Origin of the sequence: Kocuria atrinae, from assembly GCF_039531425.1 — a bacterium.
Lineage (GTDB): Bacteria > Actinomycetota > Actinomycetes > Actinomycetales > Micrococcaceae > Kocuria > Kocuria atrinae.
Genome location: NZ_BAAAQA010000033.1, coordinates 87,095 through 144,765 on the forward strand (window position 1 = coordinate 87,095; position 57,671 = coordinate 144,765).

Below are 57,671 nucleotides of genomic sequence, written 5' to 3' on the forward strand. Positions count from 1 at the left end.
CGGCGTCGTCGGGCAGTGAAAAGCGGGGTTACGGGACGATGGTGAACTTGACCTGGCCGTCGCCGCCGCGTTCGGCGATGCGCAGCACCTCGGCCACCTGATCCAGGGTGTGGGTGGGGCCCAGGCAGTAGTCGACCTCGACCTCGCCGTCGTGGACGCGGCGCACAGCCTCGTGGAAGGACTTGAGTCCGGGTTCGGACTGGGCGGCCACGGAACCCTGGAGGCGCACGCACTTGCGGAAGACCTCGAAGATCGGCACGAGAGTAGGTTCGAAGCTTTCGTACAGGCCGAACCAGCCCACGATGCCGCGGTTGGCCACGATGTCCACGGCCTGGGTGCGCAACTCATCGGAGCCGACGGCCTCGATCACCAGATCCGCACCGTTGTTGCCGGTGAGCTCGGAGACCATGGTGCCCAGATCCTCGTCCGGGATCAGCACGGTGCGGGCACCCAGCTTGCGGGCGATCTCGAGGCGGGCAGGTTCCTTGTCCGAAATGATGACCTGGTCGAAACCGCGGCGCAGGGCGTCCTGCAGAAAGAACAAGCCTGCGGAACCGGCGCCCATGATCACGCACGTGCCCGCCGTGCGCGCGGGCACCTCGGTGGGCCAGTAGAGGTCGAACGCGTAAATGCACGTCCCCAGCTGCTGCGCCATCATGTAGCGGCGCATCTGGGTGAGATCGTCACTGTTCACGTCCGAGGGCAGAGCCACGGCGTGGTCGTCGTCGAGCAGCATGTACTCCGCGAACGCTCCACCGAACTCACCCGGGGGAACGCACAGCACCGTGGTGCCCACGGGGAACTTCTCGGAGTTGGACTCCGCAACGACACCCACGCCCTCGTGGCCCGGGTAGCCCGCGCGCTCCGGACCCTTGGGATGCAGCGTGCCGTGTAGTGCCGCGTGCAGATCCGAGCCACACACCGACGCCGCTGTCATCCGCACCACGAACGTGCCCTGCTCAGTGGCCTGCGGTTTGGGCCATTCACGCACCGTGACGACTCCGGTTTCGGGCACGTGGGTTGCGCGCATGTGGGGGCTCCTTCACTACTCAATCTGCTGCTCGATCTCACCACGGAGATCGCTTCCACGGTACGTCATGAGCGCTTCCGAACGGGGTGTAAACCCCGTGGTTCAGCGGGAGAACACTGCTAGTAGTCTTGTGCGGTGCATCTTCCACGCGCGCTCAAACCCTTCAGCACCCCGGCCTACACGGTGCTGGCGTTCGCCATGTGCATGAGTGTGTTCGGCTCCGGGTTGTGGGCCGTGGCGATGGTGGCCAGAGTGATGGCTCTGGGCGGGTCCGCTGTGGACCTCTCGATGGTCACTGCGGCGGGTGCCCTGGGCGCCGTCGTCTTTGTGCTGGTGGGCGGTGTGACCGCGGATCGAGTGCGATTGAGTCTTATCCTGCGCTGCGTGGAGGCCGTCAACCTCCTGACGGCCACAGTCATTGTTGTGCTGACGTGGACCGACAACCTTGCCCTGTGGCACTTGGCGATTGCGGCATTCGTCTTCGCAGCCTCCTTGGGGTTCTTCTACCCGGCGTACTCGGCGGCGCTCCCGCGGCTACTGCCCGCCGATCAACTGCTGGCGGCCAACGGCGTGGAAGGAACCGCCCGGCCGCTCCTTCAGATTGCCGCCGGCCCCGCGGTGGGAGGATTACTAGCGGGCCTGGCGTTTCCGGGGCTCGCCGTGCTCGCGATCGCCGTGTGTCACGCGGCGGCTTTGACTTTCATGATGTTCCTGCGCATTCCCACGACCGGTCGATTCGGCGAGGAGGAACCGCAGGGCTCCACGGTGGCACCGTCCACTTCCATCCTGCGCGATCTGGCGGACGGTTTCCTCTATTCAGTACGCACACCGTGGTTGCTCTGGACCCTGCTGTGGGCCATGACCGCAGTGTTCTTGTTCATGGGCCCCCTGGAAGTCCTGGTTCCGTTCCTGGTGGTGGACCGACTCGGTGGGACGGTGGCCAGTTACGGCGCGATGCTCGGCCTGTACGGGATGTCCATGGCGCTGGGTTCGCTGATCACGGCGTCCATGCCCCTGCCGCGTCATTATCTGACCACCATGATCTGGCTGTGGGGCTTCGGCACGTTGCCTTTCGGTCTGGTGGGCATGACCGATTCATGGTGGGTCATGGCCATCGCCCTGTGCGTGTTCGGTGCCACCGGTGGCGCGGGTCAGGTCATCTGGGGGACGCTGCTCCAGCGACGCGTGCCCGTGCACATGCTGGGGCGCATCTCATCCTTGGACTTCTTCGTGTCCCTGTCGCTTATGCCGGTGTCCATGGCCGTGGCGGGCCCCGTCTCGCAGATCTTGCCACCCGAGGCGATCTTCTGGGGCGTGGCCATCGTGACGCCCGTCCTCGGCGTGATCGCTGTCTGGGCGGGCCGTATGTACAAGGATCAGGCGGAGCACCCGCTGCGTTGATTCCTTCGCAGCGCGGGCCGTCTGCCATGAGTGACCCGGCCCTTCGGCTAGTTGTCCGCCGGACGTCGTCGACAGCGCGCTGTCTCGGTCAACTCAATGGTGGGGCCATCCAATGTCCACGGCTGAGTCACCCGTCGCAATGGCGATTGACGTGGGGATTTAACCCGTGCAACGCTGCCCCGGGAGAGGAGAGCAATGCGAATTTTCATCCATGCACTGATATTTGCGGTGTGCGCCGCGGTTCTCTATTGGCTATCGACAGAACTTGGGTTCTCTTTGTACAAGAGAAGCTCGGCAGTGGACAGCGAGCAGGGCCCATTCGAACTCTCCCAAATGTTCGTCTGGTCTGGTGTCGGGGCCGTTGTGGGGGCCCTTTCGGGATACCGGCAGCAGAAAAAGAAAAGCGACGACGTCTGAGCAGCACGGCCAGGTTGTAACCGTCGCGAAACCACGACGCCGCCCTCGGCACCTTTCGAACGAAAGGCACCGAGGGCGGCCTCATCACTTAGCTGACCTGTAACTATGCCTGGGTCAGTATGCCTTGTGCCGCTGCTCCACGATCATGTGAATGACCGCGAACGTGCCCTGCTCGTCAATGGCCTTGAAGGCTTGCTCGAGAGCGCCGGGGATCTCGGACTCACGCTCCACGCGCACACCGAAACCACCGAACGCGGTGGCCATTGCGGCGAAGTCCGGGTTCTTCAGCTGGGTTCCGGAGATGCGCTCGGGGTACTGCTTCTCCTGGTGGGTGCGGATGGTGCCGAACTCCTGGTTGTCCATCACGATCACCAGCGGAGTAGCGCCGTACTGGGCAGCGGTGGCCAGCTCCTGTCCGTTCATGAGGAACTCGCCGTCACCGGCAATCGAGATCACCCGGCGGCCCGGGTAATTCAGGGATGCCGCCACGGCCGAGGGCACCGAGTAGCCCATGGAACCGTTGCGCGCCGAAATCATGGATGCGTAGCCGTTGGTCGGGAAGTAACGGTGCGCCCAGTTGGTGTGCTCACCGGCACCAAAAGTGACCATGGCGTCCTCGGGCAGACCTTCCACCAGATTGGCCATCATGGTGTCCATGGTGGCGGGGCCGTCCTCGGGATGGGTCTTCTTGGGGGTGGAGAACTCCACCTGCTGCTGGCGCATGCGCTCGCACCAGGGCTTCCAGCGGTCCTTGGCCGAGAGCTCCATGCGAACCAGGTCGCGCACAAAGATGTCCGGCTTGGCCACGATCTGGTAGGAGACGGGACCCGAGCGACCGCGCATGGACGGATCCATGGTGATGATGAAGTTCTTCCTGGACCAGTCCTGACGGATCAGGAACCCGTTGGTGATCACATCACCGGGCACGGTGCCCACGAACACCAGCAGGTCGGTCTCTTCCAGGAAGTCGAAGGTGGGTTTGGGGCGGCCATAACCGATGGGTCCCGCGTAGGAGGACGAGGTGAACGGCACCGTTCCCTCGGTGCGCCACTCGGCTGCCGCGGGGATGTTGTGCTGCTCGAGCCACTCCGTGAACGTCTCAGCTGCCTCGTGGGTCCAGTCATTGCCGCCGGTCACGAACAGCGGCTTCTCTGACTCGTTGAGTGCCTTCTCCAGGGCCTTCCAGTCGGTGACGGTCATGCCGCCGCCGGCCACGGGGATCCGCGGGTGCAAGGTGGCATCGATCTCGCGCGTGATGACGTCCTCGGGCAGACCCACCACCACGGGGCCGGGACGGCCGGAGGCTGCGGCGAACATGGCCTCTGCGACGTACTCGGAGGCGCGCTCGGCGTGATCCAGGACCATCACGCGCTTGGCTCCGGAACCGAACCACTGGTGCGGATCGAACTCCTGGAACGCTTCCTTCTCGCGGTGCTCGAAGGGGATCAGGCCCACGAACAACACCATGGGTGTGGAGTCCTGCCACGCGGTGTGCAGGCCCACGTGGGCGTTGGCGGCACCGGGGCCGCGGGTCACCATGGCCACGCCGGGCACGGTGTTCATCTTGCCGTCGGCCTCGGCCATGTACGCCGCGCCGCCCTCGTGACGAGTGACCACGGTCTCGATCGGTGATTTGTGCAGGCCGTCCAGGACGTCCAAGAAGCTCTCACCGGGCACCAGATAGGTGCGTTCCACACCGTGGGCCACGAGTGAATCCACGATCACGTGGCCGGCTGATTTACGTCCCGCTGAGGGCTGTTCCGAAGAAGATTGGGTCACCGTGAGGTCCTCATTCCGCCATTGAAAAGTCGTGAAGTGTGTGGGCATTTCCACGGGGATCGTCCGCGAACACCAGGTTCGAAACTACCCGACAACGCGCGGGGTGGGGGCAACGGGGCGGCAAATTTGTTAATCCGACAAACTATGACTGGCCGGTAGCCACGCACGAAAGGTGCCGGGAACGACGTCGCCCCGGGTCCGTACTCACGTACGGAACCGGGGCGATCGTGGCCGGGTGGCGGGGCGTTAGTCGTGCATGTCCTCGAGCTCCACACCCTTGGTCTCGGAGACCATCTTGATGGTGAAGATCAGCGAGACCACCGCGAAGAACGCGTAAATCCCGTAGGCCACACCCAGCGAGTAGTTGGACAGCGCCGGGAAACTGACGGTGACGGCCCAGTTGGCGATCCACTGCACGGCACCGGCCACGGCCAGTGCGGCGCCGCGGATGCGGTTGGGGAACATTTCGCCCAACAGGACCCACATGAGCGGGCCCCACGAGACGCCGAAGAAGATCACGAACAGGTTGGCGGCGATCAGGGCGACCGGGCCGGCCACGGGGCCGAGCTCCGGGGTGAGCTGACCGTCCACCATGACCTTGTTGGCGGTGGCGAAAATAATGGCCAGGGTTGCCAGCGAGGCGGCCATACCGGTCGAGCCAATGAGCAGCAGTGGCCGGCGGCCCACCTTGTCCACCAGGAAGATGGCCACGATGGTCACCAGCACGTTGGTCACCGAAGTCAGGACCGAAATGGTGAACGAATCGGACTCCGAGAAGCCCACCGACTCCCACAGCACGTTGGAGTAGTAGAAGATCACGTTGATGCCCACGAACTGCTGCAGGGCTGCCAGACCGATACCGACCCACACGATGGGCTTGAGGCCGCCCAGGGAACCGCGCAGATCGCCGAAGCGGGGCGTGTGTTCCTTGTTGATGGTTTCGCGGATGCGTGCCACGCGTTCCTCGGCTACCTGATCGCCGTGGATGCTGGTCAGCACGGAGCGGGCTTCATCATCACGGCCGCGGGACACCAGGTAGCGCGGGGACTCAGGAATGGTGAATGCGCCCACGCCGTACATGACGGCGGGGATGGCCATGACCAGGAACATCCAGCGCCACGCCTCGAGGCCCAGCCACAGTTCGTTGGCGGCACCGCCGGCCCAGTGGGCCAACAGGGCATCGATCAGCAGCGACAGGAAGATACCGAGCACAATGCCCATCTGCTGCAGCGAACCCAAGCGGCCACGCAGGTGAGCCGGGGACACCTCGGCAATGTAGGCGGGCGCGATCACGGAGGCCACACCCACGCCTATACCGCCGATCACGCGGAAAATGATCAGGGTGGTGATGTCATTGGCCAGGCCACAACCGATCGCGGAGGCCAGGAACAACAATGCCGCGATCTTCATGATCAGGATGCGACCGGTGCGGTCCGCAATGCGGGAACCGAAGAAGGCACCCACCGCTGCGCCCAGCAGGGCGGCTGCCACGGCGAATCCCAGAGGACCGGGGCCCACATCGAAGTGGGACTCGATCGAGGACACCGCGCCGTTGATCACGGCTGAGTCGTATCCGAAGAGCAGACCACCGAAGGCCGCGACGGTGGTGATTCTGATGACCGCGCCGGTGTTCGCGTCGTGGCGCTCCGACGGTACTGCGTGCGCTGCTTGGCTCATCGCGCAGCTCCCTTGCTGTAACGAAGTAAGAATGCAGGCCCCAGGGCATAGGGCGCTGTGGGGTCGAGAACCGGAAGTACGCTTGCCGGTAGTGGATCAAGATTAGGACCCGGATCACTAAATGTCCATGTCTTGAACACAAAAGTGTTGCCTGTGTTTCACATGGGCAGAGAAATGTTCTCGAGCGCCATGATCAGGGCTCCCGTCAGGTGCGCTTCCGGGCCCAGTTCTGCCGCCGTGATCGTCAGGTCCCGGGTGCAGCCCTGAACCCCGTAGCGGGAGACGATCTCTCGTAACGGTGCCAGCAGTAGATCTCCGGCGCGGGCCAGCTCGCCACCCACGACCACGAGTTCGGGGTTGATGATGTTGCACAGGTTGGCCACGGTGGTGCCCAGGGTGCGACCGGTGTCCCCGATGACGCGCGCGCAGCCGACGTCCCCGGCCAGAGCGGCGTCCACGACGTCCGAAACCGTGAGATCCGGACCGCGGGTGGTGCCCAGAAGAGCGAGGACGGCTTCCGAGGAAATGAAGGTTTCCAGGGATCCGCGGTTGCCGCAGCGGCAGACCTCGCCCTGTTCGTCCAGGGTCATGTGACCCAGTTCCCCGGCGGAACCCGTGGCCCCTCGGAACAGGCGACCGTTGAGGATCAAGCCGGCGCCCACACCGTGGGAGACCTTGATGTAGGCCATGTTCTGAACGTTGCGGCCCGCGCCTTGAGCAAACTCACCGACGGCCCCGGTATTGGCATCGTTCTCGACCGCAACCGGCAGCCCGAGATGGCCGGACGCCGCGGCCCGGACATCGGTATCGGCCCAGGCCGGAAGGATGGCCCCGGCGCTTACCACGCGCCCCTCGAGGTCCACGGGGGCGGGAAGGGTCAGGCCGGCGGCGAGCAATTTTGCACGCGATATCTTCAGTTCCTGAACCATGGTGGCCAAGGTGGAATCGGCGGTGCCCAGAACCTCGGTGACCGAATGACCGCGCGGCAGGTCAAAGCGCTGACGTGCCTTGATGTCTTGATTGAGATCCGCAACGGCCACTGTGAGGTGGCGATGGCCCACATCGAGGCCCACCACGAATCCGGCGTTGTCACTGAAACGAACCAGCTGCCCACGGCGCCCGCCGTGGGACGAATCCATGGCGAGCACTCCCGCGGTCACCATCTCGTGCACGATCGAGGAGACCGTGGAAGGGGCCAAGGCCGTTTCGCGAGCAATGGTGGCCTGCGTAGTGGTCCCCAACGTCCGCATGGCATGGATGACCCGGCGCTGATTGGCCACGCGCAGTGACGTCTGTGAGCCCGGTGCTGTCTCGTAGGGGGCAGTGGTGGGGTGCAGGGACATCGTTGTCCTCAATTTCCTGTGAAGATTCTCTTGCACCGGAGTGTAGCCCGTCTTCAACTCTCGAAGACAAGACCCAGTTCAACACGGTGAAGCCGCGCCGACACGATGTGTGCGGCGCGGCTTCACGCGGCTGGTGTGACGGTTCTCAGGCCTCGTCGAATAAGCGCAGGGCCATGGCCGTGTGGGTCACGGCCGCACCGGCGCGCAGACCGGCGGCCACCATTCCAGCCTCTACGATCTGCTCGCGAGTGGCGCCGGCAGCCTTGGCCTTCTTGGTGTGCACTTCCAAGCAGTACGGGCACTGGGTGGTCAGTGCGACACCAATGGCGATGAGCTCACGGTTCAGCGGGTCGATGTTCCCGCCTTCGCGACCGATGGCTGCGTCGAACGCCGCGAACTTGGTGAACTCCTCGGGGGCGAGGTTCTTCAATTCACCCAGGAGCTTGAGATCTTCCGGGGAGTGGTAGTGATCAGCCATGAGCCATCCTGCTTTCTGTGATTACCGGTACTGACGTATTCAGTGTGCGGTCGCGGGGGTGGCGTTGGCCAGCAGTTGACGAACCTGATCCGGGGCGTCCGAGTCAGCGGCAACGAAATGAGTGTCCTTGGTGACCACGGTGGGCACCGTGGAATTGCCATCGTTCAGGGATGCCACGTAGTCCTTGGCCGCCGGGTCCTCCCAAATATTGGTCCACGTGGCCTTCAGCCCGTCCTCGCCAAGACCGGATTCGAGGCGCTCGCAGAAGGGGCATCCGGGTCGCCAGTAAATGGCCACACCGTTGTTGTCGACGTGCTTGAGCGCCTCGTCCTGTGAGACCTGCGGGTACTGAGGGTTCTGGGGCACGGTGCCTCCTGGGATCGAGATGGATCGTGTGTGTTCGCAGTTATAACGGCAGCGTAGATCAGTCGATTCCGACGGACGTCATAATCGTCACGCTCAATATATGCAGTAGAACGGATGCAACCGAAGATGGGTTCATTTCGTTTTTTCGTTTCACGTGAAAACTCCAGGCTCGCTGCCATGGCTTCACCAGTTCAGCATTCGTTCGGTGAGGAGTGACACCATAGATTCATGACCTATCCGGCGCAGAAAACTTCCCCCTCGCCGGGCGGGTCCCCGTGGCGCTTGCCGCAGCTACGACACCGAGTGGCCATACCTCTGGTCACGGTGCTGTTGGTTGCGACCGTCGGTCGATTGCTGGTGGTATCACCGGAAATCACGCACGGGGAGACCGCGTTGCTCGAGGGGCTTGTCCAATACCGCAACGCAGCACTCGACGCCCTCGCCATGGCAATTCAGGTGGTGCTCTCCAATGCGGGCATCGTACTGATCATCGCTGTGATCACCGGGTGGCTGGCTGTCTTCCGGCGGAAGCCCTTGGATGCCACGGCCTTCCTCATTACCTCCCTCATGGGGTGGGCCGCGATCGGCCTGGTCAAGGTTGCCGCCGAACGACCCCGGCCGTCCTTGATGACCGGCGATCAACTTCTTGCCCTCGACGGCGCCACATCGTTCCCTTCCGGACACACCGGCGGGGCGCTGGCCATCGTATTGGCCTTGACGCTCGTGAATTTCCGTTCTTCCAAACGCAACCGGATCCTGTTGTTTGGCTTGGCCGCCGTAGCAGTGGTGGGCATGGGTCGTATATACGCAACTGCGCATTATCCGCTTGACGTGCTGGTTTCCATTCCGGTGGCTTGGGCGGGCGTGATGATTGGCTGTTCTCTATCGAACGCACTGGTGCCCGCATTGGCGTACGGCTTTGGGTGGACGCAGAAGAACGTCACGGTGCCGGCTCCGAAGACGGCTCGCACGAGCACCAGCGCGACCGGTGCGAATGGCGCGACAGCGGCGTCGTCGTGGGAGGCCCCCGCTAAGGCACAGCAAAGCCGCCCGGCCTTCGACGTGGATGAGGCGGAAGAAGACCGGGCGGCCTAAAGGCTGTTGAACGTGTCTAGTCGTCCACGGTGTAGCCGGCTTTGACGCACAGCACAGGGCACGTGGCTTCCAGGAGGATGCGCTGCGTGGTGGGTGCCATGATCAGCTTGCCCACCGGGGTCCGTTTGCGTGTACCGATGACCAGTAACTCGGCGGTGACGCGTTCGCACGCGTCCAAGATGGCGTCTGCGGGGTCACTGTCCGGATGCACCGAAACCAGCTCGTGCTCGATACCGCTCTCGGCCAACAGCTCCTGATCCTCGGCTGACGCCGCCGGTGACTCGTGCTCCGCGGGGCGTCCGAAGCGCTGCTTGGGTGCGGGAGCCTGAACGATCACCAACTTGCTGGAGCGCAGATTGGCTTCTTCAATGCTTGCCCGCAGTGCCGCGCGCCCGGCGGCGGTGGGTAGGTAGCCGACAACAATGCTCATGGGTGTCTCCCTGGTGCGTGTGGAACGGATGCGTTAGCGGTCGGTGTCTTCCAGATGCGCCAAGTCCTCCGGGCGCTGGAACCGTGTGCGGCGGCCTGTGATCAGGCGACCGTAGAGGAAGTTCAACAGCCAGAGCAGCACGCCCAAACCGATGAGAATCACGGCGATCTGGTACTCGATGGGATCCTGCGCCCACGGCCCCAACAGGTAAGCGCAGGTGATCGTACCCAGGTACGGGAGCACTTTGGGCGCATGGAAGTAGTCGTGGTCTTCCTGGGACTTGTCACGCCGAAGAATAATCGCCGCAATGTTGACCACCGTGAACACTGCCAGCAACAGGAGTGCGGTGGTGCCGCCCAGGGCTGAAGCCGTTCCCTTTCCCATGAAGTTGTTGACGATCAGGATGAGCACCATGCCCAGCACGGTGGTGAAGATGATGGAAGTCCACGGCGTCCGGCGTTCCGGAAGCACCTTGCCGAGGATCCCAGGAATCACACCCTGACGGGCCATGCCGTAAAGCAAGCGAGACGCCATCAGCATGTTGATCAGCGCGGTGTTGGCCACCGCAATGATCGTCAGGAATGGGTAAATGGAGTCGATCGGGATACCGGGCGCGCCAATGCGGACCACGTCCAGCAGCGGAGTGGTGGATTCACCCAGCTGGCCGATAGGCACGATGGCCACGGTGAAGATCGAGACCAGAACGTAGACCACCAGGGTGATGCTCAGTCCCAGCAGCATGACGCGCGGGAAGTTCCTGGTGGGATCCTTGGTCTCCTCAACCATGTTGACCGAATCCTCGAAGCCCACAAAGGAGAAGAACGCCAGGGAGGTCACCGCGGTCAGGGCCATGAAGATGCCCTTGTCCTCGGAGGTCTCGAACACCACCGTCTGGCTGAAGTCTGCGTTGCCTTGAGATGCCGCCCAGAAGCCGACCAGGATCACGATCAGCAGACCCGTGAGTTCGATGCACGTGAGCACCACGTTTAGTTTCACGGATTCGGAGACGCCACGCAGATTGATGAGTGCCAGGATGCCCAGGAACACCATGGCCACCACGGTGATACCGAACGGGCTCAGCTCCAGGTGGAAACCCTTGGCGAAGTTGGAGGCCACTGCTGATGACGCAGTCGCGGCAGATGTCAGGCCGGAACACAGAACGGCGAACGTCACCAGGAAGGTGATGAAGTGAATGCCGAAGGCCTTGTGCGTATAAAGGGCGGCACCTGAAGCACCGGGGTACTTGGTCACCAGCTCCAGGTAGGAGAACGCGGTAATGGTGGCCACCGCGAACGCGATCAGGATGGGCGCCCAGGCGGCGCCGCCGATTTCGCCGGCGATATTGCCGGTCAGTGCATAGACACCGGTGCCCAAGATGTCGCCCACGATGAACAACAGCAGCAGGCCGGGTCCCATGACCCGCTTCAATTCGTGGGACTCACCGGTTTTCGGATCGTTGCCTTGGATTCCCGCCGACGGCGCAGTGGCGCCTTGGTCGTGGGATGGTTCGTTGCTCATAGTGACCTCTTGATGCAAGGGGGCGCTGTCCACAACCGGCGGTGAGTCCGGGGGCTGCGAGGCGGTGCCGAGCGTGATTGTTACGTGAAGTCAATGTAAGCGATTCACGTCACAGTTCATAGAGCAATGCGACGTACAGAACGCCCCGCATCTCACGAAGAGGTGCGGGGCGTTCGAAACGGCCGGAGCGGCGTCGTCGGTGAAGGAATTACCGAACGCCGCGCATGAGGCGCGTGATGGGCTTGGACAGTAGGAGGAGTGCTACGCCCAGGGCGGCGGTGATCAGGCCCAGGGTGCCGAAGTAGGCGCCCTCGGTGTCCGAGGTGTAGTACATCGCGAGCACGCCGGACAGTGTGGTTCCGAGCGAGACGGCCAGGTTGTTCAGGGCGACCATCTGCGCGGGGTACTTGTTCGGTGCCAGCTTGGTCGTCAGGGACAGACCGACCGGGGAAAGCATGAGCTCACCGAGCGTGGCGATCAGCAGGATCAGGGCAATCCACATCAGCGGCACGGAAAGGTGACCCACCATGGGCAGGAACGTGAGGAATGCCGCGCCGATCAGCAGCAACGCCAGACCGAACTTGATCGGGGTGGTGGGCTGACGACGGCCCATCTTGGTCCAGATGGCAGCGAACACGGGCGCCAGCAGGATGATGAACACGGGGTTGATCGACTGGACCCAGGACGGCGGCATTTCCCAGCCGAACAGGTTCAAGTTGAGGCGGGTGTCCGCGTAGATCGCGATGACCGTGAACTGCTGCTGGAACAGCGCGAAGAATGCCGCGGTGGCAATGAACATGGGGATGAACGAAATCACGCGGGAGTGCTCATCCGAGCTGAGGTCCTTGTCGCGCAGCAGCAGGGTGAAGATGGCAATGGCTGACACGATCACGACCACGGTAATGACGTTGGCCAGGTTCGCGGCGTTCAAGAGGCCGAGCAACACGGCCACGATGATGACCGCGATTGCACCGAGGGCAATGCCGATCCACTTGCCGTACTCCGAACGGGGCAACGGGTTGGGAACGTGGTGCATCGACCGGGGAAGCTTGCGGCGAGCGCGCGTGTACAGGATCAGGCCGATGGCCATACCAATCGCGGCCAGGCCGAAGCCGAAGTGGAAGCCCCAGGTTTCCCACGCGAGACCCGTGAGCAGCGGGCCTGCCAGACCACCAATGTTGACGCCCATGTAATACAGCGAGAAGCCGGCGTCACGGCGCGGATCTTCGCGCTCGTAGAGGTGGCCGACCATGTCGACACACGTGGTCTTCAGACCACCGGAGCCGATAGCGATGCAAAACAGGCCGATGCCCAGACCCAGGAAACTGGGGATCAGCGCCAGCGAGATGTGGCCGGCCATGATGAGGAGCGCGGAGTAGAACATGGTCCGTTCGGAACCGAGGAGCCGGTCCGCGATCCACGCGCCCAGGATCGAGCTGAGGTAGACGCTACCGCCGTAGGCACCCACGATGCCCACGGCGATGTTCTCGGGAATGCCGAGACCACCGTCCACCACCTTGTAGTACATGTAGTAGGCGATGAGGCCCTGCATGCCGTAGAAGGAGAAACGTTCCCACATCTCCACGCTGAACAGGTGGGACAGCATGCGCGGTTGGCCGAAGAATGTTTTTCCGCTGGGATCCTGCGGAGCTATGTGTGAATTGGGTGTGACCGGCACGGTTGTGGCGCGCGGCTCCCCCGGGGTGTTGTTTGTCATAACTTCCAATTCTGCACCTGTTAGGGGAGCTAACGCGACACTTCCGGGCCTTGTCGCCGGAGGGTGATCAGGTCTTTTGCCTAGTCGTCAGGAAGAAGTGGGCGGTCACCGGGCGGGAAAACTTTCTCTGAGCATCACATGGAGAGCCCCCGGTTCCTGTTTCGGAACCGGGGGCAACTCTTACTGAAGCACTAACGATCAGTCGTTGAAGTCCTCCGGGGCGGAGCCGATACGGCCGTCCTCGCGGGTGAGACCGTCGATCAGGGCGATCTCCTCGGAGCTGAGCGTTAGATCCTGTGCAGCCCAGTTCTCCTCGATGCGCTCGGGGGTCACGGACTTGGGGAACACCACGTTGCCGATGGCCAGGTGCCAGGCGATGATGACCTGCGCCGGGGTGGCGTCGTGAGCCTCGGCGATCTGGGCGATGGTCTCGTCCTGCAGGTCGGCCTTGCCCTGGCCCAGCGGGGACCAGGCCTCGGTCACAATCTTGTGCTGAGCGTCCAGATCGCGCATGGCCTTCTGGTTGAAGTAGGGGTGCAGCTCGATCTGGTGTGCGGCGGGGATGTCGCCGGTTTCGATGATGTCCTTGAAGGCTTCCTCACCGAAGTTCGAGATACCGATGGAACGGGCCTTGCCCGACTTCTTGATCTCCTGGAAGGCCTTCCAGGTCTCCAGGTACTTACCCTTCTTCGGCTGCGACCAGTGAATGAGGTACAGGTCCACGTAGTCCAGGCCCAGGCGTTCCAGCGAACCGTCGATGGCCTTCAGCGCGGAGTCGTAGCCCTGGTCGTCGTTCCACAGCTTGGTGGTGATGAACAGTTCCTCGCGGGGGATGCCACTCTTGGCGATCGCGCGGCCCACACCTTCTTCGTTGCCGTAGATCTTGGCGGTGTCGATGTGGCGGTAACCGGTCTCGAGGGCCTTGGTCACCACTTCCTCGGCGACGTCCGGGTCGACCTGCCAGACGCCGTAGCCGAACTGGGGAATCGTGTTGCCGTCGTTGAGGGTCAGGGATGCATTGCGAGGCATGGAAATCCTTTCGTAGGGAAACTGTTTTTAGTGAACTTCTCCGCCTGCCGCCCTGACAAGCGGTTAAGTTATGAGTGAAGTCACGGCCGTCAGGTGCATGTCAGTCAGTCGTGGTGAAATAGAGGTATGAAGTTCAACTTCCACCGTGTCAAGACCCCCGCGTACATCACCTCGATCGCCCTGGTGGTGATCGGTCTGCTGTTCGAACTCGGCTCCATGCCCGTTGCCGCGTGGATCTTCGTGATCCTGGGCATCGTGCTCAACGTCATGGCCGTGTCCGTGACCGCGGTCAACGACAATCCTCGCGCCCCTCGCGAGTTCAAGCGCTCCTCGGTGGAGGACGGCACCCGCGTGGTCATCGAACCGGACGTTGACACCGAGCAGCAGGAGACCGTTCCTGCCACACCTTCGATCTCCAAGGCGAAGTCCACCGCCCCCATCAAGGACGAAAAGCCCGCCAAGCGCATGGGCTCCTCCGCGCTCCGCGCCAACCTGGCCGGCAAGTTGGGTTCCCGTCCTGCCGCTGACGGCACCAAGGACACCCATCAGGTCAAGTAGTTCTTCACCCGACGACGCCGCTGCGTCGCCGTGGCAACGGCCTCTCACCTTTCGGTAAGAGGCCGTTGGCATGTACGGATCGCGCACGGTGGACCACTAGTTCATCGCCGCGCCCTGATAGATCTGGCGGATTCGAGCGTCATCCAGGCGGGTTTCGATGCTCACGGTGTTCTCGGGATCGGAGCGCAGGTAGCGCACCGGACCGTGCGCACCCACGGTGAGTTTCTCTGAATCCGAGGTGTTGTACACGGCGTCGATCGGGGCCTGGAACTTGGGGCCCTGCACCGGGTTCACGGACAGCACCAGGTGAGCAGTGACGGTGTCCGAAACGCCGTTCTCGTCGAACGGGGAGTCCACGTCCACTTCGCGGATGATGCCCACGCCGTAACCGATCACACCCGGCAGTCGAGTAGCCAGATGACCCTGCGCGCGAGCGAAGGCCTTCTTCACGCTGGAGATCCACGTAATAGCGGCCAGCACCAGAATCACAGCAATCGCGCCCAACCACAGGCCGTTGTTGGTGTCCGCGTAGCGCATCCAGCACAGGACGATGGCCAGCGCGGACACCACGGGGATCACAAGGATCATGGAGTTCGCGAGCTTCTCGCGGGTGCCCACCTTGGCCGGTGCGCCAGGCGAAGCGGGACTTGCCTCGCTGGTACCGGATGCCGCGGCGCCCGGATCGGATGCGCCGTCGGGGGGTGATGCGTTACCCGCGGGCGAAGAACCAGCATTGCCTGAGGTCGCGGACGGGTTACGCCGCAGCTCCTGCATGGCTTTGAGATCGAACCCCCGGTCATCAACGGTAACGGGGGTGGGCCAGGTGTCCATGGAATCCATGGTTCCCATTATGGTGGCATGACGTCCTAGAGAGGTGGTCCGTCCATGCCCGAGCGCCCCGCTCAGCCCCCGGTCAACCGCGGCCACCGCGCCGGATTGCTGCTGGTGGGGGTGTTGTTGCTGGGCGCCAACCTCCGCGCGGGCATCACCGCTGTCGGCCCCGTGCTCCCGGACATCGAGCAACAGGGTGGGCTGACCGGGTTCGAGGCATCGCTGCTGGTGAGCCTGCCGTTGATTGCGTTCGCCGTGATCTCGCCGTTCGCGCCACGGCTGGCTGAGAGCCTCGGGTTAGAACGGGTCCTGGGCCTGGCACTCGCCGTGTTGGCCTTTGGCATCGTGATTCGCTCGACGCCCGGGCCAGGCTTCATCTGGATCGGCACGGTGCTGCTGGGTGCCGCAATCGCGGTGATGAACGTGCTGATCCCCGCGCTGATCAAACGCGATTGGCCGCACAAGATCGGCCCCACGACCGGTGTCTACCAGTCGGTCACGGCTCTCACCGCGGCGCTCGCATCCGGGGTCGTGGTCCCCATTGCCCAAGTGGCTCCGTCCGGTTGGCGTTTCGCCCTGGGGATCTGGGCCGGCACGGCCATCATCGGCTTGGCTATTTTTCTGCCGTGGATCGTGGGTCGCCGGGCACCCACCAAGACCCTGCCCGGCCGTTCCGACCTGCGCGACGACCACGGTGCATTAAGGACGACGCCGCCCGCTCGCCGACACGCCAAACTCCCCTTGGGATCCGCGCTGGCTTGGCAGGTCACCGCGTACATGGGTTTGCAGTCCACCGTGTACTACACGATGGTGACCTGGCTGCCCGCGGTGCAGGTATTCAACGGTGCGAGCGCGGTGGAGGCGGGTTGGTACCACTTCGCGTTCCAGGCGTGCGGTCTGGTGGGCACCCTCTTCACCGCGTCCATGATCCCCAGGACACGGAGCCAGTCGGGGCTGGGCATTCTGTTCACCAGTTCGGCCGTGATCGGTGTGATCGGTCTGCTGACCATGCCCGCGCTCTCACTGCTGTGGGCGCTGTTCATCGGATTCTGCACCGGCGGCGCGATCGTGCTGGCCATGGCGCTGTTCGGGTTGCGCACCGTGGATTATCACCAGGCGGCCGGGCTGTCTTCGATGGCGCAGAGCGTGGGTTATCTGCTCGCCGCGTTGGGCCCGGTCATGATCGGCGTGCTGCGGGACGCCACGGGAACCTGGACCGTCCCGCTGCTCACGATTCTCGGCGTGATCATCGCGCAGGGTGTGTTCGTGGCGCTCGCCGGACGTAACCGCACGCTGCCTGCATAGGGCGAGCGAGCGACGTCGTCGATCCTTGAAAAGTTAGGCGAGCTGGAACGAGCGCTTGGACAGACCGATCTTGTAGCCCTCGACCGTGGTCTTCACCGGGCCCTCGGGATCGTCTGCGGCACCCAGCGTGACGAACAACGGCGTGAAGTGTTCCACGGTGGGATGGGCGTAGGGCATGCCGGGGGCGTCGGTGCGGAATCGGGACAGGCCGGCCACGTCACCGTCGTCGAGCAGCTGAGCGGCCCAGGAATCGAAATCCACGGACCAGGACTCGGGCTGGGCCGTGGTCCCCAACAGCAACTGACGAGACGGCATGCCGTGCGTCATGAAGCCGGAACCGACCACCAGGTAGCCCTCGTGGCGCAGCTGGCGCAGGTGGCGGCCCAGGTCCATGAGGCGCTCGGGGGAGTGCGTGGGCATGGAGACCTGCAGCGCGGGAACATCCGCGAGCGGGTACATGGCGCGCAGCGGAACCCAGGCGCCGTGGTCCAGGCCGCGGTTGTGATCCACGTGCAGGGACTCGGAGTCCGGCATCATCGCGGCAATCCGGGCACCCAGTGTTGAGGCGTCCGGGGTGGGATAGGTGAGCTCGTAGAAGCGCTGCTCGAACCCGCCGAAGTCGTAGACCAGCGGGGTGTTGGCGGTGGGCGAGGTGATGGACGTGGGGGCATTCTCCCAGTGCGCGGACACCACAACCACGCCGCGCGGCTTGGGCATACTCATCGCCCACTCGAAGAGTTCGGAAAGCCAGAGCTCATCGTCGAGCAGGCCCGGGTAGCCGTGGCTCAAGTAAATGGAGGGCAGGGGTGCGTCACCGTCTTGCCAACGCGGCTGCGCGGCCGAGCGGGGGGCCGATGACATCTCATGGCGGTCGAGAACGGTCATGCTCATGACGGTTACTTCCTTCCAAATAGTTTCTTTAGCAAGCAACTCTAGGGAACAATATTTGCTGCGTCAATATATTCCACCTAGAATCGGCGCATGAGCGATACAGAATGGTTGTCCGAGGACGAGCGCGAAGCGTGGCTGGCGCTCGTGTCGATCATGTTCCGCCTGCCCGGCGCCGTGGAAACACAGCTGCGCAGCGAAGAAGACATGTCTCTGGCGGAATACCTGGTTCTGGCGATGCTCTCCGAAGCCTCCGACCACCGGCACCGCATGTCCGAACTCGCGGCCGCTACGAACACGTCCCAGTCGCGGCTCTCGCGCATCGTCGCGCGTATGGAGAAGGCCGGGCTGGTCACCCGCGAAGGCCGCCTCGATGACCGCCGCGTGGTCATCGCCGAAATCACCGACGCAGGGATCGAGCGCATCCAGCAGGCCGCACCGGCTCACGTTCGTCATGTGCGAGAGATCGTTTTCGACCGGCTGAGTCCCGAGCAGGTGGGGCAGCTCGTTGAGATCGGCCGCTCCCTCAACCGCGGACCGGCTGAAGACGTGGCAAAGGGTATGCGCTCGATCGCGTGACGGGTGGATGAATCAGCAATCGTTCTCTCCGCTGATCCGGGTCTCCTGCTCGGTCAATGGCTTGATCGATCGTCGTGAGTAAAGCTTCTCTCCGCCCCTGACCGCCAGGTCTAGAGTGGCGGGGTGAGTATGAACAACAGTCCGCACCGGGTCATGATGGGCACCGTTAAGGGCCAGGAGTACAAGGGGCGCAAGATCAGTGGCGCCACCATCAAGCGCATCCTGACTTTCGCGCGCCCGCACCGTAAAACCATCGCGCTGTTCATTGTGGTGTCCGTGGCGCTGGCCGTCCTGGGCGTGGTGACACCGGTTCTCGCAGGCCGCGTGGTCAACGCCATTACCGGCGGTCAGGACATCTCCGCTGTGGTGTGGTTGGCCGTGGGGATCGCGATCGTGGCCCTGTTGGATGCCGGACTGTCCGTGCTCAACCGACTGTTGTCCTCCCGCGTGGGTGAAGGTTTGATCTACGACCTGCGCACCACGGTCTACAACCACGTGCAAACCATGCCGTTGGCGTTCTTCACTCGCACCCGCACGGGCGCGTTGGTCTCGCGACTCAACACTGACGTGATCGGTGCGCAGCGGGCCTTCGCGGGAACGCTGTCCGGGGTGGTCTCCAACGTGGTGTCGCTGGCGCTCACCGTGGGCGTGATGGTGACGATCTCGTGGCAGGTCACCGGGTTGTCCTTGCTGCTGCTCCCCATTTTCTTGATTCCCGCCCGCGTCATGGGTGGACGCCTGGCCGGGCTGCAGCGGCAGTCCGCCCAGTACAACGCGCAGATGTCCATCCGCATGACGGAGCGCTTCGGTGCCGGCGGGGCCACCCTGGTCAAGCTCTACGGCGACCCATCGAGTGAGTCCCAACAGTTTGCCGAGCGCGCCGCAAGCGTGCGCAATATCGGCATTCGCACCACCATGCTGCAGACGACCTTTGTCACCGCGCTGACCCTGGTCTCCGCCTTGGCGCTCGCGCTGGTCTACGGCGTGGGTGGTGCCCAGGCGATCCTGGGGCATTTGGACGCCGGCGCCGTCGTCACCCTCGGAATGCTTTTGACCAGGCTATATACCCCGTTGACCATGTTGGCCAACGCCCACATGGACATCATGAGCGCCGTGGTGAGCTTCGAGCGCGTGTTCGAGGTGCTCGACATCAAGCCCCTCATTCGTGAAGCACCCGATGCCCGAGCGATTGACGCCGGTCCCGCGTCCGTGGAGTTCGACGACGTTCATTTCGGCTACCCTTCGGCCGAACAGGTTTCTCTGGCATCCCTGGAGGACGTGGCGGTTCTGGATTCGCGGGGTGGCGAAGAGGTGCTCCACGGGATCTCCTTCAACGCCCAGCCCGGTCACACCGTGGCCCTGGTGGGATCCTCAGGAGCCGGTAAATCCACGATCGCCCAGCTCGTGGCCCGCCTGTACGACGTCGATACCGGCGCCGTCCGCTTGGGTGGCCAAGATGTCCGCGAGACCACGTTCGAATCCCTGCGGGACACCGTGGGCATGGTCATGCAGGACGGCCACCTGTTCCACGACACGATCCGCGCGAACCTGGCCCTGGCTCGGCCGGAATCCACCGATGAAGACCTCTGGCACGCCCTGGATCGCGCTCGTATGAAGCACGTGATCGAATCCCTCCCGGACGGCCTGGACACCGTGGTGGGAGAGCGCGGTTACCGGTTGTCCGGTGGTGAGCGTCAGCGCCTCACGATTGCTCGGTTGCTGCTTGCCCAGCCACGCGTGGTCATCCTGGACGAGGCCACTTCCGCACTGGATTCCACCAACGAGGCGCACGTGCAGGCTGCCCTGAGCGAGGCCATGATCGGCCGTACTGCCATCGTGATTGCCCACCGACTCTCGACCATTCGCCAGGCGGATCAGATCCTGGTGATCGAAGCCGGGCGGATCGTGGAGCGCGGCACGCACCAAGAACTGCTCGAAGCGGACGGTCGTTACGCGGAACTCTATGAAACACAGTTCTCCACCACCGAGTGAGCGAGCCTAATCTAACGTCATGCCGATGAACGTCTCACTGCCCGACCAGTTGTTCGAGGAACTGGGCATTACGGGATCACATGCAATCGCCGTGGTGCTGTCCGCGGTGGGGATCTACGTGGCTTTCCTGCTGTTCGTGCGCATCTTCGGTCAGCGCGTACTCATGGCCATGTCGACCTTCGATGTGGTCGTCACGGTCATGCTCGGATCGGTGGCCGGCCGTGTGATCCTTGGTCACCCGCCCACGTTGACCAGCGGCATCCTGGGTCTGGCCACCCTGTTCATTCTGGAGGCCGTGTTCGGCCAGCTGCGTTCCTCGATGCGCGTGCACAAACTCATGAACAGCCCGGCACGGTTGCTCATGATCGGCCCGGAGATCCAAGAGAAGACGCTCAAACGCTCACACATCACCATCTGGGAATTGCACGGGGCGTTGCGTCGCGCGGGTGTTCGTTCCTACGAGGAGATCGCCTGCGTGCTCCATGAGCCCGGCGGCGGTATCAGCGTGCTGCGCCGCGGCGTTCCCATCGACCCCCAATTGCTCACGGACGTGGCCGGTGCCGACCGGATTCCCGCGGAGTTTCTCGCCGCAGACGAGACTGCCGATGACCACCGGGGTGATCATCGGCAGGCCTGAGGCACGGTCTGAGTTCAGCCTTGGCGGGCCTTCATGCGCGGGTTCTTCTTGTTGATCACGTAGGTGCGGCCGCGGCGTCGCACGATCTGGGAACCGGGAATCTTCTTGAGCGCGCGTAGCGAATTACGGACCTTCATGGTGTCTCCTTTGTGGTGTGTGGCGGGTTGTCTTGAAAGGGGTTGGACGAGGGCGGCTCGTTCGGTGGGCCACCCGTGGCGGCGTGAAGTAGTTCGTGCAGTTGCCCGCCGTCCAGGAATGATCCGGTGATCGCAATCGTGCAGCCACACAGCCCATCGGGTAACAGCGAGACGTGTTGCGCGGATCGGCCCGGCAGGGCGTTCTCCGCAGTGCTCGCGTTCAACACGGACGCGATGTAGTCGAGCGTCATGGGTTCCGGCTCCTTGGGTTCGAACCACACGTGCGGCCCCACCCCCTCGATGGCCACGGTGCGGGACGGATCCGCGTGGAAATGCACCGTTCCCCGCACGCGGCAGGCGCCGGCGACCATCGTGCCCAGGGCGCGATGGAACATCGCGGGGTCCACAGGCTGGGAGGTGCGCAACACGACGGTCGATGCCGCGGCGCCGTCGTACTCGGGAATGCTCCCCGGACTACGCCGCTGCTTCGCGGCGTGTTCGTCGAAGCTCGCGAACATCCCGGCGTGCGTGGAGGAACTGCGGCGGGGCGTGGCCGTGGCATCCACGATGGTCAGGTGCGGGGCGATCTCGCCGATGAGTTCTATACCGCGTTCCCAGCGATCGGGATGATGCGGCGCCAGAGCGGCATCCAGGTTGTTGACCGCGAGCAGGCTGGAGCTATAGGCAACTTCCGCGGCCAGGAACTCACCGGTGGTTCGGCAGTATTCCCGTTCGGGTATGAAGTGGGGTTCGCCCTTCTGGGTTGCATGGACGGTGGGAAGTTCAGGACGCGAGTCGAATTCCACGGCGGGGGACACGTCCCACAGGGTGTCTTCCACGGTTTCGGGATCCACGGCGAAAATCACCGACTGAACGTGGACCTCCGGGGATTCGGGGGCTCGTCCCGAGGGGCGCAGTGCGGCCACGGCTTCCTCTGACGGGAACCCCATGGGGAGCAGCAATACGGTGAGCTCATCATCTGCGGACGCGGAGGTTTGTTGGGCCATGTGGTGGGCAAGGTCGTGACGAGCTGCGGCGTCCTGGTCCGGGTGGCCGGCGTGCGCGACGTCTAGTGGCGACGCGTGGAGGAAGCGGAGGTTTCCGTTGCGGTGGTGCTTGCGCATCAGGGCGCCGTCCGCAGTGATGTCCCACCGGATGAATTCGGCCGAGGGCCAGCGGCGGGCCAGGTACTTCGCGGCAGCCAGGCGTGCCAGGGCATCCAGGGAGCTGACGATGACGAAACGCATGCCGCCACTCTAATAAGAATGGTTCTCAAAAAATAAACGCATGACAACACCACGAAATAAGGGAGCACACTGATGATCTCCCCGGATAGGATGAACGCACGTCACGGAAGGGACTTCAAGGGCATGACCGAAACGGCCATTCGCTATTCAGGCGTGAGCAAGGTGTACCCCAACGGGACCACCGCAGTGGAACACCTGGATCTGGAGATCCCCACCGGCTCACTCACCGTGTTCGTCGGTCCTTCCGGCTGCGGTAAAACCACCTCGCTCCGCATGCTCAATCGCATGGTGGAACCCTCCTCCGGCACGGTGGAGGTCAATGGTCGCAACGTGGCGGACATCCCCGCCGCGCAGCTGCGCCGTTCCATGGGCTACGTGATGCAGCAGTCCGGGCTCATGCCCCATCGCACGGTGGAAGACAACATCGCCACGGTGCCCCGATTGAACGGGGTCTCCAAATCCACGGCGCGTGCCAACGCTCGCGAACTCCTCGGGTCCGTGGGTCTGGACGAGTCCCTGGCCACCCGCTATCCGGCGCAGTTGTCCGGCGGCCAGCAGCAGCGCGTGGGCGTGGCTCGAGCGCTCGCCGCAGACCCGCCCATCCTGCTCATGGACGAACCCTTCTCCGCGGTGGACCCCGTGGTGCGTCAGGACCTGCAGCGCGAACTCCTGGACCTGCAGAAGCGGCTACACCGCACCATTGTTTTCGTCACCCACGACATCGACGAGGCCATTACTCTCGGAAACCGCGTGGCCGTTTTTGCCCGCGGCGGCAAACTGGCCCAGTACGCCACTCCTGAGGAGCTGCTGCGCGCACCCGCCGATGACTTCGTGGCGGACTTCATCGGTCGTGATCGCGGCTTCCGTTCCCTGACCTTCGACCGCGCACCCGTGGCCGTCCACCCCGTCACGGTGCTCAACGCGGAGACCGGCCAGCGCTCGCGGGTCGATTCCGGCCACGGCGCGTCCGCTCCCTGGGAGGCCGACGGCGCTCAGGGCGGTTCTCACGACGCCGCCGACCACGTCACGCACGCCGGCGTGCGAGACGGTGCGGGAACGGCGTCGTCGGAGGGTTGGATCCTGCTGGTCAACGAACGGAACGCACCGCTGGGATGGCTGCCCCTGGACGGTGCCGGGACCCCGGCGCCGCGCGAAGAGCTGCGCGTGGGTGGCACGCTTTGGCGCGCCGGCGATTCACTGCGTACCGCCCTGGACGCCGCGCTGTCCTCGCCCTCCGGCCAGGCCGTGGCCGTTCACGAGGACGGCTCCGTGGCCGGCATCCTGCGCGGTGACGAAATCATGCGGGCAATCGAGGAGCAACGCAACGAGCGCTTCGACCGGCGGGAGCAGCCGTGAACTGGCTGTCGAATAATTGGTCGACCGTCTTCGAACTCACGGGAACCCACCTGCTGCAATCGGTGATCCCCGTGGTCGTGGGGCTGCTGATCTCGGTGCCCCTGGCCCGGCTGGCCGCGGGTAGCAAGTGGCTGCGGCCACTGTTCGTGACCGGATCGTCGCTGCTCTACACGATTCCCTCGCTCACCCTGTTCGTGGTGTTGCCGCTGATCCTGGGCACCCAGATGACGTCGCTGATCAACGTGATCGTGGCGCTGACCCTGTATGTGATCGCCATTTTGGTGCGCTCGTGCGTGGACGCGTTCGAGGCCGTGGACAAGGACATCCTGCAGGCCGCCACGGCCATGGGTTACAAGCCCGTGCGCCGCTTCTTCGGCGTGGAACTGCCGCTAGCGGTGCCCGTGATGATTGCGGGCCTGCGTGTGGCCACGGTGTCGAATATTTCCATGGTGTCGGTGGGCGCGGTGATCGGCATCCAATCCCTGGGCACGTTGTTCACGGACGGACTGCGCCGCTCCATCATGTCCGAGATCGTGGTGGGCATTGTGGCCACCGTGATCCTGGCCGTGGTGCTCGACCAGTTGCTGCGTCTGATCGGCCACGTCCTCACCGGCTGGCGCCGGGCGGGGCAGGCCACCACCAAGAATTCGGATCGCGCGGGCAGCGGTGACGACACCGGCAAACGCACGGTCACGGGCCACGGTAGCGAGACCAAGGATGAGGACTCCCAGCGCGCCCGCTCGATCGCCAGCGTTGAATCCGGGGGTGCGACCGCATGAACCTGATCGATCAGGCCCTCGAATTCCTCACCGACCCCACGAACTGGACCGGCACGTCAGGCATCCCGCAGCGCATGCTCGAACACCTGGGCTATACGGGCCTCACCATGGCGATCGCCCTGATCATTGCCGTGCCCCTGGGGCTGTGGGTGGGACACACCGGGCGGGGCAGCGGCGTGGTCGTCGGTATCACCGGTGCGCTGCGATCGCTGCCCACGCTGGGTCTGCTGACTCTGTTCACCCTGCTCATGGGGTTGGGCCTGATGCCGCCGATCCTGGCACTCGTGCTGCTGGCCATCCCGCCCATCCTGTCCGGCACGTACTCCGGGGTGGCCTCCGTGTCCCCGGCGCTGGTGGACGGCGCCCGCGCCATGGGCATGACCGAGCGCCAGACACTCACGCGAGTGGAGATCCCCGTGGCGCTGCCCGTGATCCTGGGCGGTATCCGCAATGCGGCGCTGCAGGTGCTCGCGACCGTGACCATCGTGGCCTACATCAACCTGGGCGGCCTGGGGCGATACTTGATCGACGGGCTCGCCGTGCGTGACTACTCGCGGATGCTGGCCTCCGTGGTCCTCGTGGCGGTGCTCGCGCTCGCCGCGGACGCGATTTTGGCTCTGATTCAACGCCTGGTGACCTCGCCAGGGCTCAGAATGGCAGGAGAACGCTCATGAACATCTCACTTTTCCGGCGCGCGGGCGCGTGGTTGGCCGGGCTCTTCGCCCTGGCGCTGGTGCTCACCGCGTGCGGCGGCGGTTCCGACCCGCTCGATGATTCCGGGGACGACGCCGCCTCGGGCGGGTCTTCGGAGGCCGTCACCGTGGGCTCGGCAGACTTTCCCGAATCCCAGGTGATTGGCGAACTGTACGCGGGAGTCCTGCGCGATGCGGGCCTGGAGGTTGAGACCAACACGGGAATCGGCGCTCGCGAGGCGTATACCGGAGCTATCAAGGACGGATCCGTGGACGTGGTTCCCGACTACTCCGGTAACCTGCTGCTCTTCGCGGACACCGAGGCCACCCAGTCCTCCGCGGAGGACATCATGAGTGCGCTTCCGGGCGCCTTGGAGTCAGAGGGGCTGTCCGTGCTGGAGGCTTCCAACGCGGAGAACAAGGACTCACTGGTGGTTACGCAAGCCACTGCCGATGAGCACTCCCTGAGCTCGATCGAGGACATGGCGCCCAAGTGCGGCGAGTTCATCATGGCCGGCCCGCCCGAGTTCCAGGAACGCGCCTACGGTGTGGACGGCCTGGAGGAGAAGTACAACTGCACGTTCAAGTCCTTCGAACCCATCAATGACGGCTCCGGCCCCCTGACGGTGCAGGCTCTCACGAGCGGTGATGTGCAGGTGGCCAATATCTTCACGACCACCCCGGCTATCGAGGACGAGAACCTGGTGGTTCTGGAGGATCCCCAGAACAACTTCATCGCGCAGCAGGTGCTGCCCCTGACCGCTCCGGACCGTCTCCCGCAGCAGGCCCAGGACGCGCTGAACGAGTTCTCCAACAAGCTGACCACCCAGGATCTGATCGATCTCAACCGCAAGGTGAGCGGTGAACAGCAAATGAACCCGGCGGATGCGGCTGCCGAGTGGCTGTCGGACAACGGCTACCAGTCCTAGTTTCCACAGGGGATGTCCACAGTGCGTGGGCATTGTGAGAAACCGATGTTGACCTGCTCAAACACAGCGTTTGGGCAGGTCAATTCTCGTTCGACACGCCGCAGTGTCCACACCTGTGGATAACTCTGTGCACAACCTGTGCAGTAAACCTGGGGGTACGGAATGCGACACGTACGCGTCACCTTGTTAGCGCACTAACGAACGTGTCTATGCTGGGGAAGCCACGATTCATCGGATGGTGGCATTGTCCGAAAGGGCTCGGCGTCAAGGGGGATCTCGAGCTCGGAACCACCTCACAGATCTGTTGTGCGTGAGGAGACCGAGGAGAGCGCACCATGTTTCAACAAGAAATGATCCTCCCGACCGTCACGAGCCGTGACGAACTCATCGGTGCCATGAAGCGACGCTTGAGTCAGGATGACCGAGTGTCCCCGGCCGATCGTGAGGTCTTCCTGCGTCGACTGAGTTCCTACGCGGGTCAACTCGTGAACGGACTGCGCGCCGTCTACGGACGGCGCCCCGATTTCTGGGAGTTGGCCGCGGCCAGTGTGCTCACTGCGTGGGATTCCTATGCGGAACGACCGGACGATCTCAGGAAGCTGGACGTGGAACGTGAGGCTGCGCCGTCGTGGTTCTTGTCCCGGCAGGCCGTGGGCGGTGTCTGCTACGTGGATCGTTATGCCGGTTCCATTGCGGGTTTGCGTGAGCGCATCCCGTACTTCAAGGAGCTCGGTCTCAACTACCTGCACCTGATGCCGCTGTACGAATGCCCGGAGGGCAATTCCGACGGCGGGTACGCGGTGTCCTCGTACCGGCGGGTGGATCCGTCACTGGGCACCATGGAAGAACTCGCGGAGTTCGCTGCCGAGCTGCGGGCTGAGGGTATTGCTCTGGTGCTCGACTTCGTCTTCAACCACACTTCCAACGAGCACGAATGGGCCCGGGCCGCCGTAGCAGGGGATTCGTACTACGAACAGTTCTATTGGATCTACCCGGACCGCACCGTGCCGGCCCAGTTCGAGGAGACTGCGCGTGAGATCTTCCCGGATGACCACCCGGGAGTTTTCACCCGAGTGGACGCCACCCCCGCTGGGCGAGCGGCGAGCGGACTCGAAGAGGACCCGCGCTGGGTGTGGACCACCTTTCACCGTTTTCAGTGGGATCTGAACTACTCCAACCCTGCCGTGTTCCGGGCCATGGCCTCGGAAATGTTGTTCTTGGCGAATCAGGGCGCACAGGTGCTGCGCCTGGACGCCGTGGCCTTCATCTGGAAGCAGATGGGCACCACGTGCGAGTCCCAGCCGCAGGTGCATGACCTGCTGCGTGCGTTCAATGCCATGGTCAAGTTGGCGGCCCCGGCGGTGGAGTTCAAGTCCGAGGCCATCGTCCACCCTGACGAGGTCATCCGCTACATCCACACCGATCAGTGCGTCCTGTCCTACAACCCGTTGCAAATGGCTCTCGGGTGGGAGGCCAGCGCCACCCGCAAGGTGGCCATGCTGCAACAGGCGCTCAACGAGCGGCACAACACTCCCGAGGGCACCGCGTGGGTCAATTACGTGCGCAGCCACGATGACATCGGATGGACTTTCTCTGACGAGGACGCCGATCGGCTGGGGATCAACGGACACGATCACCGTCGCTTCCTCAACGGTTTCTACACCGGCCGTTTCGAGGGCAGCTTTGCCAACGGTGTGGCTTTCCAGGACAACCCGCGCACCGGCGACTGCCGGATCTGTGGCACCACGGCGTCGCTCATGGGCCTGGAAACCGAGCCCGGTCCGGCTGCGGACCGCATCCTGTTGGCGTATTCGTTGGCCATGAGCACCGGTGGAGTTCCCCTGGTCTATCTGGGGGACGAGGTGGGTCAGCTCAACGATCCCACCTGGGACGAGGACCCGGACAACGCCCACGATGCCCGCTGGGTGCACCGCCCCGAATACCCCCTGAGCGATTACGAGCGCCGCCATGACCTGTTCTCCGTGCAGGGGCGGATCTTCGGGGGCATTCAGCGGATGATCTCCGTTCGGCAGCAGACCGAGGAGTTCGACGGCACCCGCCTGATCCCGTTCGAGACCCACAACCCACATGTGCTGGGCTATCAACGCCCCGGGGAGCACAGCGTGGTGTTGTGTCTGGCCAATTTCAGTGACTGGTCACAGTTCGTGACGGGGGAAACGCTGTCCGGATTCCTGTCCACGGGCGAGGAATTACACGGTAACGGCACGATTGATCTGCGCAGCGGCATTCTGTTGGATGCCCACAGCTTCTGGTGGATTCGCGTGATCCCGGTACAGCAAACCACGGAGTTGTCACACAAAAGTGCAGAAAAAACTGCTCGCTAGGCACCACTGACGTCAGAAAATCCCGCCCGGGAACCCCGGGCGGGATTTTTTGTCGGAATCTTTTGTGCCGCCTCGATGACCGTTATCCACAGGAGTTGTCCACACGGTGGAAAACTCACACGGTTGTGATTCCACGGCTGTGATGCACGCATGTTCGACTGTGGAGAGCTGAAAAACCCTGCAAACGCGCCAAAGTCTATCGGAACGAATGTTCCCTGCGGGTGGCAATCAGACACATCTTCGAATTATTCACAGCATTGTCCACACCTGTGGATAACTTTCTCCACCCCTGTGCACAGCGATCCGGGGGTGAACGCGGAGTGGACATCTGAGGATTGTGGGTCAAGATAATAGGCATCGACGTGGCAGGCACAGGTGGACCCGGTGGGCTGGCCGGCTGTGTGGGAGAAGCTGCGTTTGGGGAACTACTTGAGGGATAAACCATGCACGAAGCGGACATACCGCACGGTTTTCTCATCAGCAAGCAGGAGTTCGTGCCCGCGAGTGCTGATGAGTTCGAACGTGTGCTCTTGGAGCCCTGGTCCATTGCTGCGTGGAACGATTTGGAACTCACGGCGCCCAAGGATCCGAGGGTGCCCTTGGATGTCGGAGATGCCATGGAGTTCACGGTCAAAGTGGGCCCGCTGTCTTTCGACTACGTGATGATCGTGGCCTCCCGCACCCCCGGGATCTCCTACGTTCAGCGCACCACTAAGGGGTTCGTAGAGGTCACCATCGAGTACTCCTGGAAGACGCAGGGGATGGGAACTCTCGTGACCGTGGATGCGATGTACCGCCTGACAGGGTCGTTGTGGTGGAAGAAGCCCATGACACAGATCGTGGCACGCCGGGCCGTGAGGCAAGCAGCCCGGAACATGCGAGACATGTTTTCTCCACGCAGAAGCAAAGGCACTGGAAAATTGAACCTTTCCTGACCCCATGGCCGTAAAGAGTTCCACCATCTAAGCTGGAGTAGGACACAACCGTGCGACCACGGGCAGGGTTCGCACGTGTCCCAGGGGTACACGAACGTAAGGGGAACTGGATTGGCTGAGTCCAGCATTGTTGAGTTCGAGGAACGTCTGATCATTCACGTTCCCGCCAATGTGGTGGAGCGCATGTTGGTCGATGCACCGGCGCTGCCGCAGTGGCGCACGTGCATGCGAGAAAACGTGGAAACGTCCGATCCGATCATGAAGCCCGGCACCACGGTGTCCTTCGCGACCACCCAGTACGGATTGAACTTCGATTACATCCAGATCGTGTCGCAGTACATCCCCGGTGAGACCCTGGCCTACCGCACCACCAAGGGTCTCTTCTTCATCGATACCACCTACGAGTGGGCCGAGGACCACGGCAGTACCCGGCTGACCTGTCGGTACCGGTTGTACGTGCCCAAGAACAAGCAGTTCATCAAGCGGTTGGTGGAACGCAGCTTCCAGAACCAGTCGCGCGATGACAACAAGAATTTGAAGCACCTGCTGGAGACGGGCGCGCAGCGCTACCGGGCGGCGTCGAACCTCACGCCGGACGAGCCCCGGTTGGAATCGCTGAAGTAGCCGGCACGGCCCGCAGCAATAAATCCGGGCTCAGTCCAGCCGTAGTTCGTGGCGCAGCACCGTCACATGAAAATCCTGGTGCGCCACGTAGAAATCCTGCTCTCCGCGCGGCTCGTATCCCAGGCCCTGGTAGAACTCGGCCAGTCGAGGGCTGTTCACATCGCAGTCCAAGCGCACCACTGAGCGCCCCGAGTCCCGCGTGACGTTTTCAGCATGGTGGATCAACGCCGGGCCCGTGCCGGTGCCCCGTAGCGAGCGATCCACCGCCACCCCGTGCACGTATCCGGCTGGTTCCTCTTGCTTGCCCCAGATGCGGAGGTCCTCCCACAGCACCTGCACGCTGGCGAGCACCACGGTGGGGTCCTCGGGGGATTCGATCACCGACCATTCGCCGCGGCGGATTTCCTGGGCCACGTCGGCCGGGTCGAATTCGCCCTCGCGCCACTGGTCGATGCCGCGGCCCTGGAGCCATCTGGCAATGCGGTTGCGCAGGTCAACGATGCCCTGGGCATGCTCTTCGCGCGCCGCGATGATCGGGCCGGGTGTGGGTTGGAGTTCTTCGAGTGAATCAGGCACGCACACGAGAATAAGACATCCACATGACAACTTATGACTCGGAAAGTACCTTTCCTACGCTAGTGGCTGAACCTTCTTGACCCTGTCGAGGGCCCTGGCGTTAGGTGGGAATATCAACGCCAAGCGCTAGGAAGGATGATTCACTGTGGCTGAAAAGTTCACTCTCCCCGATCTCCCGTATGACTACGCCGCTCTCGAGCCCCACATCTCGGCTCAGATCATGCAGTTGCACCACGACAAGCACCACAACACCTACGTGACCGGTGCCAACACTGCTCTGGAGAAGATGGAAGAGGCTCGCGCCAACGGTGACGCTGCCGGTGCCGCCAAGCTGTCCAAGGATCTCCAGTTCAACCTGGGTGGCCACATCAACCACTCGATCTTCTGGAAGAACCTCTCTCCGGAGGGTGGCGACAAGCCCGAGGGCGAGCTCGCCGCAGCCATCGACAACTTCTTTGGCTCCTTCGACAACTTCCGTGATCAGTTCACCGCAGTTGCCACCACCATTCAGGGCTCCGGCTGGGCCATCCTGGCTTACGAGCCCATCGCCGGCAACCTGGTGATCGAGCAGATGTACGACCAGCAGAACGGCGTTCCCGTTGCCACCATCCCGCTGCTGCAGCTGGACATGTGGGAGCACGCCTTCTACCTGGACTACCAGAACGTCAAGGCTGACTACGTCAAGGCCTTCTGGAACATCGTGAACTGGGCAGACGTCGCAGAGCGCTTCGAGAAGGCTCGCACCGGCGCCAAGTCCCTCATCTGATTGAGGCCTTACGCCCCCACCTCCACCTTGTGAGGTGAACCGGAACCCCGCACGGCAGCCATGGTTGTCGCGCGGGGTTTCGTCTTTCCGAGCGGTGATCTGTCGTTGCCTTTCATCGACGACGCCGCTCGCGACCCCTTCCACTGCACCCCAAGTCATTCCCGCCGCAGAGCCGTTCGCACACCTGAGGAGAGTTCGTGAGTACACCTCGTTTTCTGGTCACCCGTGAGATCCCGGAACCGGGACCGTCCATCCTGAAGGAAGCGGGCGACGTCGTGGTCAATGACGGCATGAGTGCGGATGAACTGCGCGATGCTGTGATCAGTGGCGAGTACGACGTGGTGCTCACGCAGGTCTCCGATAAGTTCGATGCCCAGCTATTGGCGGAGGCCAAGATTCGCGGGATCGCGAACTACGCCGTGGGTTATAACAACATCGACGTTGCGGCCGCCGCCGAGCACGGGATCGCCGTGGGCAACACCCCGGACGTGCTCAATGACGCCACCGCCAATACGGCCATGCTCCTGCTGTTGGGGGCCGCCCGGCGTGCGCACGAGGCCTCCGAGTACCTCCGGGAGGGGAAGTTCACGGGCATCGGGCCCAATCTGTTGGTCGGTCAGGACGTCACGGGTGCCACGCTGGGCATTGCTGGCATGGGCCGGATCGGTAAGGCCATGGCGCACCGGGCACTGGGCTTCGGCATGAAGGTGATTTTCACGCAGCGCCCGCCCGAGGATCGTCCGGTGTCCGATGACGAGCTGGGCGATCTGGCCGGGCGCGTGACCCAGGTTCCGTGGGACGAGCTGATCGAGACGAGTGATTACATCTCGTTGCACGTGCCGCTCACGGAGGAGACCACTCACCTCATTGATGCTGATGTTCTGCGGCGGATGAAGTCCACCGCGGTGCTGGTGAACACCGCCCGCGGTCCCGTAGTTGATGAAAATGCATTGGTTCGGGCACTGCGTGACGGTGAAATCTTCGCCGCTGGACTGGATGTGTTCGAGAACGAGCCTCGGATGGCTGACGGCCTGGCCGAGCTGCCCAACGCATTCCTGCTGCCGCATGTGGGTTCGGCCGAGGTCGGTTCCCGCGCGGGCATGGCGCGCAAGGCCGCGGAGAACGCCGTGGCCATGGCCCGGGGCGAGACCCCGCCGTACGAGGTGAAGTCTTAGGTTTCCCCGACCGCCACGCGTTCAGCCCTGCCGCGTGGTGTGGTCGGCGGCCTGTGCAGACTGATCGACGGTAACGCCGGATCCGGATCAAATCCAGGTCGTACCGTTGATCAGAGTGCAGACTATCGGCGCAGTTCCGCGATGATCTGTGCAGTGGCGCGGATCGCGTGATCGATGTCAGCCTCGGCAGTTTCCTTGCCCAGGCTGAAGCGCACGGATGTGGTGGCTATTTCCGCGGGAACCGCCATTGCCGTGAGCACGTGGGAGGGCTCCGATGAGCCGGTGGCGCACGCCGATCCGGATGAGACCAGCACTCCCTGATTCTCCAGGTCCACGAGCACGGTCTCACCGTTCACGCCGGGGAAGCAGAAGGATGCGTTGGTGGGTAGCCGCGTAGTTCCGTTCAGCCCCGCCGACGTCGCTGCGGTTGCGTTGGCCGCGACGCCCAATCCCTGGAAATTCACTGTTTCACGCGGATCCGGGCCGGTCAGGAGAGCGCCTGGAACGGAGCCGAGGATTCCGTCGATCAATCGGTTGCGCAGGGTGGAGATGCGGGCTGCGTAGTGTTCTCGCTCCCTCTCAGCCAACTCGAGGGCGGTGGCCAGCCCCACGGCACCGGCCACGTTGGAGGTTCCAGAGCGGCGTCCGCGCTCGTGTCCCCCGCCGCTCATGAGCGAACGCAGGGGAGTGCCGCGCTTGACCCACAGCATGCCGATGCCCTGTGGGGTGCCCATCTTGTGACCCGCCAGGCTCAGTGCGCTGACGCCGAGCTCATTGGCGTTCAACGGAAGAGCTCCCGCGCCCTGGATCGCGTCCGTGTGCAGCGGAACTTCGTGTTCGGCAGCAATTTCGGCCAGGGCAGGGATGTTCTGGACCATTCCCACTTCATTATTCGCGAGCATTACGGAGGCCACGGCCACCGAGCTGGGGGAGGAGGTGTGAGCGGTGCCGGAGCGAGCGTCGTCGTCGTGAGTCAAGGCGGCGCGGAAGGAGTCGGGGGAGACGAAACCCTTCGAATCCACGGGCAGCTCGGACGCTGAAAAGCCCTCGAACTGGGCGAGGAAGCGCGCGGATTCGAGGACGGCGTCGTGCTCGATGGCGCTGATCAGCACGCGGTTGCGATCCGGCTGGCGCTCGCGGCGGGCCAGGGCGATGCCCTTGACCGCCAAGTTGTCGGCCTCGGTGCCGCCAGAGGTGAAGATGATCTCCCCGGGGCGGGCACCGAGGACAGCGGCGACGCGCTCGCGGGCGTCGTCCAAGGCGCGTGCGGCACGTTGCCCGCGCTCGTGATGACTGGACGCGTTGCCGAACTCCTGAGTGAGCCACGGCCACATGGCTTCGAGCACCTCGCGGCGCGGCGCGGTGGTGGCTGCGTGATCCAGGTAGATCATGGCGTGGCCTTTCGTTGTAGCTGACGTGTCGTGCCCGTGACGCGCGATGCGGGGTGCTGTAAAGATGGACTATGGAAGAAAACACGCTAACCTCCATTGCCCAGGACATGCTGAACAAGGCGCGCGAAGCGTCCAGTGGTCGTTCCGCGCACAACCTGTACGGCGGCCGCGAGCACAAGTTGCAGCAGACCATGATCGCGCTGGTTCAAGGCCAGGACCTCAAGGAACACGAGAATCCCGGTGAGGCCACGATCCAAGTGATCATCGGCCAGGTCGAGCTGATCGCCGGTGACGAATCGATCACGCTCCACTCCTCCGATCACGCCGTGATTCCGCAGCAGCGCCACTCCCTGCATGCTCATGAGGACTCCGTGGTGTTGTTGACGCTGGTGGGAAAGGGCTAGTCCAGGGCGATATCCAGGCCCAGGTCCAGCGCGCGCACCGAGTGGGTGAGCGCGCCGACCGAGATGACGTCCACGCCGGTCGATGCGACCTTGCTGATGGTTTCGAGCGTGATGCCTCCGGAGGCCTCCACGATCGCGCGACCGTCCACCATGGCCACGCCGCTGACCAGGTCCGCGTGGGCAAAGTTGTCGAGCATGATCGTGTCCACACCGCCGGCCAGGACGTCCTCGATCTGATCGAGCCGGTCCACCTCGACTTCCAGGTGTGTCGTGTGAGGCATCTTTCGGCGAAGCTCGCGCAGCGCGTGGGTGATTGTCGCGCCACCAGCCGTGAGCACGGCCAAGTGGTTGTCCTTGAGCATCACGGCATCCGAGAGACCGAAGCGGTGATTGTGCCCGCCACCGCAGGTCACCGCATGCTTCTCCAGCGCTCGTAGTCCCGGAGTGGTCTTGCGGGTGTCGGCCACACGGGTTCGTGTGATGGTTCCGGCGGGCAGCTTGTTGGCGCTCTCCACCTCCGCAACGGCCTTCTCGACCTCGGCCACGTACCGGGCGGTGAGCGTGGCGATTCCGGACATCCGCTGCGCCAGGTTCAGCACCGTGCGTTCCGCGGTCAACAGAGGCCGTGCAGGACCCGTGATAGTTGCGATGTCGGTGCCCGGGGTGATCTTGTCGCCATCAATCACGTGGAGCGTGACCTCCAGGCGCGGGTCCACGGTGGTGAAGCCCGTACGAATGACCTCCTCGCCGGCGAACACGCCCTCTTCGCGCGAAGTGATGGTGGCTGTGGCGGATGCCTCGGTGGGGATCACGAGTTCCGAGGTGATGTCACCCCACGGGGCATCCTCGGTAAGGCTCGAGCGGATCACGGCTTCAATGGCTGAGCGAGTCAGCATGGACTGTCCTTTCGTGGGCGGGGGTCACGGATCGCGCGGCAACCCACCCGGTGCTTACGGCCTGTTGGGGATCGGTCGCGGGGTAATCCACACGCTGATGGGCACCGCGGGATTCTGTGCGGGCCAGCGCGGCGGTCACCAGCGCGTGCCCCACGGTCAGGAGATGTCGGTCTTCGATGTCGGCCAGGGTTTCGGGGGCGCTCGCATCCGGTTCCGACGACGACGCCGCGAGCCAGCCTTCCAGCCTCGCCATCGCCTGCTCGAGTCCCTCCGCGGTGCGGAAGACCCCGGCGCCCTGCCACAAAGTGTGTTGGAGGGCTTCGCGGGAGAAGGGCTCGGTGACCCTGAGTGCCCCTGAGGGAGCCAGGTCGATGCTGTCGGTTGAAACCGGGAACGTTGAGGGCGCGGCGGCCCTGCCGGAACCGCTGCTCGCGGACCCACGTTGTGCCCCGGACCAGGGTTCGGACACCAGTTCACCAATGCGCCGCCCGAAGACGGCAGCTTCCAGCAGGGAGTTGGAGGCCAAACGGTTGGCCCCGTGCATGCCGGTGCTCGAGCACTCCCCGGCGGCCCACAGGCCAGCTACGCTGGTGCGCCCCAGCTCATCGGTGACGATTCCACCCATGAGATAGTGCGCGGCCGGGCTCACGGGAACCAGTTCCGTGGCCCAGTCGATGCCGTGAGCCTTCAGGTTCGCATCGATGGTCGGGAACCGGCGGGCCAGGAATTCTGCTCTCGACAGCCCATCCGGAACGGGAATGGTCGAGCAGTCCAGGTACGCGGCGCCATCCGGAGAGCCGGTGCGAACAGCGAAGACAGCTCGGGCCACAACGTCCCGCGGTGCGAGTTCCGCGCGCGGGTCCGCATCGGTCATAAAGCGATGACCGTGCTGATCCCGCAGGACCGCACCCTCGCCGCGAACTGCCTCCGAGATCAGGAACGATCCCGGTGCTGCCAAGGCCGTGGGGTGGAACTGGAAGAACTCCAGATCCCGAACCTCGGCGCCGGCGCGCAGAGCCAGTGCGATGCCGTCCCCGGTCGCTACCTCGGGGTTGGTCGTATACGGATACAGCTGACCGGCCCCACCGGTTGCGAGTACCACGTGATCGGCGGCGAGGAACTCCTCGGGGCCCAACTTGCCGCCAGGAAGCACGGGCCGGATCGTGACACCGATGGAACGTAGACCATTAGTCAGCACGCCGGTGACCAGCGTGTATTTCATAAGCCGTATATCTCCGACTGCCGCGGCATCACGCGACCGCGCGGACAGCGCATCCTGAATCGCGTGCCCCGTGGCGTCACCTCCGGCATGCAGGATCCGGGACACGCTGTGTGCCGCTTCCAAACCCTGAACCCAGGGCGATCCAGGCCCCGCCACGCGATCAAAGGCGACGCCGCGGTCGGTGAGGACGCGAACGGCGTCGGCGGAATCTTGAACCACGCCCTGAACCACCGGTGGCTCGCACAAACCCGCGCCCGCGACCAGGGTGTCCTGAACGTGCAGCTGGACGGAGTCCTTGGGTTGACCCTCGGGCAGGGCGCTGGTCATCGCGGCCATGCCACCCTGCGCGCGATCAGTTGCGGTGAGGGTGAGTGAGGCCTTGGTGATGACCGTGACGTGGGCGCCCGCCTCGGCCGCGGACAGTGCCGCGCTGAGGCCGGCCGCCCCGCTGCCAATGACAATCACGTCAGTCATGAGTCACTTCTTCGGTACGGCGGCCAGCATCCGCTCGAGAGCCACGGAGGCCTCCTGAGCAACGCTGTCCGAGACGGACACCTGATTGACCACGCGTCCGGCCACCAGTTCCTCCAGGACCCAGGCGAGATAACCCGGGTGGATACGGTACATGGTGGAGCACGGGCAGATCACGGGATCCAGGCAGAAAATGGTGTGCTCGGGGTGTTCGGCGGCCAAGCGGTTGACCATGTTGATCTCGGTGCCGATAGCGAAGGTCTGACCCGGCTCGGCAGCCTCAACCGCCTTGCGGATGTGGTCGGTGGAACCGGAGGAATCCGCCGCGTCCACGACCTCCATGGGGGACTCCGGGTGCACGACCACGGTGCAGCCGGGGTACTCCGCGCGGGCCTTGTCGATCTGACCCACGGTGAAGCGCTTGTGGACCGAGCAGAAGCCGTGCCACAGGATGACGCTCGAGTCCTTGAGGCTCTGAGCGCTGTTGCCGCCCAGTTCCTTGCGGGGGTTCCACAGGGGCATCTGCTCGAGCGGTACACCCATGGCCTTGGCGGTGTTGCGTCCCAGGTGCTGATCCGGGAAGAACAACACGCGCTGGCCGCGCTTGAACGCCCACTCCAGGACGGTCTGTGCATTGGAAGACGTGCACACGATGCCGCCGTTGCGGCCACAGAACGCCTTGAGCGCTGCCGAGGAGTTCATGTAGGTCACGGGGATTACGGAGGCGAGCGGTTCGCCGTTCTCATCGGTGATGATCTGGCCGTTCTCATCCACGGCGTGGGGGCCGAAGACGTCCATGAGGTCCGCCCAGCAGTCCTCCACGGAATCGGAGTCGGCCATGTCCGCCATGGAGCAGCCCGCTGCGGGGTTGGGCAGGATCACGGACTGGTTGTCCTGGGACAGGATGTCCGCGGTCTCGGCCATGAAGTGCACACCGCAGAACACGATGGCGTCCGCCTCGGGGTGGGCCTTGGCCTGCTGTGCGAGCTGGAAGGAGTCGCCGATGAAGTCCGCGTGCTTGACCACTTCGTCACGCTGGTAGAAATGCCCCATCACGACGGCGCGCTCGCCCAGGGTTTCCTTGGCCGCCACGATCATGGCGTCCAGTTCCTCGGGAGAAGCATCCCGGTAGCGCTGGGGAATGGTGGGCTGGGCGGGCGAGTCGGCCGGAGCGACGTCGTTCTGGGAGGCTCCGGGGCCGTAACCCTCCACGAGCGGGGTGGGGAAATCCCACGGATCCTGGGTGAGGGAGCTGTTGCACGAACCGCCCTCGAGTGTCACGGCGGTGCCGGACGGGCGGGTGGGTAGAAGGTTGAGCTGGGTGGCTACGGAGGTCATGATGTCTCCTCGGAACGGTCTGACGTGGGGTGACTGAAAAGCTTGGATGGTTTGGCCGATGCGAAGCGGTAGAGCTTGGGCGGGCGATGTCGGGTGCCTTCCAGGCGCTCGCCGGTGTCCTCGAGCTGGCCGGATGACAGTACGTGGCGCCGGAAGTTGGCGGGGTCCAGGGCATCACCAATGATCGCTTCGTGCACTTCGCGCAGGGCGGCGATCGTGAATGTCTCGGGCAGGAACGCCTTGGCCACGGTGGGTTCGGCGATCCGATCGCGGAGCCGATCCAGGGCATGGGTCACGATGTCCGAGTGGTCGAAGGCGAGGTCTGGCAGGTCGGTGGCGCGCAGCCAGGTGACGTTGATGTCGTTCTCGCCCATGGCGGCTTCCTGCGGGGGAAGTGAGGCCCAGTAAACGACTGTGACCTGGCGTTCCTCGGCGCCGGCAGAGCGGGTCAGGCCACCGAACGTGGCCAACTGCTCCAGGTGTGTGGGCGTGAGGCCGGTGGTGAGGTTGAGGTCGCGCAGGGCGGAATCCTCGAGAGCTTCATTGGGGCGGAGCGGTCCGCCGGGTAGCGCCCACATGCCGCGGTAGGGATCGCGGATCCGGCGGACCAGAGGCATCCAGAGCTCGTGGCTGCCGTTGGCGCCGGTGGGGCGAACCGTGAAAATCACCGTGGACACGGCCAGGAGCACGCGCTGATCAGTCATGGTGGCTCCTTGTCTGCTCGTCGCGGCACGGAGCCGCGCGGTTAGTGTCGGAGCGACTCTAACACCTTAAAGTCTAGCTGACTATAAGTGCAGACGAGAGTGGTCGCCTCGTGAGGGCGGTGAGAGCGGTGTGGGCTGTGTTCGGGGTGCCGGGGTGCCGGGGTGCTGAGGTACCGAGGTGCGGAGGGGGCAGATGCTGGGCGGACCTAAAAGACCGGTCGCGGCTGCGTCGTCAGGCTGAGCGGAACGTCAAGTGAGGAAACTGCTTGAACACAGTGTTAAGTGATGGAAGTGTCGAATCCGCGCCGGTTTTCGGCATTTTCATCACACGAGACTTTGCGGCTGCGTTTCCCTCACCTCAGGCTATTCCTGGGTGTCCGTGTCCGAAGTGCCCTCCGTGTCCCGAGCGTTGGAGGTCTTGCCGCCACGGCGGGTGAGCGGGTGGTTGGATGCGCGGGAGAAGAACATGGGGGTGAAGATCCGGTTGCGCACCACGTTGAGGGTATTGAGCGTGACCACTCCCACGTATTGGCCCACTATGAGCCCCGTGGCCAGGCTGAGCGCGGCGATGAACGCGGAGGACAAGTAGTAAAGCGCCTGGTCGCCAGCGAGAGAAGAACCCCAGATGCCCTGGTAGGTCAGGGTTCCTGGGAGTAGGACCAGGAACGATGAGATGGCCATGGACGAGGTTGGCGCTTTGACCATTCGGGGCAAGATAGCTGTACCGATTCCGGCGGCGAACGCTGCAACACCTCGGGCCCATGCGTCCGCACCCTGTCCTGTGGAAAGGGCCGCGTAGACCAGGTAGACGATCATGGCCAGCGTTGCTGCCGAGAAAACGACGCGCGCCGGGGACTGCAGAATGATGCCGTTGCCGACGGCCACGAGGGCCGCGGCAATGACCATGAGCCACAGTGGGATACTTGCCAGGCTCACCTCGTTGGACACCGGTAGTGGAACGCCCAGGGCATTGAAGAGCGCGGCACCCAGTCGGACCCCTACGACCAGACCGGCGGTATTGACCAGACCCTCGTAAATTCTGCCCAGGCCGTGCATGTAGTTGCCGGTGATGGTGTCCTGGACGGCCCCCGTTGAGGTCATGCCGGCCATCATGATGATGATGATTGAGATCACCACGGACGTGGGATCGACGTTGGGATCCAGGATGCGCATGGCTGCCGCGGCCGTCGACGCGAGGATTCCCGCAGCGATCTGGATGAAAAAGGAGGGCCACCGCAGCGAGCCCAACTTCTGCATCATGAACACCAGCGTGAGGTAGGCAATGACGCCTGCGATAGAGACGATCCAGTCACCGCCGTACACCAGGAGTGCGGCGGCACCGGCTGCGGCAGTGGCGATGATGGTGGCCTTTTTGGACCATGACTTACCAGTCGTGGCGATGTTGTCCATCTGTTCCCGCGCTGTGGGCAGGTCAATGGTGCTCTGGGTGTAGTCCGCTGCGATATTGGTTGCGCGGGTTAGCACCCCGAAGTCGAACCCGTAGGAGTCCACACGTTCCATGCGCACTCTGGGTTCACCGGCGGGGTCGGTCCAATTGACTGCAACTGCGCCGTAGCTTGCATCCAGGTCGGGGTGGGGGCGTGGGCATGGTGCAATATTTCGCGTCCGCAGCGGGTGGCTTCCGCAACGGTTCCGCCGTTGGCTACCACCGCGGCGGTGATGCGAGCCGCGAGATCCACGGCCATCAGATTCGTCCCGGCATCGTTGTCATGGGGATGCTGGGGTGTGCTCACTGAAACCGTCCTAGGATGTGTCGGATAGATCGCCGCTCTACTAGTCAGCCTAATTTAGTCCGGTGACAGACCTATCGCAGCGGCTGAGCCGCGGGGACCGGTAAGGTCGCCCGTGCAATCTGATGTGAAAACCCCGGAAAGGACACGCTCTGGTGCACATAGCCGAATCCTCCGGGCTGGTCTTCACTGACGAGTTTCAGGAAGCCCTACAGCGGCTGCACCACGGCGAAAACGTGTTCCTCACGGGTAAGGCGGGCACCGGTAAGTCCACGCTGATCCGGGAGTTCATGGCCCACACCCGGCGCAATGTTGTGGTCGTGGCACCGACCGGGATCGCCGCGCTCAACGTGCAGGGCTACACGATCCACCGACTGCTGTCGCTGTATCCGGGCATGACCCCGGAGCAGGTGCGCACCGGAAAGTACTTCCCGGGCAGGTTCGCCAAGACGCTGCGGGAGCTGCACACGCTCATCGTGGATGAGGCATCCATGGTCCGGGCCGACCTGTTCGATTGCCTGGTTGCCGCGTTGGAGCGTTTCGGTCCCAAGCCCGGTCGGAAGTACGGCGGAGTGCAGCTGGTGCTGGTCGGGGACCTGTATCAGCTCCCGCCCGTGGTCACCGACTACGAACGCGAGCACTTCTCCACCCGCTACAAGACCCCGTACTTTTTCTCCGCCGACACCTACCACCCGGATGATTTCGCCACGGTGGAACTGAGCACGGTGTTCCGGCAGATCGGGGACAATCGCCTGGTCGACATCCTCAACGCCGTGCGCGAAGGCAGCCTGCTCGACGAGGCTCGCCGCGAACTCAACGCCCGCACCGACCCTGATTTCACCCCGCCCATCGACGAGTTCTGGCTGACGCTGACCACCACCAACCGCATGGCCACGTCCCGCAACCGCTCGATGCTCGAGCAGCTCGAGGACGAGCCGGTCCATCACGCGGCCATCCTCACCGGTGACCTGGACGGTTTCGAGATTCCCGTGGACAAGGAGCTCGTGTTCAAGCGCGGTGCGCAGGTCATGATGCTCACCAACGATCCCGGTGACCGCTGGGTCAACGGCACGATCGCCAGGGTGGCGGATTACTTCTGGGAGGACGGCGAGCTCATTGTTTTCGTCGAACTTCCCAACGGCGATGTCGTGAAGGTCGAGCCCAACCTGTGGGAGGTGACGCGGCCCGTCGTCGAGCACGGAACGCTCCGCCACGACGTGATCGGTACGTACACCCAGCTGCCGTTCCGCCTCGCGTGGGCCATCACGATCCACAAGAGTCAGGGGCAGACCCTCGACAACGTGGTGGTCGACCTGACCGGCGGCACGTTCGCGGACGGTCAGTTGTACGTTGCGCTGAGCCGCTGCACATCGTTCGAGGGGCTCGTGCTGCGCCGCAACGTTCTCCCGCGCGACCTCAAGGTCGATCAGCGGATCCGCCGATTCTTGCGCTCCGGTTCCCACGCGGCGCAGCCGACCAAGCGCAGCGTGTACTTGGGCATCTGCAGCGTGGGAGACGAGGGCGACCGCTGGCGCCCCCGCCCCGTGGAGATCGCCCTGGTCACCGACGACGGCCTGGAACTCAGCACCCTCGTCAATCCCACCCGCGACATGGGCGACGCCCGCACCGCGTACGGCATCACTGCAGGTCAAGTGCAGCTCGCCCCCCTCCTCACGGACGCGTGGGCCGCGCTCGCTCCGCACCTGGCCGGCCGGGTGCCTGCGGGTATCAACCTCGACCGACAACTCGGGTACCTCGATTACGAGCTCAAACGCACCGGTTACGTCACGCACATGCCCATGGGGTACGACGTCGCCGCAACGCGACTTTCCGCCCAACAGCGCCGCGCGCTCGAAGCGCCGACGGCGGTGGAGCGAGCGCGTGCCGTGCAAGATCTGGTCGCCGGACAGGATCTGTCGGAGGCCATAGCGGACGCGTTTCCTGAGGCTCAGGATCGTTCCGGGTACCTGATGCCTCGGCCCGCCGAGACAACGGAATTCACCGTGCGGTGCAGTGCGGGTGCCGCGGAGACCCCGGGTGCGGTTTTGGCCGAGAAATTGCGTGAGGCCGGTGAGCGCGGGCGGTTCTCTGCCGAGAGCCTGGCGGTTGTGCGTGCGGTGGAGGAGCAAACCGGGGATCACATCCTGGACGAGTCAGCTGGCTCAACTCAGGACATCGACTCGGTGCTGGTTGCCGGCGCTCGCATTTGCTTCACCGGCACCGTGATCGGTGCCGATGGGCGAGAGGTCTATCGGGAGGATCTGGAAGATATGGCTGCAGAACGGGGTCTGCAGCCGGTCGTCAACGTGACCAAGACCCGCTGCGATGTCCTGGTCACCGCCGAGGACGGTTCGCAGTCCAATAAGGCCAAGAATGCGGCGAAGTGGGGTAAGCCGGTGTTCACGGCCCGGGAGTTCATGGGGTGGTGGCGGGGTGAATCCGGCAGACAGGATGGCTCGCAAGGTGATGTCGAAAGTGTCACGGTCACCATCACGGAGAGTTCGATTCCCGCCAGCGCTGGTAACTGATCAGAAACACCAGTCAGGAAAAGTCCGCGGCTCGTGCTTCCTCAGTGGGACGATCAGGAAGATCGAATCCACCCGACACGGCGAATGATTCATGGATGCGTGTTCCCAGGCCCTGAGTTGCGCAACCCGGTGATTCAGCCACGGACTCCGACAGGATTGCTCGGATTTCCGCTTCCAAGGATCGGCCGTGAAAAGTTGCGCGGCGTTGGAGCGCAGCAATGACCCGGGCATCAAGGTTTCGGATGATCACGGTAGTCATGTCGCCTCCTCATGCATGCATTGCATGCTCAAGGCTAGTCCGATCAGCCAGTCCGGAGAAGGCGTAATTCCCGGAATTCAGCCCGGGAATCTCCTCCTGTGATGGCTAATCATCAAACATTGACTCGGGTCAGCAAGTGACTCCATACGTACTCCTCGCCCACAACGGGAATTCCGTAATCACGAGCCTTTCGTGCCTTACCTGAGAGGGAGTCCGGATCGGCAGCAACGAGGAGATCCAGCTTCTTGCTCACGCCTGATTTAACGACGAACCCAGCCTCAACAAGCTCTTCGGCTATCTGAGGACGCGGTTTGGACATGTCGCCCGTGAGGCAAATTGATGACCCCGGGCCGAATGAAGGCTTTGATGAGGGTGATGTTTCCTGAACAACAGGTCTGGTGGTGATGCCACTGTCGATTTTCTCTCGGGAGACGGAGAGCAATTGACCGACTGCGCGGAGGTCTTCTTCCTCGCTATCCGTGATCACACCGTCATCCCACGCTGCCGCGAGTAACTGGTCCATGTACGAATCGTGCAAGGTCACAACTCTTGATCGGCCCAACCCCAGTTCATTAGCCAGAGCAACGAGGGCATCTTGTTCATGAAGGGACAAGTGACGATCCAGGAGCGCCCGGTCAAGCAGGCCAAGGTAGTCAATTTCAGCCGCCGTTTCACCCGCTTCGGGAATGTGCTGAACGATGCGTTCAAGGAAGTGAGTTTCTTGAGGTGCGTCGCTCCTACTTCTCAAACGGCAAATGGTTCGAGCTGCTGGCTCGGTAACGGTCCACTGGAGTGACTGACTTGCCTCGAAGATACGAGTCCACTTTTCGGCGTTGGTCTCGGTCCTCATATATGCCGCAAGTAGCTGCGCTGTTGCCTCCGCATCATCTCCGGCGCTGTGCGCGTGGGGAATCGTAATGTCGAAAGCTGCGCAGCAGTCGGCCAAGTTTCTGTTGTTGCCTGGCAAGTACACGGAAGCTTCTTGCATGGTGCACAGGCCGTACTCGAAAAACTCAAGGGGGAACTGTGTTCCGGCGCGATGCCACTCGGCGGTCAGGAAGCCCGCGTCGAAGCGTAAGTTGTGCGCAACCGGAACAGTTCCACTGAGACGCCAGGCAATTTCATCCGCGACATCTTTGAAAGTCGGTGCCGAGAGGACATCGGCCGCGCGAATCCCGTGCAACGATTGTTTTCCCAGATCGCGTTGCGGATTGATCAGGGTTTCCCAACGCTCGATGACCTCCCCCTCGGGGCTCAAGGTCACAATGGCAATCTCGGCAACTCGATCGTGACCGGTGGACCATAAGCCAGTGGTTTCAGTGTCGATGACTGAGTAGTTCACTTGAGACATGGGGGAGTCCTTAGCAATCGTGGGGGCGATTAATGAGGACTATATAACTCTGCTCTGAAGAAGGTTATGAGGAAGCAGACGAGCTCGGCGCCGTCTTGAATGGGCCACCGAGCTCGTCTGTAACGACAGCGTTGGGCAGTGCCTACCGCACGGCACCCGCGCTGGAACCGGCGCCGGCGGGTTCGGTGGGGAGAGCGGCGTCGTCGGGAAGAACCGTGCGCTGGCGACCCTTGCCCTTGACGAACGTGAAGAACACGCCGGTCATGATGACCAGCCACGCGAGGCCCACGATCAGGGCGATGCGAGTGTCCGGGGTGAAGGCGAGTAGCACGATCACGAACGCCATGAAGGCCAACGCAAGGTACGTGCTCACGCGACCGCCGGGCAACGGGTAGGAGCTACGCGGGGCACCGGCGCGGGCACGTTCGCGGGACATGCCCAGGTGGGAGAGCAGGATCATGATCCAGACCCACACCGTGGCGAACGTGGCCAGGGACGCGATGATCAAGAAGACGTTCTCCGGGATCACGGCGTTGAGGATCACGCCGATCACCAGGACGCCCGCCATCAGTGCAACCGTGAGGGTTGGAACGCCGGTGCGGCCCACGTGGGTGAAGGCGCGGGGTGCGTGACCCTGCTGGGCCAGACCGTAGACCATGCGACCGGAACCGAAGATGTCCGAGTTGATGGCGGAGATCGCCGCCGTGATGATCACCGCATTGAGGATGTGAGCGGCGTAGGAGATACCCAGGGACTCGAAAATCTGCACGAAGGGGCTGACCTCGCCGGTGACCTCGTTCCAGGGGAACAGGCACATCAGCACGAAGAGCGTGAGCACGTAGAAGAGCAGGATGCGCACGGGAACCGTGTTGATCGCGGCGGGGATGGTCTTGGCGGGGATCTTGGCCTCGCCGGCGGTGATGCCGATGGTCTCGATGCCACCGAACGCGAACATCACCACCGAGAACGAGAGCAACAGGCCCGCAAAACCGTTGGGGAACAGGCCGCCGTGGTCGACCAGGTTGTGGAGTCCGGGCGGCGTGCTGGACGGGACGGAGAAACCGAAGATGAGGATCGCAAAACCGCCCACGATCATCAGAATGATGGCGGTGACCTTCACGATGGTCAGCCAGAACTCCAGCTCGCCGAACACCTTGACGTTGAGCAGGTTGAGGCCGGTGATGAGCAGAACGATGGCCAGCACCCAGATCCATTGGGGAGTGTCCGGGAACCAGAACTGCATGTAAATGCCAAAGGCCGTGACGTCCGCGAGAGCCACGATGGCCATCTCGAACACGAACGTCCACCCCGTGATGAAACCGGCGAGCGGGCCCAGGTAGCGGCCGGCGTACTGACCGAACGAACCGGTCACAGGGTGCAGCACGGCCATCTCACCCAGGGCGCGCATGACCAGGAACACCACCGCGCCACCGATCATGTATGCGAACAGTACGGCGGGGCCTGCGGCCTGGATTGCGGAGGCGGAACCGTAGAACAGACCGGTTCCGATAGCCGAACCCAGGGCCATGAAGCGCACGTGGCGCACGGTCAGACCGCGCTTGAGGGCAGCGGGAAATTCGCTCACGGGAGTACCTTCAGTAGGTGATTCTGCTCAGGCTTTGCTCAGAAAATCATGCAGTTCGGCACGAAAGCCTTTAGGAGATTACACCCCTTACCGCGCACCCATTAATCCGGAGTGGACAGTGCGGCGCTGAGGCGCGCACGCCGTAATTCTTATACGCACAAGCGCGCCACGGCCCGTCATCACTGGTGGGTGGGCAACCGCCGGGTACTTTAACCGACAACCGATCGTGACCGCCTCAAGAAACGGGACGAGCCATGTCTTCCTCATCACAGCCTGCCGATACGCACAAGAAACAGAAGAACGGCGACGGCGCACTCCTGAGAGTGCTCAACTGGATCGAATGGGTGGGCAACAAACTGCCGGACCCGTTCTGGTTGTTCTTCATCCTGGCCGGCGTGGTGCTCGTGCTGAGCTGGGTCCTGGGCACCATGGGTTTGAGCGCGGTCAACCCGGCCACCGACGAGACCATCCAGGTCACCAACCTGCTCTCCCCGGAAGGCTTGCGCCAGATCGTCTCCGAAGCGGTCATCAACTTTGTGGAGTTCCCCCCGCTGGGCCTGGTGGTCGTGATCCTGCTGGGCGTGGCGGTAGCCGAGGAATCGGGGATGCTTTCGGCTGCGCTGCGCGGTTCGGTCTCGCGCGTGGGTCCCAAGTGGCTGACTTTCGTGCTCGCGCTGACCGGCATCACCGGCTCCATCGCGGCGGACGCCATGTATGTGGTGCTCATCCCACTCGGTGCGCTCGCCTTCAAGGCCGCCGGGCGCTCGCCGGTGGTCGGTTTGATCGTCGCGTTCTGCTCGGTTGCGGCGGGCTTCAACGCGTCGCTCTTGCCGACGGCGTCGGACGCCTTGCTCGCGGGCATTTCGACAGCGGCCGCGGGCCTGATCGACCCCAATGCGATTGTCACTCCCATCTCCAACTACTTCTTCAACATCGTCTCGGCCCTGGTGCTGGCGGGCATCATCACGGTGGTCACGGAAACCGTGATTGCCAAGCGCGGCCAAGCGATCGAGGAGGACACGGACACCAAGGAGCAGGACATGGGCTCCTTCTCCGACATGAAGCTCAAGCCCCGCGAGAAGCGCGGTTTGCGCAACGCGGGCATCGCCTTCGCGGTGATGATGGCGATCTACCTGGCCTTGCTCCTCACTCCCGGTTCTCCGCTGCGCGCCGAGGATGGCACCATCCTGATGTCCCCGTTGTTGCTCAACGTCGGCATCGTGATTGCCGTGATGTTCGCGGTCATGGGTTGGGTTTACGGCCGTGCCGCTGGGACCATGACGCGCGCTCGCCAGATTCCGGAGGCCATGTCCAAGGGCATCGTGTCCGTGGCACCCGTTCTGGTGTTGTTCTTTGCCGCCGCGCAGTTCACCGCGTACTTCGAATGGTCGGGGATCGGACCGGTGCTGGCCGTATACGGAGCGGACTTCATTGGCGGACTGGGGCTGCACCCGGTGATCATGTTTGCGGGTGTGGTGGCCATCGTGGCGGTCATGAACCTGCTGATCACTTCCGGCTCGGCCCAGTGGACGCTGCTCGCGCCCGTGATGGTGCCCATGCTCATGCTGTTGGATGTCTCTCCGGAGACCACACAGGCCCTGTTCCGGATCGGTGATTCACCCACCAACGTGCTCAGTCCGGTGAGCCCCTACTTCGCGCTGGTGCTCGGTTACTTGCGGCGCTACCAAAAGGACGCCGGCGTGGGCACCTTGATCTCATTGGTGCTGCCGCTGTCGATCGCCATGCTCGTGGGCTGGTTCCTGTTGTTCGTCGGTTGGTATCTGCTCGGACTGCCGCTGGGGCCCCAGGACCTGTAACCGTTGCGCGTGACGGTTGTGTATTTGCCCTGATCAAAGCGGATGTGTGCGTCTCAATGTGCCCCAAAGAGCCCACACGCTTATGGGTGTCGGAGGTCTCTGGCAATGTCTGGTATTCAGGAAACATTCAGTAAATGTGAGAGACCCAGCTTATCTTTCGGCGGCAATCAACTCTTGGTTGTCAAGATACTGACCCGGGCCTACTGTGGCCGTCTGCATCGGCGGCAATGACAAGTGCATGCATTAATGAATTATCTTTTCCAGGGGGATCGACTACATGCGGAATGGTCACCAGCTGCCAGGCCAGCCGCACGATTTCGGTCTGTAGCCAGCGGGTTTCAGCGGCATCATAGTGGGAATCCACTCGGTCTTGGGAGGCAGTGGATGTTGCCCAGCTCACGGTCGGTAGCGTCTCACTCCATCATGAGAATTGATCGTTGCCAATTTTGTTGGGCCTTTGAAAACCTTGCTTTCGGATTACCCAGCAACTTCAGATTGTGGAGCACTAGCCAGCAGATGGGACTGCTGCACGGTTAGGTGACATCTGAGATGGCTTGCCTGAGGGGTGGGTCTGGAAGGATGTTGCTGTGCCAAAGCCCTACCCAAGCGAGTTCCGTGACGACGTCGTGCGCGTCGCGAGGAACCGCGAGCCTGGAGTGGCGATCGAGCAGATCTCGAATGACTTCGGTGTTCACCCGATGACGCTGCAGAAGTGGCTGCGTCGCGCCGACATCGACGAGGGCGCCAAGCCCGGAGCGACCAGGACTGAGGCGGCCGAGCTGCGCGAGGCGCGCAAACGGATCCGGCTTCTCGAGCAGGAGAACGAGGTCCTCCGCCGTGCGGCGGCGTATCTGTCGCAGGCGAACTTGCCGGGAAAAGGTTCTACCCGCTCGTGACGGAGCTCGCCGCCGCAGGGATCCCTGTGACGGTGACGTGTCGGGTGCTCAAGCTCTCCCGCCAGCCCTACTACCGGTGGCTGGCCAACCCCATCACCACCAGCGAGGTCGCGGAGGCGTATCGCGCGAACGCGCTGTTCGACGCGCACCAGGACGACCCCGAGTTCGGGCACCGCCTGCTCGCCGACGAGGCCCGCGACCACGGTGAGGCAATGGCGGATCGGACCGCATGGCGGATCGCATCAACCAACGGCTGGTTCAGCGCGTTCGGGAAGCCCAAGCGCAGCAAGGCCCATCGCCCCGGGCCGCCCGTCCATGACGACTTCTGTGCCGTCAATGACGAGCACGGCCGGACGCGACACATGTTCACGGCCGAAGCACCGAACCAGCTGTGGCTGACGGACATTACCGAACACTCCACCGCTTGAGTTCCAGCCATCGTCGCAACACTCTGATCGAGAGGTGCGTGCGATGGTTATTCGGCCGAGGGGTAGAGAGAATGTGCAGTACAAGGCGAAGGAGCGGGACGAGTTCTTCCGTCGGCTTGATCGTGGCGGCACGATCCGTGCTGTCGCGGCTGAGCTGGGGCTGAGCGTTGAGTCGTGTTACCGGTGGCGAAATGAGGCTGGCGTATCGACTTCCCGTGCGAAGAGCCGGGTCTATACGGCTGAGGACAAGGCCGAGTTCTTCCGCCTGCTGGCGTCGACGGGGAACGTGTCGAAGGTCGCGAAAGAGCTCGGGTTCGTGCGGGTCACTTGCTACAAGTGGGCGCATCAGGCGGGGATCTTCACGGGGAAGGACACCCGCGCTCAACGAGCACGGTTTGAGCGGTTGCGTGCCGACGGTGTCAGTCGGGCGGATGCTGCGAGACGGGTCGGCGTGGACAAGGGCTCTGCGCAAGATTGGGACAAGGGCATCAAGCAGATAACGGGCGGACGCGTTCACCCCGACGGTCGTGTAGTTCGCTACCGTCAGGCGGCGATACTGGCGAATGTGAAGAGCCCGCGTGATGCCTATACGAGAGGCGCCCCGGTTGATCTGGCGCGTCTTGAGACTGTTATCGATTCTCGCTACCTGAGTTTGATCGAACGAGAGCGTATTCACGATCTACGCAGCCGCGGGGACTCGATAAGGTCGATCGGGCGTGCGCTGGGGCGGAGCGCGTCGACGATCAGCCGGGAGATCGCCCGCAACACGGCCACGACAGTCGGCTATCTTCCTTACGCGGCGCACCGGATCGCGGCGGCGCGCCGGCCGAGGCGACGTGCATGCAAACTCGAATCTGCTGGCGATTTGCGCGCCTATGTGGCAGCGAAGTTGCGTAAACGATGGTCACCAGAGCAGATCAGTCACCGGCTCGTGAAAGACTTCCCGGACGATCAAGGGATACGGGTGAGCACCGAAACGATCTACCAGGCGATTTACGTCCAAGGACGCGGCGCTCTGAAACGCGAGATCGCCGCGTCGATGAGGCGCGGGCGGACAACACGAAAACCACGGCGCGATCCAGCGAAGAGAACCAGTCGCTTCGTGGACCCTATGGTCTCCATCGCTGAGCGACCCGCGGAAGCTGAGGATCGTGCAATCCCTGGGCATTGGGAAGGGGACCTCATCGTCGGCACGATGGGACGATCAGCAATCGGAACACTCGTCGAGCGATCAAGCCGCTTCGTTACCCTCGTGCACCTTGAACATGACCACACGGCCGAGACCGTGCGCGATGGCCTCATCACCACCGTCGCTGATTTGCCAGCAGCGCTACGCCGCTCGCTGACCTGGGACCAGGGCACCGAGATGTCGGGGCATGTGGGGTTCCAGACCGCCACCGATATGGCGGTGTACTTCTGTGATCCGGGCAGCCCCTGGCAGCGCGGCAGCAACGAGAACACGAACGGCCTCCTACGCCAGTACTTCCCGAAGGGCACCGATCTCTCCCGCCACACGCCCGCAGAATTGCGACGCGTCGCAGAGGACCTCAACGAACGTCCACGCAAGACGCTCGACTGGGACACTCCAGCCGAACGACTCCATGCTTTACTGAATGCGAGTTGAACCAGTGTTGCGACGATGGCTGGAACTCAAGCCGCGGAGGGCAAGCTCTACCTCTGCGCCATCAAAGACGTCTATTCCGGCCGGATCGTGGGCTACTCGATCAGCGACCGGATGAAGGCGCGCCTCGCGGTGAACGCCCTGGACAACGCGATATCCAGACGTCGCGACGCCGCTGGTTGCATCGTGCGTTCGGACCGTGGGTCTCAGTTCCGGTCACGGAAATTCGTGCACGCCCTGAACCGTCACCACCTCATCGGATCCATGGGCCAGGTCGGTGCTGCCGGCGATAACGCCGCGATGGAATCGTTCTTCTCCCTTCTGCAGAAGAACGTCCTGGACCGCAAGCGCTGGCACACCCGTGAAGAGCTTCGGATCGCGATCATCACCTGGATCGAACGTACCTACCACCGCCGTCGCCGACAGGCCCGCCTGGGCCGATTGACCCCCATCGAATACGAGACCATCATGAACCCGGCCGTGGACCTCGCGGCCTGAAACCCCAACTGTCACCTGTTCGTGCGGCAGTCCCGGCCAATGCCGCGCTGCACCGCATCATCATCGTGCGAATGCGCATGGACGACCGGACCAAGACCTACGTCGAACGGCGCACCGCCGAGGGCAAGACCAAGCTGGAGATCATCCGGTGCCTGAAACGCCATCTCATCCGCGAGGTCTGGAAGAACACACGGGACCTACGGCTCACCCAAGCAGACGCCGCGCTAGCGGCTTGACGCATATAGGAGCATCAACCGGCGCCTCCACGGCTCCCTCAGGATGCTCACCCCGATAGAGTTCGAGACGCTCCACTATGAGGCCCTCACCCGAGAGCCCGAACCCACAAAGTAGCGGCAGAGAACCTGGGCCGATTCACCTGCACCACCGGAATGACAGGTCCTCCGTTCAAACTCACTACGACCCTCAGTCGCACCAACCGCATGAGACCGCCTCAGAAGGTGAGTGCTCCCGGCCCAACACCTCGGGGCAAGTCAGGTAATCCTCGGGTGTCCACAGCGGTTCATGCGCACAGGGTGCTGGTCTACCGTCGATAACGGTCGAGGGCATGCCGGCACCTCCCCCCTCCAATACCGGCATGTCCTCGGCCCTACACGCTTCGTGAGGTAGTAGGTAACGGCGCTCCCGTTGTCGCCACCTCAGAAGACCAGGACGAGCCGCCCGCGCACCCCTCCTGCTTCCAGGCGCCGGTGAGCCTGGGGAGCCTGGTCCATCGGGAGCTCCTGGGCTACGCGCAGGCTCAGCAGGCCTTCTTCGGCCTGGCGGCCAAGGGTGTGTAATTTCTCCGAGGCACGGGCGTAGTCGACCACCACGATCGGCTGGAACACGATGCCCCGCTCGCCTGGTTGGTCGTATCCGCGCAGGGTGATCACCGTTCCACGGTCCTTGATCGCGGCCGCGATCTCGTTCCCCTGTACGGCACCGTCGATCAGCGCATCCACCCCGGCAGGGTAGTGCTCGCGCACCGCTTGCGCGAAGCCCTCGCCGCGGGGCAGCACCAGGTCCGCTCCCAGGCTCTTGACGAGTTCCTCGTCCTGCGGTGCGGTGTCGGCCACGACCCTCAGCCCGTCGGCCTTAGCCAGCTGCACCGCGTACCCGCCCATGGCCCCGGCTGCACCGGTCACCGCCACCACATCACCGGCGTCCAGGCCCAGCCTGTCCAGGGCCAGTCGCGCGGTCAGCCCGTTCATCGGCAAGGTGGCGGCCTCGGCGAAGCCGGTGTTCGACGGCATGGGCGCCACGGACTCGGCCGGAACCGCCACGCGTTCGGCATAAGCCCCGTGTGAGCCGCGCGGGACGATGATGGCCATGACGCGATCACCGACCCTCAGATCGGTCTGGGTCTCGGGGCCGATCTGTTCGATGACCCCGGCCGCATCCATGCCCAGCACATACGGTCCCCCGGCTGTCCCCGCCCGCCGCTGCCGGGTGCGCCCGGTGAAGTCGGTAGGGTTCACCGCGGCCGCGTGAACACGAATCAAGACCTCGCCCTCGCCGGGAACGGGATCGGGAAGCTCGATCACGTCGAGGACGTCCGGGTCACCGGGGGTATGGAATCCAATTGCCTTCATACCCGTGGCAACACGGCCCCTCAGAGCACTATTCCGGCCACTGACTTCGCCCGATGAATCCCCGCGCCCCTCTGCGCTGCTGTGTGCGATCGACCCCGGCGCTGGCCGTGAACGGTGAACGCACCACGCGGCCACCCGGTGTGGGCGCGGGCCACGGACGGGCCCAAGACACGCCAGTGCCCGGTCTCGAGATGGAGACCGGGCTCCGGCGCGTACTGGGAGGCTAGGGCTTGAGGACGACCTTGATGCAGCCGTCTTCCTTCTTCTGGAACTTCTCGTACATCGCCGGCGCCTGGTCCAGGGGGGCGGTGTGCGTGGTGAGGTCCAGCACGCCCAGCGGGTCGGCGGGGTCATCGACCAGCGGCAGCAGTTCCTCGGTCCACCGCCGCACGTTGCACTGACCCATCCGCAACTGGAGCTGCTTGTCGAACATCGTCATCAACGGCAGCGGGTCCTTCATCCCGCCGTACACCCCGCTGATCGAGATCGTCCCACCGCGCCGCACGGCCTCGATCGCGGTGTACAGGGCACCGAGTCGGTCCACCCCCGCCGTTTCCATCGCCTTGCGACCCAGCGCGGACGGCAATGCTCCCACCGCTTGGTGGGCCATCCCGGCCACCGGGGAGCCGTGGGCCTCCATCCCGACCGCGTCCACCACCGCATGCGGGCCGCGCCCGCCGGTGAGGTCCTTGAGCTGCTCGACCACGCCGTCCGTGGAGTCCAGGGTGGCGATGCCGTGGCGTTCGGCCATGGCCCGGCGCTCCGGGACCGGGTCCACCGCGAACACCTCATAACCCAAGTGCTTGCCAATGCGGGCGGACATCTGACCGACCGGGCCCAGACCGAGCACCGCCAGGGACCCGCCCTGCCCGGGCGCGGCGTACTGCACGGCCTGCCAGGCAGTGGGCACCACGTCGGAGAGGAACAGGTAGCGCTCGTCCTGCCCGGTGTGCGGGACCTTGATGGGCCCGTAGTCCGCGTGCGGCACGCGCAGGTACTCGGCCTGCCCACCGGGCACCGAACCGTAGAGACGGGAGTAGCCCAGGAACTGGGCGTTGTTGTTGTACTCCCGCACCTGGGTGATCTCGCACTGGGACTGCAGGCCCTGGGTGCACATGAAGCAGTGCCCGCAGGAGACGTTGAACGGGATCACCACCCGGTCCCCGGCCTTGATGTGGGTGACGGCCGAGCCGACCTCCTCCACGATGCCCATCGGCTCGTGGCCGATGATGTCGCCCTTATCCATGAACGGGGTGAGCACCTCGTACAGGTGCAGATCCGAACCGCAGATCGCGGACGAGGTGATCCGCACGATCGCGTCCGTGGGCTCCTGGATAACCGGATCCGGGACCTCCTCCACACTCACCGTCCGCTTCGCCTGCCAAGTCAAAGCCTTCATGCGTCCTCCTCTCCCAGGGCCGCCGCCCCGACCGGAACGACAGCCTGCTGATCTGATCGGTCTCAACGACCCTACTCACGCCATTTTAGGCGCAGGCGCGTGTTCACCGCCAGAGAACGACGAGACTCACATAAAGTCCCCGCGTAGCAGGGGCCGTGCCTCACATGGTTTTCCCCGCGAAATCTTCCGTGGTTTCGGTGGCACGGCGACGATGGGGTATGGCTGACAGGGACGTGTCGATGATGACCCGCATCGAAGTGACCAAGAAGTACGCCAAGGCCTATGCGACGGCGCCGAAGAAGCAGAAGGGCGCGATCCTGGACACCGTTGTCGGAGTCACCGGCTGGAACCGGGACCACGCCCGCCAGCAGCTGCGCCGCCGCGCCAATCAGCCGCCAGGGCGGGCCGCCGCGACGGTCACGGTGCTCGACCGGCGCAAGACCAAACCCCGCAGGTACTCCTACGACGCCCTCATGGTGCTCCGGCGCATCTGGGCGGTCTCCGGCGGCCTGTGCGGGAAGTACCTGGCCGCCTCGATGGCCGAGTGGATCGAGGCGATGGAACGCCACGGCGCCCTGGTCGAGGGCCAGGACCGGTACTGCCCGGTGGTGCGTGCCGAGCTGCTGGCGATGAGCGCGGCCACCATCGACCGGTACCTGGCCCCGACCCGGGCCAAGGACCCGGTGCACGGCAAGTCCGCGACGAAGCCGGGGTCCTTGTTGCGCACCTCGGTCACGATCCGCAAGGCCGGTGACGAGGTCGAGGACGAACCCGGATTCTTCGAGGTCGACACCGTCGCCCACTGCGGGCCCACGCTCAAGGGCGAGTTCGCCCGTTCGGTGAACTTCACCGATGTGCACAACGGCTGGGTATTCACCCGCGCGATCCGCAACAACGCCCGCGTACACATCCTCGCCACCCTCCAGACCGGATTCGACACGATCCCGTACCTGGTCAGCGACCTGGACTTCGACAACGGATCGGAGTTCATCAACCACGACGTGGTCAACTGGGCCGCCGACAAGGACATCTTCTTCACTCGCGGACGGCCCTACAAGAAGAACGACCAGGCCACCATCGAATCTAAGAACGGGCACCTGGTGCGCCGCTACGGGTTCTACTACCGGTATGACGCCCCCGCCGAGCTGGTGCTGCTGAACCGGCTCTGGCCCCTGGTCAACGACCGGCTGAACTACCTCACCCCCACAAAGAAGCCCGCCGGCTGGGCCACCGACGCGGTCGGGCGGCGCAAACGCCTCTACGACACCCCGAAAACCCCATACCGACGGCTGCTGGCCTCCGGAATCCTCAGCGACACCCAGCAAGCCGAACTCCGGGCCCACCACGACAGCCTGGACCCGGTGGCCATCGCCACCGAAATCGACCGGATCCAGCAACAACTGATCCGCCTGGCCGCCGAGAAGACCCGCGAACTCGAACGGGAAGTACAGGCCGTCACCGCCCACCCCAACCCCTCGGGCATCAAGCTCCACCGCCGGCAGGCCAGCTAGATTTCCCGGGGACTTTTATCTGAGGCACGGCCCACCGTTCCCGGGGAATTGACTGTGAGGCACTACGGTCACCAAGGCCGAGCTGGCCGAGGCATACCGGGCCAACGCGCTCCTGGACGCCCACCACAACGATCCCGAGTTCGGATACCGGCTCCTCGTCGGCGAAGCCGCAGACGCGGGCGAGGCGATGTGCGAGCGGACCGCGTGGCGGATCTGCCGCGACAACCAGTGGTGGTCCGTCTTCGGCAAGAAGCGCGCCAAGAACGGCAAGCGTCCGGGACACTCCAGCCGAACGACTCCATGCTTTACTGAATGCGAGTTGAACCAGTGTTGCGACGATGGCTGGAACTCAAGCCGCGGAGGGCAAGCTCTACCTCTGCGCCATCAAAGACGTCTATTCCGGCCGGATCGTGGGCTACTCGATCAGCGACCGGATGAAGGCGCGCCTCGCGGTGAACGCCCTGGACAACGCGATATCCAGACGTCGCGACGCCGCTGGTTGCATCGTGCGTTCGGACCGTGGGTCTCAGTTCCGGTCACGGAAATTCGTGCACGCCCTGAACCGTCACCACCTCATCGGATCCATGGGCCAGGTCGGTGCTGCCGGCGATAACGCCGCGATGGAATCGTTCTTCTCCCTTCTGCAGAAGAACGTCCTCGACCGCCGCTCCTGGACCACCCGCGAGCAGCTACGCATCGCAATGGTGACCTGGATCGAACGGACCTATCACCGGCGTCGGCGTCAGGCACGTCTGGGCCGTTTGACGCCCATCGAGTTCGAGACCATCATGATCACGACCGTCGCACTGGCGGCGTGACTACAACCTGTCACCTAACCGTGCAGCAGTCCCCAACGTCCAAGTGGATCCTTCGCTTCTGGTTTTCATAGAGGACTCTCCAGTTAACACCCGGTGATTGTGTTCTCCGTGGTCAGTCGCACCATGTTTAGCTCGGACAGGAAGGCCGAAGAGATCATGAAATCCGTGGGGACCGGGGATGCCCAGCGGGCCACGGAGCTAGCCAATTCAAACGAGACTACTCAGCGCTGAGTGACCAACGCCAAATTAGACGAACGTGCGGAGCGCGGCTCCGGTGACCTGGTCGTCACCGGGGACAAGGTGGAGGTGAACTTCTCCGACTGGTGACACGCGGGCCAGTGTGGGTCGGTGGATGGGGTGCCTCTCAGCCACCGAGCCAATTGACGATTGGCCCTACTGCATGGTCCCGGACAACCGCGCCCTCATGCGTCGGGACGGCAGGTTGAGTCCCCGGATCTTCACGGTGGTGCCGTGAGCGCGGTACTTGTCCGTGACGGCGTCCACGGCCGCCACCGTGGAGGCATCCCAGATGTGTGACTCGCTGAAATCGATGACCACGGTCG

At 63.7% G+C, this 57,671-nt stretch carries 53 protein-coding genes and 2 pseudogenes (1 of these 55 cut by a window edge); 28 read left to right on the top strand and 27 right to left on the bottom strand.

Features of this window, described 5'->3' with window-relative positions; all coding sequences use genetic code 11:
• Nucleotides 1-28: 28 nt before the first annotated feature.
• Complete coding sequence (locus ABD283_RS12980; RefSeq protein WP_344225401.1) at nt 29-1,030, bottom strand: zinc-binding dehydrogenase; 1,002 nt, start codon at nt 1,028-1,030, stop codon at nt 29-31.
• 135 nt (nt 1,031-1,165) lie between these two features.
• On the opposite strand from ABD283_RS12980, the gene ABD283_RS12985 reads away from it, so the two are divergent.
• A complete protein-coding gene (locus ABD283_RS12985) occupies nt 1,166-2,431 on the top strand; it encodes an MFS transporter (RefSeq protein WP_344225402.1) in 1,266 nt (421 codons plus the stop codon).
• Between the two features lie 195 nt (nt 2,432-2,626).
• Nucleotides 2,627-2,848: a hypothetical protein gene (locus ABD283_RS12990; protein ID WP_344225403.1), complete on the top strand. Its 222-nt coding sequence runs from the start codon at nt 2,627-2,629 to the stop codon at nt 2,846-2,848.
• A gap of 114 nt (nt 2,849-2,962) precedes the next feature.
• Here the strand turns inward: ABD283_RS12990 and ABD283_RS12995 are convergent, their stop codons facing one another.
• The 5 genes from ABD283_RS12995 to ABD283_RS13015 all read right to left on the bottom strand — a co-directional run bounded on the left by ABD283_RS12995 (nt 2,963) and on the right by ABD283_RS13015 (nt 8,491).
• Nucleotides 2,963-4,627, bottom strand: coding sequence for a thiamine pyrophosphate-dependent enzyme (locus ABD283_RS12995; protein WP_344225404.1), 1,665 nt, complete (start codon nt 4,625-4,627; stop codon nt 2,963-2,965).
• Between the two features lie 246 nt (nt 4,628-4,873).
• A complete protein-coding gene (locus ABD283_RS13000; RefSeq protein WP_344225405.1) occupies nt 4,874-6,304 on the bottom strand; it encodes a sugar porter family MFS transporter in 1,431 nt (476 codons plus the stop codon).
• Nucleotides 6,305-6,462: 158 nt separating this feature from the next.
• Nucleotides 6,463-7,647, bottom strand: a complete 1,185-nt coding sequence (locus ABD283_RS13005) for an ROK family transcriptional regulator (protein ID WP_344225406.1) — start codon at nt 7,645-7,647, stop codon at nt 6,463-6,465.
• A gap of 145 nt (nt 7,648-7,792) precedes the next feature.
• On the bottom strand, nt 7,793-8,125 hold the full coding sequence (locus tag ABD283_RS13010; protein ID WP_344225407.1) for a carboxymuconolactone decarboxylase family protein: 333 nt from the start codon (nt 8,123-8,125) through the stop codon (nt 7,793-7,795).
• 39 nt (nt 8,126-8,164) lie between these two features.
• A complete protein-coding gene (locus tag ABD283_RS13015) occupies nt 8,165-8,491 on the bottom strand; it encodes a glutaredoxin domain-containing protein (RefSeq protein WP_344225408.1) in 327 nt (108 codons plus the stop codon).
• A gap of 228 nt (nt 8,492-8,719) precedes the next feature.
• On the opposite strand from ABD283_RS13015, the gene ABD283_RS13020 reads away from it, so the two are divergent.
• Entirely contained in the window at nt 8,720-9,586 is an 867-nt protein-coding gene (locus tag ABD283_RS13020) for a phosphatase PAP2 family protein (protein ID WP_344225409.1), read from the top strand.
• 16 nt (nt 9,587-9,602) lie between these two features.
• Here the strand turns inward: ABD283_RS13020 and ABD283_RS13025 are convergent, their stop codons facing one another.
• From ABD283_RS13025 to ABD283_RS13040, 4 genes are all read right to left on the bottom strand, one after another.
• On the bottom strand, nt 9,603-10,016 hold the full coding sequence (locus tag ABD283_RS13025; RefSeq protein WP_344225410.1) for a universal stress protein: 414 nt from the start codon (nt 10,014-10,016) through the stop codon (nt 9,603-9,605).
• Between the two features lie 33 nt (nt 10,017-10,049).
• Nucleotides 10,050-11,534: an APC family permease gene (locus ABD283_RS13030; RefSeq protein ID WP_344225411.1), complete on the bottom strand. Its 1,485-nt coding sequence runs from the start codon at nt 11,532-11,534 to the stop codon at nt 10,050-10,052.
• A gap of 208 nt (nt 11,535-11,742) precedes the next feature.
• Nucleotides 11,743-13,251, bottom strand: coding sequence for a peptide MFS transporter (locus ABD283_RS13035; RefSeq protein WP_344225412.1), 1,509 nt, complete (start codon nt 13,249-13,251; stop codon nt 11,743-11,745).
• A 198-nt stretch (nt 13,252-13,449) separates the two neighbouring features.
• Nucleotides 13,450-14,280 carry an aldo/keto reductase gene (locus ABD283_RS13040; protein ID WP_344225413.1) on the bottom strand — a complete coding sequence of 277 codons (831 nt, stop codon included), beginning with the start codon at nt 14,278-14,280 and terminating at the stop codon, nt 13,450-13,452.
• A 126-nt stretch (nt 14,281-14,406) separates the two neighbouring features.
• Between ABD283_RS13040 and ABD283_RS13045 the strand changes: the two genes are divergently transcribed.
• Nucleotides 14,407-14,838 carry a hypothetical protein gene (locus tag ABD283_RS13045; RefSeq protein WP_344225414.1) on the top strand — a complete coding sequence of 144 codons (432 nt, stop codon included), beginning with the start codon at nt 14,407-14,409 and terminating at the stop codon, nt 14,836-14,838.
• 96 nt (nt 14,839-14,934) lie between these two features.
• On the opposite strand, the gene ABD283_RS13050 is transcribed toward ABD283_RS13045, so the two are convergent.
• Complete coding sequence (locus ABD283_RS13050) at nt 14,935-15,678, bottom strand: hypothetical protein (RefSeq protein WP_344225415.1); 744 nt, start codon at nt 15,676-15,678, stop codon at nt 14,935-14,937.
• Nucleotides 15,679-15,723: 45 nt separating this feature from the next.
• On the opposite strand from ABD283_RS13050, the gene ABD283_RS13055 reads away from it, so the two are divergent.
• Entirely contained in the window at nt 15,724-16,974 is a 1,251-nt protein-coding gene (locus ABD283_RS13055; RefSeq protein ID WP_344225416.1) for a CynX/NimT family MFS transporter, read from the top strand.
• Between the two features lie 33 nt (nt 16,975-17,007).
• Here the strand turns inward: ABD283_RS13055 and ABD283_RS13060 are convergent, their stop codons facing one another.
• Complete coding sequence (locus tag ABD283_RS13060) at nt 17,008-17,865, bottom strand: dioxygenase family protein (protein WP_344225417.1); 858 nt, start codon at nt 17,863-17,865, stop codon at nt 17,008-17,010.
• Nucleotides 17,866-17,955: 90 nt separating this feature from the next.
• On the opposite strand from ABD283_RS13060, the gene ABD283_RS13065 reads away from it, so the two are divergent.
• From ABD283_RS13065 to ABD283_RS13075, 3 genes are all read left to right on the top strand, one after another.
• The gene (locus ABD283_RS13065; protein WP_344225418.1) at nt 17,956-18,441 is read left to right on the top strand and encodes a MarR family winged helix-turn-helix transcriptional regulator; all 486 of its coding nucleotides are present in this window, start codon (nt 17,956-17,958) and stop codon (nt 18,439-18,441) included.
• 129 nt (nt 18,442-18,570) lie between these two features.
• Nucleotides 18,571-20,433, top strand: a complete 1,863-nt coding sequence (locus tag ABD283_RS13070) for an ABC transporter ATP-binding protein (protein WP_425552843.1) — start codon at nt 18,571-18,573, stop codon at nt 20,431-20,433.
• A 25-nt stretch (nt 20,434-20,458) separates the two neighbouring features.
• Nucleotides 20,459-21,070: a DUF421 domain-containing protein gene (locus ABD283_RS13075; protein ID WP_344225419.1), complete on the top strand. Its 612-nt coding sequence runs from the start codon at nt 20,459-20,461 to the stop codon at nt 21,068-21,070.
• Nucleotides 21,071-21,084: 14 nt separating this feature from the next.
• On the opposite strand, the gene ykgO is transcribed toward ABD283_RS13075, so the two are convergent.
• Nucleotides 21,085-21,207 carry a type B 50S ribosomal protein L36 gene (ykgO, locus tag ABD283_RS13080; protein ID WP_344225420.1) on the bottom strand — a complete coding sequence of 41 codons (123 nt, stop codon included), beginning with the start codon at nt 21,205-21,207 and terminating at the stop codon, nt 21,085-21,087.
• Nucleotides 21,204-22,454, bottom strand: a complete 1,251-nt coding sequence (locus ABD283_RS13085) for a CobW C-terminal domain-containing protein (protein WP_344225421.1) — start codon at nt 22,452-22,454, stop codon at nt 21,204-21,206. The genes ykgO and ABD283_RS13085 overlap by 4 nt, the downstream gene beginning before the upstream one ends.
• A 123-nt stretch (nt 22,455-22,577) precedes the next feature.
• Between ABD283_RS13085 and ABD283_RS13090 the strand changes: the two genes are divergently transcribed.
• From ABD283_RS13090 to ABD283_RS13120, 7 genes are all read left to right on the top strand, one after another.
• On the top strand, nt 22,578-23,810 hold the full coding sequence (locus ABD283_RS13090; RefSeq protein ID WP_344225422.1) for an ABC transporter ATP-binding protein: 1,233 nt from the start codon (nt 22,578-22,580) through the stop codon (nt 23,808-23,810).
• Nucleotides 23,807-24,589: an ABC transporter permease gene (locus ABD283_RS13095; RefSeq protein WP_344225423.1), complete on the top strand. Its 783-nt coding sequence runs from the start codon at nt 23,807-23,809 to the stop codon at nt 24,587-24,589. Before ABD283_RS13090 ends, ABD283_RS13095 begins: the two co-directional genes overlap by 4 nt.
• Nucleotides 24,586-25,263: an ABC transporter permease gene (locus ABD283_RS13100; protein ID WP_344225424.1), complete on the top strand. Its 678-nt coding sequence runs from the start codon at nt 24,586-24,588 to the stop codon at nt 25,261-25,263. The genes ABD283_RS13095 and ABD283_RS13100 overlap by 4 nt, the downstream gene beginning before the upstream one ends.
• A complete protein-coding gene (locus tag ABD283_RS13105; RefSeq protein ID WP_344225425.1) occupies nt 25,260-26,210 on the top strand; it encodes an ABC transporter substrate-binding protein in 951 nt (316 codons plus the stop codon). The genes ABD283_RS13100 and ABD283_RS13105 overlap by 4 nt, the downstream gene beginning before the upstream one ends.
• A 335-nt stretch (nt 26,211-26,545) precedes the next feature.
• Complete coding sequence (locus ABD283_RS13110; protein ID WP_344225426.1) at nt 26,546-28,555, top strand: alpha-amylase family protein; 2,010 nt, start codon at nt 26,546-26,548, stop codon at nt 28,553-28,555.
• Between the two features lie 443 nt (nt 28,556-28,998).
• Entirely contained in the window at nt 28,999-29,490 is a 492-nt protein-coding gene (locus ABD283_RS13115) for a hypothetical protein (protein ID WP_344225427.1), read from the top strand.
• A gap of 111 nt (nt 29,491-29,601) precedes the next feature.
• The gene (locus tag ABD283_RS13120) at nt 29,602-30,114 is read left to right on the top strand and encodes an SRPBCC family protein (RefSeq protein WP_344225428.1); all 513 of its coding nucleotides are present in this window, start codon (nt 29,602-29,604) and stop codon (nt 30,112-30,114) included.
• A gap of 30 nt (nt 30,115-30,144) precedes the next feature.
• Here ABD283_RS13120 and ABD283_RS13125 read toward each other — a convergent pair whose 3' ends face one another.
• Nucleotides 30,145-30,690, bottom strand: a complete 546-nt coding sequence (locus ABD283_RS13125) for a GNAT family N-acetyltransferase (protein ID WP_344225429.1) — start codon at nt 30,688-30,690, stop codon at nt 30,145-30,147.
• A gap of 145 nt (nt 30,691-30,835) precedes the next feature.
• Here ABD283_RS13125 and ABD283_RS13130 point away from each other — a divergent pair, with 145 nt between their 5' ends.
• Nucleotides 30,836-31,456 carry a superoxide dismutase gene (locus tag ABD283_RS13130; RefSeq protein ID WP_095797251.1) on the top strand — a complete coding sequence of 207 codons (621 nt, stop codon included), beginning with the start codon at nt 30,836-30,838 and terminating at the stop codon, nt 31,454-31,456.
• A 197-nt stretch (nt 31,457-31,653) separates the two neighbouring features.
• Nucleotides 31,654-32,631, top strand: coding sequence for a 2-hydroxyacid dehydrogenase (locus tag ABD283_RS13135; RefSeq protein ID WP_344225430.1), 978 nt, complete (start codon nt 31,654-31,656; stop codon nt 32,629-32,631).
• Nucleotides 32,632-32,753: 122 nt separating this feature from the next.
• Here the strand turns inward: ABD283_RS13135 and ABD283_RS13140 are convergent, their stop codons facing one another.
• Complete coding sequence (locus tag ABD283_RS13140) at nt 32,754-34,022, bottom strand: cysteine desulfurase family protein (protein ID WP_344225431.1); 1,269 nt, start codon at nt 34,020-34,022, stop codon at nt 32,754-32,756.
• A 71-nt stretch (nt 34,023-34,093) separates the two neighbouring features.
• Between ABD283_RS13140 and ABD283_RS13145 the strand changes: the two genes are divergently transcribed.
• Nucleotides 34,094-34,426 carry a cupin domain-containing protein gene (locus tag ABD283_RS13145; protein WP_344225432.1) on the top strand — a complete coding sequence of 111 codons (333 nt, stop codon included), beginning with the start codon at nt 34,094-34,096 and terminating at the stop codon, nt 34,424-34,426.
• On the opposite strand, the gene nadC is transcribed toward ABD283_RS13145, so the two are convergent.
• From nadC to ABD283_RS13170, 5 genes are all read right to left on the bottom strand, one after another.
• Nucleotides 34,423-35,322, bottom strand: coding sequence for a carboxylating nicotinate-nucleotide diphosphorylase (nadC, locus tag ABD283_RS13150; protein WP_344225433.1), 900 nt, complete (start codon nt 35,320-35,322; stop codon nt 34,423-34,425). The genes ABD283_RS13145 and nadC overlap by 4 nt on opposite strands.
• The gene (gene nadB / locus ABD283_RS13155; protein ID WP_344225434.1) at nt 35,300-37,018 is read right to left on the bottom strand and encodes an L-aspartate oxidase; all 1,719 of its coding nucleotides are present in this window, start codon (nt 37,016-37,018) and stop codon (nt 35,300-35,302) included. Before nadB ends, nadC begins: the two co-directional genes overlap by 23 nt.
• 3 nt (nt 37,019-37,021) lie before the next feature.
• Nucleotides 37,022-38,353: a quinolinate synthase NadA gene (gene nadA / locus ABD283_RS13160; protein ID WP_344225435.1), complete on the bottom strand. Its 1,332-nt coding sequence runs from the start codon at nt 38,351-38,353 to the stop codon at nt 37,022-37,024.
• The gene (locus ABD283_RS13165; protein ID WP_344225436.1) at nt 38,350-39,057 is read right to left on the bottom strand and encodes an NUDIX hydrolase; all 708 of its coding nucleotides are present in this window, start codon (nt 39,055-39,057) and stop codon (nt 38,350-38,352) included. The genes nadA and ABD283_RS13165 overlap by 4 nt, the downstream gene beginning before the upstream one ends.
• Nucleotides 39,058-39,420: 363 nt before the next feature.
• Nucleotides 39,421-40,689 (bottom strand): threonine/serine exporter family protein, encoded by a 1,269-nt coding sequence (locus ABD283_RS13170; protein ID WP_344225525.1) that lies wholly within the window; start codon nt 40,687-40,689, stop codon nt 39,421-39,423.
• Between ABD283_RS13170 and ABD283_RS13175 the strand changes: the two genes are divergently transcribed.
• Nucleotides 40,665-40,814 (top strand): hypothetical protein, encoded by a 150-nt coding sequence (locus ABD283_RS13175; RefSeq protein WP_344225437.1) that lies wholly within the window; start codon nt 40,665-40,667, stop codon nt 40,812-40,814. The two genes, ABD283_RS13170 and ABD283_RS13175, sit on opposite strands and share 25 nt — an antisense overlap.
• A gap of 149 nt (nt 40,815-40,963) precedes the next feature.
• Nucleotides 40,964-43,336: an AAA family ATPase gene (locus ABD283_RS13180; RefSeq protein WP_344225438.1), complete on the top strand. Its 2,373-nt coding sequence runs from the start codon at nt 40,964-40,966 to the stop codon at nt 43,334-43,336.
• Between the two features lie 13 nt (nt 43,337-43,349).
• On the opposite strand, the gene ABD283_RS13185 is transcribed toward ABD283_RS13180, so the two are convergent.
• From ABD283_RS13185 to ABD283_RS13195, 3 genes are all read right to left on the bottom strand, one after another.
• On the bottom strand, nt 43,350-43,595 hold the full coding sequence (locus tag ABD283_RS13185; RefSeq protein ID WP_095797261.1) for a FitA-like ribbon-helix-helix domain-containing protein: 246 nt from the start codon (nt 43,593-43,595) through the stop codon (nt 43,350-43,352).
• A gap of 112 nt (nt 43,596-43,707) precedes the next feature.
• Nucleotides 43,708-44,946: an exonuclease domain-containing protein gene (locus ABD283_RS13190; protein WP_344225439.1), complete on the bottom strand. Its 1,239-nt coding sequence runs from the start codon at nt 44,944-44,946 to the stop codon at nt 43,708-43,710.
• 142 nt (nt 44,947-45,088) lie between these two features.
• Nucleotides 45,089-46,531 carry an amino acid permease gene (locus ABD283_RS13195; RefSeq protein ID WP_095797267.1) on the bottom strand — a complete coding sequence of 481 codons (1,443 nt, stop codon included), beginning with the start codon at nt 46,529-46,531 and terminating at the stop codon, nt 45,089-45,091.
• Nucleotides 46,532-46,785: 254 nt separating this feature from the next.
• Between ABD283_RS13195 and ABD283_RS13200 the strand changes: the two genes are divergently transcribed.
• The 6 genes and pseudogenes from ABD283_RS13200 to ABD283_RS13225 form a co-directional block, all read left to right on the top strand.
• Nucleotides 46,786-48,348, top strand: a complete 1,563-nt coding sequence (locus ABD283_RS13200) for an AbgT family transporter (RefSeq protein WP_344225440.1) — start codon at nt 46,786-46,788, stop codon at nt 48,346-48,348.
• Between the two features lie 587 nt (nt 48,349-48,935).
• Nucleotides 48,936-49,244: a transposase gene (locus ABD283_RS13205; RefSeq protein ID WP_344225441.1), complete on the top strand. Its 309-nt coding sequence runs from the start codon at nt 48,936-48,938 to the stop codon at nt 49,242-49,244.
• On the top strand, nt 49,241-49,672 hold the full coding sequence (locus tag ABD283_RS13210; RefSeq protein ID WP_344225442.1) for a hypothetical protein: 432 nt from the start codon (nt 49,241-49,243) through the stop codon (nt 49,670-49,672). The genes ABD283_RS13205 and ABD283_RS13210 overlap by 4 nt, the downstream gene beginning before the upstream one ends.
• 451 nt (nt 49,673-50,123) lie before the next feature.
• On the top strand, nt 50,124-51,296 hold the full coding sequence (locus ABD283_RS13215) for an IS30 family transposase (protein ID WP_344225526.1): 1,173 nt from the start codon (nt 50,124-50,126) through the stop codon (nt 51,294-51,296).
• A 36-nt stretch (nt 51,297-51,332) separates the two neighbouring features.
• Nucleotides 51,333-51,791, top strand: a pseudogene (locus ABD283_RS13220) (IS3 family transposase); the annotation flags it as partial.
• A gap of 35 nt (nt 51,792-51,826) precedes the next feature.
• A pseudogene (locus tag ABD283_RS13225) lies at nt 51,827-52,027 on the top strand (IS110 family transposase); the annotation flags it as partial.
• Between the two features lie 420 nt (nt 52,028-52,447).
• Here ABD283_RS13225 and ABD283_RS13230 read toward each other — a convergent pair.
• The gene (locus ABD283_RS13230; RefSeq protein WP_344225443.1) at nt 52,448-53,380 is read right to left on the bottom strand and encodes an NADP-dependent oxidoreductase; all 933 of its coding nucleotides are present in this window, start codon (nt 53,378-53,380) and stop codon (nt 52,448-52,450) included.
• A gap of 223 nt (nt 53,381-53,603) precedes the next feature.
• Nucleotides 53,604-54,779: an alcohol dehydrogenase catalytic domain-containing protein gene (locus tag ABD283_RS13235; RefSeq protein ID WP_024289189.1), complete on the bottom strand. Its 1,176-nt coding sequence runs from the start codon at nt 54,777-54,779 to the stop codon at nt 53,604-53,606.
• A 218-nt stretch (nt 54,780-54,997) separates the two neighbouring features.
• On the opposite strand from ABD283_RS13235, the gene ABD283_RS13240 reads away from it, so the two are divergent.
• Both ABD283_RS13240 and ABD283_RS13245 read left to right on the top strand, forming a co-directional pair.
• Nucleotides 54,998-56,290 (top strand): DDE-type integrase/transposase/recombinase, encoded by a 1,293-nt coding sequence (locus ABD283_RS13240; protein ID WP_344225444.1) that lies wholly within the window; start codon nt 54,998-55,000, stop codon nt 56,288-56,290.
• Nucleotides 56,291-56,628: 338 nt separating this feature from the next.
• On the top strand, nt 56,629-57,108 hold the full coding sequence (locus tag ABD283_RS13245; protein ID WP_344225445.1) for a DDE-type integrase/transposase/recombinase: 480 nt from the start codon (nt 56,629-56,631) through the stop codon (nt 57,106-57,108).
• Nucleotides 57,109-57,501: 393 nt separating this feature from the next.
• Here the strand turns inward: ABD283_RS13245 and ABD283_RS13250 are convergent, their stop codons facing one another.
• Nucleotides 57,502-57,671, bottom strand: the end of a protein-coding gene (locus ABD283_RS13250) for a SulP family inorganic anion transporter (protein WP_344225446.1). Its footprint extends 1,423 nt past the window's final position; the window shows 170 of its 1,593 coding nt (coding positions 1,424-1,593); the start codon falls outside the window, past its right edge — the gene reads right to left on this strand; the stop codon is at nt 57,502-57,504.

Coding starts and splice junctions, on each gene's coding strand:
- ABD283_RS12980 (WP_344225401.1), bottom strand. CDS start 1,030: ATGCGCGCAACCCACGTGCCCGAAACCGGAGTCGTCACGGTGCGTGAA.
- ABD283_RS13085 (WP_344225421.1), bottom strand. CDS start 22,454: ATGCGTTTCGTCATCGTCAGCTCCCTGGATGCCCTGGCACGCCTGGCT.
- ABD283_RS13075 (WP_344225419.1), top strand. CDS start 20,459: ATGAACGTCTCACTGCCCGACCAGTTGTTCGAGGAACTGGGCATTACG.
- ABD283_RS13030 (WP_344225411.1), bottom strand. CDS start 11,534: ATGAGCAACGAACCATCCCACGACCAAGGCGCCACTGCGCCGTCGGCG.
- ABD283_RS13100 (WP_344225424.1), top strand. CDS start 24,586: ATGAACCTGATCGATCAGGCCCTCGAATTCCTCACCGACCCCACGAAC.
- ykgO (WP_344225420.1), bottom strand. CDS start 21,207: ATGAAGGTCCGTAATTCGCTACGCGCGCTCAAGAAGATTCCCGGTTCC.
- ABD283_RS13105 (WP_344225425.1), top strand. CDS start 25,260: ATGAACATCTCACTTTTCCGGCGCGCGGGCGCGTGGTTGGCCGGGCTC.
- ABD283_RS13010 (WP_344225407.1), bottom strand. CDS start 8,125: ATGGCTGATCACTACCACTCCCCGGAAGATCTCAAGCTCCTGGGTGAA.
- ABD283_RS13110 (WP_344225426.1), top strand. CDS start 26,546: ATGTTTCAACAAGAAATGATCCTCCCGACCGTCACGAGCCGTGACGAA.
- ABD283_RS13050 (WP_344225415.1), bottom strand. CDS start 15,678: ATGGATTCCATGGACACCTGGCCCACCCCCGTTACCGTTGATGACCGG.
- ABD283_RS13040 (WP_344225413.1), bottom strand. CDS start 14,280: ATGCCTCGCAATGCATCCCTGACCCTCAACGACGGCAACACGATTCCC.
- ABD283_RS13025 (WP_344225410.1), bottom strand. CDS start 10,016: ATGAGCATTGTTGTCGGCTACCTACCCACCGCCGCCGGGCGCGCGGCA.
- ABD283_RS13020 (WP_344225409.1), top strand. CDS start 8,720: ATGACCTATCCGGCGCAGAAAACTTCCCCCTCGCCGGGCGGGTCCCCG.
- ABD283_RS13065 (WP_344225418.1), top strand. CDS start 17,956: ATGAGCGATACAGAATGGTTGTCCGAGGACGAGCGCGAAGCGTGGCTG.
- ABD283_RS13060 (WP_344225417.1), bottom strand. CDS start 17,865: ATGAGCATGACCGTTCTCGACCGCCATGAGATGTCATCGGCCCCCCGC.
- ABD283_RS13200 (WP_344225440.1), top strand. CDS start 46,786: ATGTCTTCCTCATCACAGCCTGCCGATACGCACAAGAAACAGAAGAAC.
- ABD283_RS13240 (WP_344225444.1), top strand. CDS start 54,998: ATGGCTGACAGGGACGTGTCGATGATGACCCGCATCGAAGTGACCAAG.
- ABD283_RS13140 (WP_344225431.1), bottom strand. CDS start 34,022: ATGATCTACCTGGATCACGCAGCCACCACCGCGCCGCGCCGCGAGGTG.
- ABD283_RS13005 (WP_344225406.1), bottom strand. CDS start 7,647: ATGTCCCTGCACCCCACCACTGCCCCCTACGAGACAGCACCGGGCTCA.
- nadB (WP_344225434.1), bottom strand. CDS start 37,018: ATGACTGACGTGATTGTCATTGGCAGCGGGGCGGCCGGCCTCAGCGCG.
- ABD283_RS13190 (WP_344225439.1), bottom strand. CDS start 44,946: ATGTCTCAAGTGAACTACTCAGTCATCGACACTGAAACCACTGGCTTA.
- ABD283_RS13000 (WP_344225405.1), bottom strand. CDS start 6,304: ATGAGCCAAGCAGCGCACGCAGTACCGTCGGAGCGCCACGACGCGAAC.
- ABD283_RS13245 (WP_344225445.1), top strand. CDS start 56,629: ATGGCTGGAACTCAAGCCGCGGAGGGCAAGCTCTACCTCTGCGCCATC.
- ABD283_RS13035 (WP_344225412.1), bottom strand. CDS start 13,251: ATGACAAACAACACCCCGGGGGAGCCGCGCGCCACAACCGTGCCGGTC.
- ABD283_RS13175 (WP_344225437.1), top strand. CDS start 40,665: ATGGTGCAATATTTCGCGTCCGCAGCGGGTGGCTTCCGCAACGGTTCC.
- nadC (WP_344225433.1), bottom strand. CDS start 35,322: ATGCTGACTCGCTCAGCCATTGAAGCCGTGATCCGCTCGAGCCTTACC.
- ABD283_RS13070 (WP_425552843.1), top strand. CDS start 18,571: ATGAACAACAGTCCGCACCGGGTCATGATGGGCACCGTTAAGGGCCAG.
- ABD283_RS13090 (WP_344225422.1), top strand. CDS start 22,578: ATGACCGAAACGGCCATTCGCTATTCAGGCGTGAGCAAGGTGTACCCC.
- ABD283_RS12990 (WP_344225403.1), top strand. CDS start 2,627: ATGCGAATTTTCATCCATGCACTGATATTTGCGGTGTGCGCCGCGGTT.
- ABD283_RS13185 (WP_095797261.1), bottom strand. CDS start 43,595: ATGACTACCGTGATCATCCGAAACCTTGATGCCCGGGTCATTGCTGCG.
- nadA (WP_344225435.1), bottom strand. CDS start 38,353: ATGACCTCCGTAGCCACCCAGCTCAACCTTCTACCCACCCGCCCGTCC.
- ABD283_RS13145 (WP_344225432.1), top strand. CDS start 34,094: ATGGAAGAAAACACGCTAACCTCCATTGCCCAGGACATGCTGAACAAG.
- ABD283_RS13115 (WP_344225427.1), top strand. CDS start 28,999: ATGCACGAAGCGGACATACCGCACGGTTTTCTCATCAGCAAGCAGGAG.
- ABD283_RS13045 (WP_344225414.1), top strand. CDS start 14,407: ATGAAGTTCAACTTCCACCGTGTCAAGACCCCCGCGTACATCACCTCG.
- ABD283_RS13055 (WP_344225416.1), top strand. CDS start 15,724: ATGCCCGAGCGCCCCGCTCAGCCCCCGGTCAACCGCGGCCACCGCGCC.
- ABD283_RS13230 (WP_344225443.1), bottom strand. CDS start 53,380: ATGAAGGCAATTGGATTCCATACCCCCGGTGACCCGGACGTCCTCGAC.
- ABD283_RS13165 (WP_344225436.1), bottom strand. CDS start 39,057: ATGACTGATCAGCGCGTGCTCCTGGCCGTGTCCACGGTGATTTTCACG.
- ABD283_RS13235 (WP_024289189.1), bottom strand. CDS start 54,779: ATGAAGGCTTTGACTTGGCAGGCGAAGCGGACGGTGAGTGTGGAGGAG.